At 72.0% G+C, this 56,240-nt stretch carries 45 protein-coding genes and 2 pseudogenes; 26 read left to right on the top strand and 21 right to left on the bottom strand.

The features are described from left to right. The 4 genes from ACN6LD_RS16305 to ACN6LD_RS16320 form a co-directional block, all read left to right on the top strand. Positions 1-725 (top strand): aspartate/glutamate racemase family protein (locus ACN6LD_RS16305; protein WP_445043528.1); only part of this gene is annotated, 725 nt, incomplete at its 5' end. A 311-nt stretch (positions 726-1,036) separates the two neighbouring features. After that, positions 1,037-1,414: a hypothetical protein gene (locus ACN6LD_RS16310; RefSeq protein WP_319196265.1), complete on the top strand. Its 378-nt coding sequence runs from the start codon at positions 1,037-1,039 to the stop codon at positions 1,412-1,414. 322 nt (positions 1,415-1,736) lie between these two features. Then, complete coding sequence (locus ACN6LD_RS16315; RefSeq protein ID WP_445043529.1) at positions 1,737-3,776, top strand: FUSC family protein; 2,040 nt, start codon at positions 1,737-1,739, stop codon at positions 3,774-3,776. A 234-nt stretch (positions 3,777-4,010) separates the two neighbouring features. Next, positions 4,011-4,187, top strand: a complete 177-nt coding sequence (locus ACN6LD_RS16320) for a hypothetical protein (RefSeq protein WP_319196269.1) — start codon at positions 4,011-4,013, stop codon at positions 4,185-4,187. A 142-nt stretch (positions 4,188-4,329) separates the two neighbouring features. On the opposite strand, the gene ACN6LD_RS16325 is transcribed toward ACN6LD_RS16320, so the two are convergent. The 3 genes and pseudogenes from ACN6LD_RS16325 to ACN6LD_RS16335 form a co-directional block, all read right to left on the bottom strand. Next, complete coding sequence (locus ACN6LD_RS16325; protein ID WP_445043545.1) at positions 4,330-6,144, bottom strand: ABC transporter ATP-binding protein; 1,815 nt, start codon at positions 6,142-6,144, stop codon at positions 4,330-4,332. A gap of 339 nt (positions 6,145-6,483) precedes the next feature. Next, entirely contained in the window at positions 6,484-6,927 is a 444-nt protein-coding gene (locus ACN6LD_RS16330; RefSeq protein ID WP_319196278.1) for a hypothetical protein, read from the bottom strand. 245 nt (positions 6,928-7,172) lie between these two features. Further along, positions 7,173-7,868 (bottom strand): annotated as a pseudogene (locus tag ACN6LD_RS16335) (ATP-binding protein); the annotation flags it as partial. Between the two features lie 267 nt (positions 7,869-8,135). Between ACN6LD_RS16335 and ACN6LD_RS16340 the strand changes: the two are divergent. Both ACN6LD_RS16340 and ACN6LD_RS16345 read left to right on the top strand, forming a co-directional pair. Then, the gene (locus ACN6LD_RS16340; RefSeq protein ID WP_319196272.1) at positions 8,136-8,996 is read left to right on the top strand and encodes a helix-turn-helix domain-containing protein; all 861 of its coding nucleotides are present in this window, start codon (positions 8,136-8,138) and stop codon (positions 8,994-8,996) included. Continuing rightward, complete coding sequence (locus ACN6LD_RS16345) at positions 8,997-9,251, top strand: DUF397 domain-containing protein (protein ID WP_319196274.1); 255 nt, start codon at positions 8,997-8,999, stop codon at positions 9,249-9,251. Between the two features lie 516 nt (positions 9,252-9,767). Here ACN6LD_RS16345 and pdxR read toward each other — a convergent pair. Beyond that, positions 9,768-11,210 carry a MocR-like pyridoxine biosynthesis transcription factor PdxR gene (pdxR, locus tag ACN6LD_RS16350; RefSeq protein WP_319196276.1) on the bottom strand — a complete coding sequence of 481 codons (1,443 nt, stop codon included), beginning with the start codon at positions 11,208-11,210 and terminating at the stop codon, positions 9,768-9,770. 377 nt (positions 11,211-11,587) lie between these two features. Here pdxR and ACN6LD_RS16355 point away from each other — a divergent pair. Then, a pseudogene (locus ACN6LD_RS16355) lies at positions 11,588-12,037 on the top strand (carboxymuconolactone decarboxylase family protein); the annotation flags it as partial. A 210-nt stretch (positions 12,038-12,247) separates the two neighbouring features. Here ACN6LD_RS16355 and ACN6LD_RS16360 read toward each other — a convergent pair. The 3 genes from ACN6LD_RS16360 to ACN6LD_RS16370 form a co-directional block, all read right to left on the bottom strand. After that, complete coding sequence (locus ACN6LD_RS16360; protein WP_319198004.1) at positions 12,248-13,735, bottom strand: glutamate synthase subunit beta; 1,488 nt, start codon at positions 13,733-13,735, stop codon at positions 12,248-12,250. Between the two features lie 233 nt (positions 13,736-13,968). After that, entirely contained in the window at positions 13,969-14,448 is a 480-nt protein-coding gene (locus ACN6LD_RS16365; RefSeq protein WP_319198005.1) for an anthrone oxygenase family protein, read from the bottom strand. A 176-nt stretch (positions 14,449-14,624) separates the two neighbouring features. After that, positions 14,625-15,245 (bottom strand): DUF2293 domain-containing protein, encoded by a 621-nt coding sequence (locus ACN6LD_RS16370; protein WP_445043530.1) that lies wholly within the window; start codon positions 15,243-15,245, stop codon positions 14,625-14,627. A 469-nt stretch (positions 15,246-15,714) separates the two neighbouring features. Here ACN6LD_RS16370 and ACN6LD_RS16375 point away from each other — a divergent pair, with 469 nt between their 5' ends. After that, positions 15,715-16,347 (top strand): nucleoside/nucleotide kinase family protein, encoded by a 633-nt coding sequence (locus ACN6LD_RS16375; protein ID WP_319191174.1) that lies wholly within the window; start codon positions 15,715-15,717, stop codon positions 16,345-16,347. Between the two features lie 189 nt (positions 16,348-16,536). Continuing rightward, on the top strand, positions 16,537-16,971 hold the full coding sequence (locus ACN6LD_RS16380) for a CBS domain-containing protein (protein WP_319191176.1): 435 nt from the start codon (positions 16,537-16,539) through the stop codon (positions 16,969-16,971). A 21-nt stretch (positions 16,972-16,992) separates the two neighbouring features. Here ACN6LD_RS16380 and ACN6LD_RS16385 read toward each other — a convergent pair whose 3' ends face one another. Further along, positions 16,993-18,120 carry a magnesium and cobalt transport protein CorA gene (locus ACN6LD_RS16385; protein ID WP_445043531.1) on the bottom strand — a complete coding sequence of 376 codons (1,128 nt, stop codon included), beginning with the start codon at positions 18,118-18,120 and terminating at the stop codon, positions 16,993-16,995. Positions 18,121-18,352: 232 nt separating this feature from the next. On the opposite strand from ACN6LD_RS16385, the gene ACN6LD_RS16390 reads away from it, so the two are divergent. Continuing rightward, positions 18,353-19,147 (top strand): methyltransferase, encoded by a 795-nt coding sequence (locus ACN6LD_RS16390; protein ID WP_319191180.1) that lies wholly within the window; start codon positions 18,353-18,355, stop codon positions 19,145-19,147. 250 nt (positions 19,148-19,397) lie between these two features. Here ACN6LD_RS16390 and ACN6LD_RS16395 read toward each other — a convergent pair whose 3' ends face one another. After that, positions 19,398-20,354, bottom strand: coding sequence for a carbohydrate kinase family protein (locus ACN6LD_RS16395; RefSeq protein ID WP_445043532.1), 957 nt, complete (start codon positions 20,352-20,354; stop codon positions 19,398-19,400). Positions 20,355-20,593: 239 nt separating this feature from the next. Beyond that, positions 20,594-21,502: a pseudouridine-5'-phosphate glycosidase gene (locus tag ACN6LD_RS16400; protein ID WP_319191182.1), complete on the bottom strand. Its 909-nt coding sequence runs from the start codon at positions 21,500-21,502 to the stop codon at positions 20,594-20,596. Positions 21,503-21,601: 99 nt separating this feature from the next. Between ACN6LD_RS16400 and ACN6LD_RS16405 the strand changes: the two genes are divergently transcribed. After that, positions 21,602-22,030 carry a VOC family protein gene (locus tag ACN6LD_RS16405; protein ID WP_445043533.1) on the top strand — a complete coding sequence of 143 codons (429 nt, stop codon included), beginning with the start codon at positions 21,602-21,604 and terminating at the stop codon, positions 22,028-22,030. On the opposite strand, the gene ACN6LD_RS16410 is transcribed toward ACN6LD_RS16405, so the two are convergent. The 3 genes from ACN6LD_RS16410 to ACN6LD_RS16420 form a co-directional block, all read right to left on the bottom strand. Continuing rightward, complete coding sequence (locus tag ACN6LD_RS16410; protein ID WP_445043534.1) at positions 22,021-23,313, bottom strand: MFS transporter; 1,293 nt, start codon at positions 23,311-23,313, stop codon at positions 22,021-22,023. The genes ACN6LD_RS16405 and ACN6LD_RS16410 overlap by 10 nt on opposite strands. Positions 23,314-23,514: 201 nt before the next feature. Beyond that, positions 23,515-24,069 (bottom strand): methylated-DNA--[protein]-cysteine S-methyltransferase, encoded by a 555-nt coding sequence (locus ACN6LD_RS16415; protein ID WP_319191187.1) that lies wholly within the window; start codon positions 24,067-24,069, stop codon positions 23,515-23,517. Positions 24,070-24,118: 49 nt separating this feature from the next. Further along, positions 24,119-24,991, bottom strand: a complete 873-nt coding sequence (locus ACN6LD_RS16420) for a glycerophosphodiester phosphodiesterase (RefSeq protein ID WP_445043535.1) — start codon at positions 24,989-24,991, stop codon at positions 24,119-24,121. Between the two features lie 280 nt (positions 24,992-25,271). Between ACN6LD_RS16420 and ACN6LD_RS16425 the strand changes: the two genes are divergently transcribed. The 7 genes from ACN6LD_RS16425 (at position 25,272) to ACN6LD_RS16455 (ending at position 34,108) form a co-directional block, all read left to right on the top strand. Further along, the gene (locus ACN6LD_RS16425) at positions 25,272-26,138 is read left to right on the top strand and encodes an MHYT domain-containing protein (protein ID WP_319191191.1); all 867 of its coding nucleotides are present in this window, start codon (positions 25,272-25,274) and stop codon (positions 26,136-26,138) included. Positions 26,139-26,210: 72 nt separating this feature from the next. After that, positions 26,211-28,355, top strand: coding sequence for an excinuclease ABC subunit UvrB (gene uvrB / locus ACN6LD_RS16430; protein ID WP_319191193.1), 2,145 nt, complete (start codon positions 26,211-26,213; stop codon positions 28,353-28,355). 161 nt (positions 28,356-28,516) lie between these two features. Further along, entirely contained in the window at positions 28,517-29,095 is a 579-nt protein-coding gene (locus tag ACN6LD_RS16435) for a TerD family protein (RefSeq protein WP_057580284.1), read from the top strand. Between the two features lie 61 nt (positions 29,096-29,156). Continuing rightward, on the top strand, positions 29,157-31,208 hold the full coding sequence (locus ACN6LD_RS16440) for a TerD family protein (protein ID WP_445043536.1): 2,052 nt from the start codon (positions 29,157-29,159) through the stop codon (positions 31,206-31,208). Positions 31,209-31,430: 222 nt separating this feature from the next. Continuing rightward, positions 31,431-32,432: a TerC/Alx family metal homeostasis membrane protein gene (locus ACN6LD_RS16445; protein WP_306953301.1), complete on the top strand. Its 1,002-nt coding sequence runs from the start codon at positions 31,431-31,433 to the stop codon at positions 32,430-32,432. Positions 32,433-32,560: 128 nt separating this feature from the next. Further along, positions 32,561-32,872, top strand: coding sequence for a hypothetical protein (locus ACN6LD_RS16450; protein WP_319191197.1), 312 nt, complete (start codon positions 32,561-32,563; stop codon positions 32,870-32,872). A 135-nt stretch (positions 32,873-33,007) separates the two neighbouring features. Beyond that, complete coding sequence (locus ACN6LD_RS16455) at positions 33,008-34,108, top strand: calcium:cation antiporter (RefSeq protein ID WP_319191199.1); 1,101 nt, start codon at positions 33,008-33,010, stop codon at positions 34,106-34,108. Between the two features lie 179 nt (positions 34,109-34,287). Here the strand turns inward: ACN6LD_RS16455 and ACN6LD_RS16460 are convergent, their stop codons facing one another. Together ACN6LD_RS16460 and ACN6LD_RS16465 are read right to left on the bottom strand one after the other, a co-directional pair. Then, a complete protein-coding gene (locus ACN6LD_RS16460; RefSeq protein ID WP_445043546.1) occupies positions 34,288-35,559 on the bottom strand; it encodes an MFS transporter in 1,272 nt (423 codons plus the stop codon). A 103-nt stretch (positions 35,560-35,662) separates the two neighbouring features. Next, on the bottom strand, positions 35,663-36,709 hold the full coding sequence (locus ACN6LD_RS16465; RefSeq protein WP_445043537.1) for a S66 family peptidase: 1,047 nt from the start codon (positions 36,707-36,709) through the stop codon (positions 35,663-35,665). Positions 36,710-36,805: 96 nt separating this feature from the next. Between ACN6LD_RS16465 and aroQ the strand changes: the two genes are divergently transcribed. Next, complete coding sequence (gene aroQ / locus ACN6LD_RS16470; RefSeq protein ID WP_319191202.1) at positions 36,806-37,279, top strand: type II 3-dehydroquinate dehydratase; 474 nt, start codon at positions 36,806-36,808, stop codon at positions 37,277-37,279. 76 nt (positions 37,280-37,355) lie between these two features. Here the strand turns inward: aroQ and ACN6LD_RS16475 are convergent, their stop codons facing one another. The 5 genes from ACN6LD_RS16475 to ACN6LD_RS16495 all read right to left on the bottom strand — a co-directional run bounded on the left by ACN6LD_RS16475 (position 37,356) and on the right by ACN6LD_RS16495 (position 41,631). Further along, complete coding sequence (locus ACN6LD_RS16475) at positions 37,356-38,129, bottom strand: amino acid ABC transporter ATP-binding protein (RefSeq protein ID WP_445043538.1); 774 nt, start codon at positions 38,127-38,129, stop codon at positions 37,356-37,358. After that, the gene (locus ACN6LD_RS16480; protein ID WP_445043539.1) at positions 38,126-39,052 is read right to left on the bottom strand and encodes an amino acid ABC transporter permease; all 927 of its coding nucleotides are present in this window, start codon (positions 39,050-39,052) and stop codon (positions 38,126-38,128) included. Before ACN6LD_RS16480 ends, ACN6LD_RS16475 begins: the two co-directional genes overlap by 4 nt. Then, positions 39,049-39,933, bottom strand: a complete 885-nt coding sequence (locus ACN6LD_RS16485) for an ABC transporter substrate-binding protein (protein WP_319191208.1) — start codon at positions 39,931-39,933, stop codon at positions 39,049-39,051. The genes ACN6LD_RS16480 and ACN6LD_RS16485 overlap by 4 nt, the downstream gene beginning before the upstream one ends. Before the next feature lie 345 nt (positions 39,934-40,278). Further along, on the bottom strand, positions 40,279-40,935 hold the full coding sequence (locus tag ACN6LD_RS16490; protein ID WP_319191210.1) for an MBL fold metallo-hydrolase: 657 nt from the start codon (positions 40,933-40,935) through the stop codon (positions 40,279-40,281). A gap of 9 nt (positions 40,936-40,944) precedes the next feature. Further along, the gene (locus ACN6LD_RS16495; RefSeq protein WP_445043540.1) at positions 40,945-41,631 is read right to left on the bottom strand and encodes a maleylpyruvate isomerase family mycothiol-dependent enzyme; all 687 of its coding nucleotides are present in this window, start codon (positions 41,629-41,631) and stop codon (positions 40,945-40,947) included. 234 nt (positions 41,632-41,865) lie between these two features. On the opposite strand from ACN6LD_RS16495, the gene uvrA reads away from it, so the two are divergent. Further along, positions 41,866-44,904 (top strand): excinuclease ABC subunit UvrA, encoded by a 3,039-nt coding sequence (uvrA, locus tag ACN6LD_RS16500; RefSeq protein WP_319191213.1) that lies wholly within the window; start codon positions 41,866-41,868, stop codon positions 44,902-44,904. A 209-nt stretch (positions 44,905-45,113) separates the two neighbouring features. Here uvrA and ACN6LD_RS16505 read toward each other — a convergent pair whose 3' ends face one another. Then, on the bottom strand, positions 45,114-46,082 hold the full coding sequence (locus ACN6LD_RS16505; protein WP_319191216.1) for a hypothetical protein: 969 nt from the start codon (positions 46,080-46,082) through the stop codon (positions 45,114-45,116). A 462-nt stretch (positions 46,083-46,544) separates the two neighbouring features. Between ACN6LD_RS16505 and uvrC the strand changes: the two genes are divergently transcribed. The 6 genes from uvrC (at position 46,545) to gap (ending at position 56,186) form a co-directional block, all read left to right on the top strand. Further along, the gene (gene uvrC, locus ACN6LD_RS16510; protein ID WP_445043541.1) at positions 46,545-48,737 is read left to right on the top strand and encodes an excinuclease ABC subunit UvrC; all 2,193 of its coding nucleotides are present in this window, start codon (positions 46,545-46,547) and stop codon (positions 48,735-48,737) included. Then, complete coding sequence (gene rapZ / locus ACN6LD_RS16515; RefSeq protein WP_445043542.1) at positions 48,734-49,801, top strand: RNase adapter RapZ; 1,068 nt, start codon at positions 48,734-48,736, stop codon at positions 49,799-49,801. The genes uvrC and rapZ overlap by 4 nt, the downstream gene beginning before the upstream one ends. Next, entirely contained in the window at positions 49,798-50,865 is a 1,068-nt protein-coding gene (locus ACN6LD_RS16520) for a gluconeogenesis factor YvcK family protein (RefSeq protein WP_319195553.1), read from the top strand. Before rapZ ends, ACN6LD_RS16520 begins: the two co-directional genes overlap by 4 nt. Beyond that, complete coding sequence (gene whiA / locus ACN6LD_RS16525; RefSeq protein WP_319195554.1) at positions 50,856-51,845, top strand: DNA-binding protein WhiA; 990 nt, start codon at positions 50,856-50,858, stop codon at positions 51,843-51,845. The genes ACN6LD_RS16520 and whiA overlap by 10 nt, the downstream gene beginning before the upstream one ends. A gap of 145 nt (positions 51,846-51,990) precedes the next feature. After that, positions 51,991-54,945, top strand: a complete 2,955-nt coding sequence (locus ACN6LD_RS16530) for a M14 family metallopeptidase (RefSeq protein ID WP_319195556.1) — start codon at positions 51,991-51,993, stop codon at positions 54,943-54,945. A 230-nt stretch (positions 54,946-55,175) separates the two neighbouring features. Then, positions 55,176-56,186 carry a type I glyceraldehyde-3-phosphate dehydrogenase gene (gene gap, locus ACN6LD_RS16535; protein ID WP_107444593.1) on the top strand — a complete coding sequence of 337 codons (1,011 nt, stop codon included), beginning with the start codon at positions 55,176-55,178 and terminating at the stop codon, positions 56,184-56,186. Positions 56,187-56,240: the final 54 nt, after the last annotated feature.

The raw sequence follows: 56,240 nt of genomic DNA on the forward strand, positions 1-56,240 counted from the left end.
TCCCCCCCCTCCCCCCCCCCCCCCCCCCCACCGCCGTGACCGGACTGACCCCCGAGTGGGGTCCCGAGTCGGCGGAGAGCTGGCTGGACAGCTACCTCTCCGCGGCGGCGGTCATGGACGCTCTGCGGACCTATGCAGGACCGCCCTACGACGCCGTCGTCATGGCCGGATTCGGCGAGCACGGCCGGGAGGGCGTGCGGGAGTTGGTCGACGTGCCCGTCGTCGACATCACCGAGGCGGCGGCGCATCTGGCATGCCTGCTCGGGCGCCGGTACGGGGTGGTGACCACGCTGCAGCGCTCCTGCGGACAGATCGAGGACAGCCTGGAGCTCGCGGGCGTGGGCCGCAACTGCGCCGCCGTCGTGGGCACCGGGCTCGGCGTTCTCGATCTCGGCGACGCCGAGCGCACGGAGGCGGCCTTCCTGGCCGCGGCCGAACGGGCCCGGCTGGCGGGGGCCGAGGTGCTGGTCCTCGGATGCGCCGGGATGACGGGGCTGCAGCGGGCGGTGGGGGACAAGCTGGGCCTGCCGGTCGTCGACGGGGTGGGGGCTGCGGTGAAGCTGGCGGAAGGGCTGGTGGGGCTGGGCCTGACGACCAGCCGGACGGGAAGCTTCGCGAAACCGGAACCCAAGGGGAGGGCATGGCGGCCCACTCGGACGGACGGCTCGGACGGCCCGGACGGCCCGGGTAGCTCGGGCGGACGGCCCCGGCCCATCGCTCGTTGACGAGAGCCCGCAGGGGAAGGTCACGGGCGCGGCCCCGGACCAGCGCGGCGACGGGACGGTCCTCCGGGGGAACCTCCCCCCGCCATCGCCGATCCGGCCCTCGCCGCGCGCCCTGCCGCCGATCTCGCCGTCGCAGCCCGCGCCACTGCCGATCGCGCCGCCGACGCTTACCCGGCGGATCAAACCGTTGGACTGAGCGGACCGTCTTCGAAAAGCTTGGTGCCATGCGCAGCAAGAGCCTGGGCCGTTTCACGGGGGCGGACTTCTAGCGGGCCACGCCGGAAGTTCCGGCGGGCCCCAGAAGGTCTGCCATGTCCCGAACCGTCCATCACGTCCCTCTCCGGCATCGCGTCGAGCCGCTTGAGCTGTTCGACCAGGGCCGGCACCTCGCCACGGGCCACTTCCTAGTGGAACTTCGTTACCGCGCCGCGGACTTGACTCGCGCGCGGCGCGAGCGGCGGCGTCCTGCGCCCGTACTGCTGGTCCGGGCGTTCCGCGCCCACACCTTTCCGCGGAGCCTGAACGAGCAGGTCGACGACCCTTACGAGCGGCGTGCCCGCGCAGCGCTGGCCGTTTTCCGCTCGACGGCGCGCAACCGTCTGCGGGCGGCCCCGCCCGGCGCTCTCCTCGCCGCGGCCGAGGAACTGGACCATCCGCCGACCCGCCACCGCCACCGGAACCTGTGGTAGCGCTGACCGGCACGACGCGGGCGAAGGCCGTGCGCCCCTCTTCGGCGGGAGGAGCGGGAGGAGCGGGCGCGGCTGGTGGAGCGGGGGCGGCCGGAGGAGCGGCCGGATCGGACGGGACGCCCTGTTTTCGGCACGAGAGGCGCTCTTCGGGCGTTGCGTTCATAAAGAATGCGGGTTCGGCCGTTCCCGTCACCTCGTCGCAACGCAACGGCCCCGCTCCGCACGGAACCACCGCCTACCGTGGACACCACAGCTCACCGCTGACCGCCCCGGCCACCGTCGCCCGAAGGCGCACCCCCGCCCTCGCCCCGACAGGAGCTCCGTGTTCCCGCGCCCGCACATTCCCGCTCGCGCACATGCCGTCCTGCCGCCCTGGCTCTCCCACGCCCTGCGCACCCAGCGAGGGCCGGTGCCGTGGAGCGCGGTCACCCGCGGGGCGCTGTCGGCCGGCCCCCTTCTCCTGGCCGCTCTGCTCGCCGGGCAGATCTCGCTCGGGGTCGTCGCCGCCATAGCCGCCATGCTCGCCGGGATCAACGACCGGCCCGGCAGCCGACGGGCCTCCGTCAAGCGGCTGGGGGCGCCCGCGTTCGCCGGAGCGGCCGGACTGTTCGCCGGCACCTACGGCGGGGAGCAGCTGGAGGCCGTCGCGCTGACGGCCGTCCTGACCGGTCTCGGGCTCCTCGCCGGCGGGATGAGCGCGATCGGGCCGGTCGCCTCCGCGGCGGGTACGCAGTTGCTGGTCGGCGCGGCGGTCGGGGCCGGGATGCCGCTGCCGGAGGAGGGATGGGCGCGCGCTCTCGCCTACCTCGCGGGGGCGGGCTGGCTGCTGGCCCTGCGGCTCGCGCTGCCCACGCCGGGCGCGCTGACCGGTGACTTCCGCTTCGACGGGGAGCGGGACGCGGTGGCCCGTGTCTACGACGCCGTCGCGGAGCTGCTCGACACCGTCGGCACGGGGCGCGCCGTCGAACGCCGGGCAGCGCTCACCGCCGCCCTCGACCATGCCCAGGACGCCCTGGCCGGCCCCCGGCTGCGCCGCCGCGCGGGTTCCGCGGTCGAACGGCGGCTGCATGCCCAGTACGCCGCCGCGCTGCCGCTCGCCGAGGCCGCGACCGCGCTGGCCTGGACCGGGGAACCGCTCTCGCAACGGGCTTCCCTCGGACCCCGCCGGCTCGCCGACGCCGTACGTCAGAACACCCACACCGGCCCGCTGCCGGCGCCCTCCCGGTCCGCCCCCGCGCTGCGCGCCCTCGACGACGCTCTGTTGCACGCCGCCGAAGCCTTCGACCAGGGGCGCGGGAGCGACCTGCACACCCGGCGGCGCGGCGCACGCGACCTGCTGCGCGCCGCGTTCGGTGCGGGCGGCCGGGAGTACGGGCTGCGGGTCGCCCTCTCCTTCGGGGTCGCCGTCGCCGTCGCGCAGGCCCTCTACCACTCGCACGAATACGGGCGGCACCCGCACTGGTACTGGCTGCCCGCCACCGCCGTCTTCCTGGTGAAACCCGACCTCGGCCCCCTGGTGTCCCGGGTGCTCTGCCGGGCGGCGGGCACCGTGCTCGGGGCGCTGCTCTTCGCCGGCTTCGCCGCCGTGCTGCCCCGGCCGGAGGGGCTGGTCGCGCTCGTCGCCGTCTGCGGTGCGCTGATACCGGTCGCCACCCGGCACTTCGCCGCCCAGACCGCCGTCGCCACGGTCCTCGTACTGGCTCTGGTGATGGTCGGCGGGGAGCCGCAGGCCTCGGTCAGCCGGATCGTGGAGACGCTGCTGGCCTGCGTGATCGTGCTGATCGTCGGGCATCTGCCGATGCCGGCGGAGCGCGGCGGACAGGTGCGGGCCCAGCTCGCCGCGGCCGCGGCCGCCGCGCACGCCTACCTCGCCCACGTCCTCGCCGGAGCCGGCGAGGGCCCGGCTCTCGGCGCTTCGGAGGACGGCCCGGCTTTCGGCGCCTCGAAGGACGGCTCCGCTCACCGTGGTTCGGACGGCGGCTCCGCTCTGCGGGACTCCGATGACGGCTCGCTCCTCGGTGGCTCCGACGACCGTTCCGTCCGCTGGACGCTGCGCCGTGAGGCCTATCGCACGCTTGCCGAGGCCCGTACCGCCATCGCTCTCGCCGCCCACGAACTGCCCGCGCTCGCCCGGCACACGCAGGGCACGGACGAGGTCGCCGCCGTCCTGGAACGGCTCGTCGACACGACCACCGCCTGCGCGGTCCACCTCGACGACGCCGGGCGGCTCACCACCCGGCACCGGAATCGCCTCACCGAGCTCCTCGGCGAACTCGCGGTGGGCAGCGCACGGGTGGGGCTGCCCGGCCCGGCGCCCTCCCTGCCTCCCGCGACGCGGGCGAACCTCTCCGCACCACGCTGAGGTCTTCCGTGCCGGCGCTGCGCGATGGGCGCCCTCGCCGTCACGGCCTTTACGACCGGTGAGACGTGTACGACCACGGACACGCAAGGCGCCGGGGATGTTCGTCAGGTGACCGGATTCTCACACTCCGCACCGAACGCGTGTCACCTATGTCTCAGTCCGGCAACCGGGCGAGGCGATCGGCCTCTGTGCAGCGTTAACTCCTACAAGTACGACGCTGATCGGAGGTGCGAGATGGTGAACGGGCGAACCGTGCTCGAACGCTTTCCCGCGGGCGGGCCGCGCGGGTCGTGGCCCGCGGAGGAGTTCGCGCACGCGCGGCGCATGGAGGGACTGGCCGCCGAGGTCGTCATGGACCTCGCCACGGACACGTTCCTGGTCGTCGTCCGCAGCGTCGACGCCACGCAGTGAGATCAGCCGGCCGGTGCCTCGTGCCGGTGCCTCGTGCCGGTGCCTCGTGCCCGGTGTCGGTGGTCGGTGGTCGATGCCGGCCGGCCGGTGACCGGGGACGGCCGCCGGTGACGGGTGTCAGCCGCCCGGTCGGTGACGGGTGTCAGCCCGACGGGGACCGGGCCGGCGTCGGCACCGTGAACTGCTCGGCCTGGAGCGCGTACAGCTCGGCGTAGACGCCGCCTCCCGCGAGCAGTTCGTCCGGCGTCCCGGACTCCACCAGTCGGCCCTGGTCGAGGACGTGCACCAGGTCGGCGTGCCGGACCGACGCCAGCCGGTGGGTGATCAGGACGACCGTCTGGCCGCTGTCGGCCAGCGCGCGGATCTTCTCGAAGACCTCCAGCTCGGCCCGGGCGTCCAGGGCCGCCGTCGGCTCGTCCACGATCAGGATGCGCCCGCGCCGGTAGGCCGCCCGTGCGATGCCCAGGCGCTGCCACTGGCCGCCGGACAGCTCGTGTCCGCCGCTGAAGTGCCGGGCGAGCAGGGTGTCCAGACCGCGCGGAAGATCCGTGACGACCTCCTCGGCCCCCGCCTCCGCGATCGAGGCGGCGAGTCGGTCCTCGGTCAACGGCGCGGCGGAACGTCCGACGGCGATGTTGACCCGGGCGGTGAACGGCCACCTCTTGAAGTCCTGCGCCACCATCGCGATCCGTTCGGCGAGCCGGTGCCGGTCGGCGTCGGCTGCGTCCACGCCGTCCCACAGAATCCGTCCCCGGTCCGGTCTGTACAGCCCGGCCAGCAGTTTCACCAGTGTCGTCTTGCCGGAGCCGTTCTCGCCGACCAGCGCGATGATCCGTCCCAGCGGGAGCGAGAGGGTGACGTCGTCGAGGGCGGGGCGCGCCGACTCGCCCGGGTAGCCGAACGTGACGTTCTCGAAGCGGATCTCGCGCGGATCGTCCGGGAGGGCCACGCCTCCCACCGGGATCGCCCGATCGGCCGCCTCCACGTACAGCCGCTGCAGATCGCCCACGAACAGGGCCTCCTCGTGCAGCTGGTTGACCTCCAGCACCAGGGTGTTGAGGCTCGCCGAGCCGCTGCGGATCGCGATGACGGCCGTCCCCGCCACCGCGAGCGCCATCGTCCCGGTGAACAGCAGTCCGCCGAGCGTGGCGTAGGTGGCCAGCGTGGCCACCCCTGTCCAGGTCGCCGCGACCAGCCCGGTGCGGGCGGCGAGCCGGGCCAGCCGGGCCTGCTCCGCCTCGGCGGTCTCGGACATCGCGCGGAAGTGGCGCAGCAGGAACGGGCCGACGCCGTGGACCCGGATCTCGGGCGCCGCGGCGGGTTCGGTGAGCAGACCGGCGATGAGGTGCCCCGCGCGCGCGTGCTGCACCCAGGTGTGGAACGACTCGTAGCGGCGCCGGGCGTTCGTCAGGGCGCTCCAGGCGCTGGGCAGGGTCATCGTCACCAGCAACGGCAGCAGGAGCGGATGCAGCACCGTCAGTACGCCGGCCGAGGCGATCAGGGAGATCAGCGCGTTCACGACGCGCGTGCCGTGGCTGATCATGTAGCGGCTGGAGCGGGCTCCGTACTGGGCGGTGTCCAGCAGCTTGTGAAAGGCGTGGTCCTCGATCGCGGCGAGCTCGACCGCGGCCGCCCGCTCCAGATACAGCTCCGTCGCCACCCGCTCCACCTTGGGCTCCAGCCGCCCGGTGGCATAGGTCGACGCGGCCCGCAGCAGCGCCGAGAGCAGGAGCACGGCGGCCATCAGGGCCAGCGCGGGGGCGGCGCCGCGCAGCCGGTCCTCGATCACGCCTCCGGTGATCAGCCGGCCCAGCACGGCGTTCATCGCCAGCAGGCCGACCGCCTGCGCCGCGCCCCGGGCGATCTCGGCGGCCAGGACGATGCGGGCGGCTCGCGGGTCGGCCTGCCGGGCCAGGCGGAGGGTCGCGGTGAGCAGGGACGGCAACCGGGTCACCATGGCCCGGAAGTTGAGCTCCAGGAAGGCGTCCCGGTGCTGGTTCCAGCCCGTGTCGTAGCGGAGCGGTCCGCCGAACAGCAGCCGCTCGGACTCGGAGACGTCACGCTCGTCGGGACGTGCCTCCCGAGCCTTTGCTCGCTGCTCCTCCTCCGTCGGACGTCCCTTTCCCGCCTGCCGTGCCTGCCCCACCGTCGGCCTCCCCGGTCGCGATCGCGGACGACGGCCACTATCGCGGGAGGAGGAGCCCCGAGGGCAGGGCGCAGGAGGAGGGAGACGGGACGCGCGGGCGTGCGCCGGGACGGAGGCGCCGGCCGCTCGCAGAGGTCCGGGAGGTCTCTCTCAGGCGCTGATCGGCCGTGACCAGGCGGGCGTCGTGCCCGTCAGGCGGCACAGGGCCAGGTACAGGGGGATCGGCGGGGTGTAAGGAAGAGTGCCGTCCGGCCGGTGGATGAGACCGGGGGCCCGCGGGGAGTCCGTGAGGAGCGCGCCCGTGGCGTACTGCGCGGGCGCGGGCCATTCCAGCGCGTAGTCGGAGTCCGACGGGACCAGCCACCACCAGTGCGCCTGGTCGGCGTAGACACAGCCCATGCGCGGCAGCCGCGGCATGAGCAGCGGGCCAAGGCGGGCGGGGACGGAGACGGCGTCGCATCCCAGCGGGGCGGTCATGCCTTCCGGGACCGCGAGCCGGCGCGGGGCCGCGGCGGCGGGCGGGCCGCCCGGTCCGCGGTGCAGGCGCACCAGTGTGTCGAGCGTGCGCACCGGTGCCCGGCCGGGGCCGGGGATCACGTCCTGCCCCGCTCGCGACCGTGCTCGAGCGGCTGGGGGAGCGGGAGCGCGGCCGCCGGGTGGCTGGGCGTCCGGGCGTATCGGGCGCCCAGGCCCCCGACGGCGTTGTGGTCGGCCGTGCGGTGCCACTGCGGTGCCACGCGGGCGGCGAGGACGCCGGAGCCGGACGCGGGGTGCGGGCGGGCCGTCGGTTCGGTCGGCGCCGGTCCGGCCGGCGCGTGGAGCCGCTGTTCGGCCGGCTCGTCCTCGTCGGCCGGGTCGTCGCCCGTCCCCGGCTTCGGGCGGGCGCCCCAGCCGAGGTCGTTGCGCGGCCCCGCGGGGCCGGCGGACGGCCGTGCGGAACCGTCGTGGAACTCGTCCTGGGTGTCGAGGAGGTCGCCGAGGTCGCAGGGGAGCGGTGCGGCGGCGTCGAGGCTGTTGCAGGGTTCGGCCGGGTCACGGGGAGCGTCGGCCTTGCGCAGCAGGTCGGCCCAGACCAGCAGGCCGGGCCCGTGTTCCTGGGCGCCCCAGGAGTGGCAGAGGGCCTCGACCAGGATCAGTCCCCGGCCGTGCTCCTCGTCGGGCCGCTGCGGCGAGGGGTGCGGCTCACCGGGGGCGCAGCCCTGGTCGCGCACGGCTATGCGGACCAGGTCGTCGCCGTCGTGCAGCTCGCAGACGACGATGTCGCTCGCGGTGTGCACGATCGCGTTGGTGACCAGCTCGGAGACGACCAGGGCGGCGGTGTCGCAGGTGTCCTCGCACACCGACCAGCCCGTCAGCCGGGCCCTCGTCAGGCGTCTGGCCTGGGCGGGGGAACCCGGGTGGGCGGCCAGTTCGAATCGGAACCGGCGCTCGGCAGCGGCCTGGTCGGGGCCTGCTCCCGCGCTGGCACCGAGACCCTGGGGGCGGCCTGCGGCGGCGTCTGTTCCTAAGGGCGCGGACGGAATCACGCTTGCCACTATCGCCCCGCCGTGAACACTTGGCAAGTGTCACTCTGAAAAATGCAGAGTGCTGTGTGACGCGGTGGAGGGCCGTGGCACACTGCTCCGCAACAGCACGTAGAACGGCGCCGGTCGGGACCGCCGGAGATCCGTACTCCTCCGTACAGATCTGCGGGCCATGTCCTCGAGTGGCGCCGTAGGGCTGTCGGGATTCTTTCGTGGACCGGCCGGGGCGGGGCTCGTGGGACCCCGCGCGACCGGCCGGGCTCTTCGTGGAGGTGGAGCGTGAGCGAACCGCGGTCCGCGCCGACGGTCGGGCAGGTCGTCCTCGGTCGGCGTCTGCTGGACCTGCGGGAACGCGCCGGGCTCAAGCGCGAGGAAGCCGCCCGCATCCTGCGGGTCGCGCCCGCCACCGTCCGCCGTATGGAGATGGCCGAGGTCAGCCTCAAGATCCCGTATCTGCAGCTGCTGCTGAAGGCCTACGGCGTCACCGACGAGGAGGCCGAGGGCTTCGTCCAGCTCGCCGAGGACGCCAACCAGCCTGGCTGGTGGCAGCGCTTCCACGACGTCCTGCCCGGCTGGTTCTCGATGCACGTCAGCCTCGAGGGCGCCGCGGCGCTCATCCGCCAGTACGAGCCCCACTTCGTCCCCGGACTGCTCCAGACCGAGGACTACGCGCGCGGGGTCCTGAAGTCCGGCGCCATCGGTCAGACCCGGCCGGAGGACATCGAGCGTCTCGTCGCGCTGCGCATACAACGCCAGGATCTGCTCACGCGTGAGGATGCGCCCCGGTTGTGGGTCGTGATGGACGAGACCGTCCTGCGCCGCTCCGCCGGCGGCCCGGAGGTGATGCGCGCGCAGATCGACAAACTGCTCGAGGCCGCGGACCTGCCGAATGTGACGTTGCAGGTCGCCCCGTTCGCGAACGGGCCGCATCCGGGCACGTACGGGCCCTTCGTGCTCTTCCGATTCGCCATGCCGGAGCTTCCGGACATGGTCTACAGCGAGTACCTGACCGGCGCGGTCTATCTCGACGCGCGCACCGAGGTGGCGACCCACCTCGAGGTCATGGACCGCATGGCGGCGCAGGCCGCTACAGCACATCGCACGAAGGAGATCCTCCGGGATCTCCGCAAGGAGTTGTGAATGGATCGCATCAAGCCGCGCAAACGGGTCTACAACGGCATGCCCGCGCGGGACTTGGGCAGCGAAGGCTGGCACAAGCCGTGGAGCGGCGGGAACGGCGGGAACTGCCTGGAGGCGATGAAGCTCGCCGACGGCCGGATCGCCGTCCGCCAGTCCACCGACCCGGACGGTCCGGCGTTGATCTACACCACCGACGAGATGACGGCCTTCATCGAGGGAGCGAAGGCGGGAAAGGCGGACTTCCTGTTGTCCTGACGTGACTGCGGTGACGTTGTGCGATGTCCCGGCCGCCTGTCGATGCCTCGATTGCCTTCTTCCCGCTCGACTTCCTAAATTTGGCACTGAATTGATCTTCATTGACCACACCGGACGCTTATGGAGTGCTTCATGACCGGGCAGGCTCCGACCCTCGCCGCCGAGCGGGGGTACGGCCCGCGCCCTTGACGCAGTAGAGGAGGCACAACGGGCGGGGAGGCGCGGGGAGGGGAGGCGCGGAAAGGCAGCAGGAGTGTTGCCGTGTTTCCGCGGCCCGCTCTCGCGTCCCTCCCGCTGTCGCGCCCAGGCTTCGGTGTCGGCGTTCCTGTCCCGCGGCAGCGCCTCGCCGTCGCCTTTCGCCGCCGTGTCGCCCGGTCGCGGCCCGGCATCGCCGTCCCGCCGGTCGGCGGGGCGGAGAGACGCCTCTCCGCACGCGTCTCTCCGCACGCGTCTTCGGGCACGCGTCTCTCCGCACGCGCCCTTCCCGCCCGCTTCCCGGCGACGGTTCGCCGTCCCTCAGCCGTCGGCCGGGCGCCGCCGCGTGTCCGGCGGGAGCCCCTGGCACAGCGCGTCCAGCGCCGCCCCGTAGGCGTGGTCCGGCGGCGTCGCGTAACCGACCACGAGTCCGTCCTGCGCCGCCATGTCCGTGGCCGGATGACGGAAGTCCGCCAGGCCGTCCAGCGCGACGCCCTGCCACGCGGCCGCCTTCAAGGCCGACCGCTCGGTGCCCGGCGGCAGCCGCAGCACCGCGTGCAGACCGGCCGCCACCCCGGTGACCTCGACGTGCGGCGCCTGTGCGGCGAGCGCCTCGACCAGTCGGTCCCGGCGACCGCGGTACCGCTGCCGCATACGCCGCACATGACGGTCGTACGACCCGGACGCGATGAGGTCGGCCAGGCTGAGCTGGTCCAGAACGCTCGCCCATGCCTCCCGCTCGCCCTTGGCCGCGAGGACCCCGTCCACGTAGCGCCCGGGCAGCGCCATCCAGCCGAGGCGCAGCGCGGGCGACAGGCTCTTGCTGACCGAGCCGATGTAGATCACCCGCTCGGGATCGAGTCCCTGGACCGCCCCGACCGGCTTGCGGTCGTAGCGGAACTCCCCGTCGTAGTCGTCCTCCAGGACGACGCCGCCACGCGAGCGTGCCCAGTCGATCACCGCCGCCCTGCGGTTCGGATGCAGTGGGCCGCCGGTCGGGAACTGGTGCGCCGGCGTGAGCAGCACCGCCCGTTCGCGCCCCAGTCGTCCGACGCAGGCCCCGTCCTCGTCCAGGGGAAGGGGCGTCGTCCGCACTCCCGCCGTCGCCAGCAGTTCCCGGTGGAAGCCCAGCCCGTAGGCCTCCACAGCCAGCGGACCGCGCAGGACCCCGCTGCCCGGGGTGAACAGCAGACGCAGTGCGTGAGCGAAGCCCGAGCAGATCACGAGGCGTTCGGGCACCGTGCGCACACCACGCGCGCGTGCCAGGTACTCGGTCAGTGCCTCCCTCAGTTCCCGGCGTCCGGCGGGGTCGCCGGGCCCGAACGCCTCGGCGGGCGCCTGCTGGAGGGCGCGCCGGTAGGAGGCCAGCCACGCCGAACGCGGGAACGAGGAAACGTCCGGAACGCCCTGCCGCAGATCGTGCCGGGGGCCACGCGCGCGTGCGGGCGCCCTGACGGCCACGCGCTCGGACCGGCGCAGCGGCTCGGCCCGCTCGGCCACCCGCGTGCCGGAGCCCTGCCGGGCTGTCAGCCAGCCCTCCGCGACGAGTTCCGCGTACGCGTCGGCCGCCGTGTTGCGGGCGACGCCGAGGTCGGCGGCGAGAGAACGGTAGGGCGGCAGGCGGGTTCCCGGAGGGAGCCGTCCACTCCGCACGGCCTCGCGCAGCGCCCGGATGAGCGCGGCTCGCCGCCCGCCCGGCCCGGACAGCTCCAGATGCAGGTCCGCGCCGATCCGCTGCGCGGAATTGACCCATGAATCCGCCATGAGAATGCACCCTACAGGCAGTCTTTCCTCTCCCTAGGTTGATGGTCATGACGCCGAGGAGGAGAGCGACCGGTGCCGACCTGGGGCCCGCGGGCCCCAGCCCAGAGCTGGACACAGGCGTGGGGGTGAAGGCGGAGGTGGGGGTTCAGGTGAGGCAAGAGGTAGAGGCGCAGGCAGAGGCAGAGGCAGAGGCAGAGGCAGAGGCGGAGACGGGGACGGAGGCGGAGGCCGAGGCGGGGGTGAAGGCGGGGGTGGACTCGGGCCTGGGCCAGGACTCGGGCCTGGGTACGGACCCGGACCGGCATCCGGACCCGGGTGAGGCCAGGCGCGGGGGCGAGGGCGACGGCGGGGTCGGGGGCCCCGGGCAGGCCGGAGGCAGGACCCGTCTCGACTTCGGCCGGTCCGCCCGCAAGGCGTTCCGCGCTCTCGTCGGCCTCGACGCCGCCGCACGCGAGGGCCTGGACCCGGCCCTCGTCGAACTGATCCAGATTCGGGCCTCCCGTCTCAACGGCTGCGCCTACTGCCTGCACATGCACACGGGCGACGCCCGCAGGGCCGGCGAGAGCGAGGAACGGCTGCACATGGTGGCCGTCTGGCGCGAGGCCCGTCACTTCTTCACGGAGCGGGAGCAGGCCGCCCTGGCCCTGACGGACGCGGTGACGCTGGTGGCCGACGACGGCGTCCCGGACGACGTCTACGCCGCGGCCGCAGCCCGCTTCGACGAGAGCGAGCTGGCTCAGGTGCTGGCCCTGATCTGTACGATCAACACGTGGAACCGGGTGGCTCTGACCACGGCGAAGATCGCGGGGACCGACGAGCGGCGCTGAGAACGCGGCCCGCGTCCCGAGTCCCGAGTCCCGCGTCCCGAGTCCCGCGTCCCGAGTCCCGCGTCCCGCGTCCCGAGTCCCGAGTCCCGAGTCCCGCGTCCCGCTGTCCACGGCCCCCGCGGAGGCGGGCGGACAGCCGGAGCGGACGCGACGCACGGCGGTCCGTGTCCCACCCATCAGCCGCGTGAACAACCCTGCGGGTCAATGCATCTAGACGCTCATCGGCCGGTCGTACGGGCCGATCGGCGCCGGCAGCCGGGAGGTGCCCGTCAGGCGACGGTCGACGGCCGCCGCCACCGCCCGCCCCTCGGCGATGGCCCACACGATCAGCGACTGGCCGCGCGCCGCGTCCCCCGCGGCGAAGACGCCGGGGACGTTCGTCGCGAAACCGGCGTCCCGTGCGATCGTGCCGCGCGGTTCCAGGGTCAGCCCGAGCTGTTCGACGAGCCCGTCCTCCCGGTCGGGTCCGGAGAAGCCGAGGGCGAGCAGCACCAGGTCGGTGCGGAGCGCGCGAGCCGTGCCGGCCACCGGCCTGCGCCGAGCGTCCACCTCGGTGAGGTGCAGGGACTGCACGTGACCGGTCTCGTCGCCGGAGAAACGGAGTGTGGACGCGGCGAACAGCCGGGCGTCCGCGTCCGCGGCAGGCGCGGACCGCAGATCGCGCGCCTCCTCGTGCGCCGCCGAGAGGCGGTAGATCTTCGGATACGTCGGCCAGGGGTCGGCGTCCTCGTCGCGCTCCGCGCCGGGCTGAGCGTAGATGTCCAGCTGGGTCACGGAGGCGGCGCCGTCGCGCACCGCCGTGCCCAGGCAGTCGGCGCCGGTGTCGCCGCCGCCGACGATGACGACGTGCTTCCCGGCGGCGGACATGGGGGACCTCTCCAGATCTCCCTCGCACACCCGGTTGGCCAGCGGCAGATACTCCATCGCCTGGTGTATGCCGGTCAACTCCCGTCCCGGGACGTGCAGTTCGCGCCACTCGGTCGCCCCGGTGGCGATCACCACGGCGTCGTAGCGGGACCGCAGATCCGCGGCCATGACGTCCCGCCCGACGGTGGTCGACGTGCGGAACTTCGTGCCCTCGGCCCGCATCTGCTCGATCCGTCGTTCGAGATGCCGCTTCTCCATCTTGAACGCGGGAATGCCGTACCGCATCAGTCCGCCGACGCGGTCGTCCTTCTCGTAGACGGCGACCGTGTGCCCGGCCCGGGTCAACTGCTGCGCGGCGGCCAGCCCGGTGGGCCCGGAGCCGATCACGGCCACCGTCTTCCCCGACAGCCGGTCCGGCGGCCGCGGCGGGGTCAGCCCGTCGGCCCAGGCCCGGTCGGCGATGGCCGCCTCGACGTTCTTGATGGTGACGGCGGGCTGGTTGATGGCCAGGACGCAACCCGCCTCGCACGGCGCCGGACACAACCGGCCGGTGAACTCGGGGAAGTTGTTCGTCGCGTGCAGCCGCTCGGCGGCCGCCCGCCAGTCCTCCCGTGACACCAGGTCGTTCCACTCCGGGATCAGATTGCCGAGCGGGCAGGCCTCGTGGCAGAACGGGACGCCGCAGTCCATGCACCGGTCGGCCTGCTCGCTGATGAGGGGCAGCAGCGCCCCGGGGACGTACACCTCGTCCCAGTCCGCGACCCGTTCCCCGACCGGCCGACGGGGCCAGTCCCGGCGCGGTGTGGTCATGAATCCCTTGGGATCGGCCATGGGCGTGCCCCTTGCGTACGCGTACGACAGGCCGAGCGTCGTCGGGCGGCACTCTCCCGGCCACGATACGTTCTGTCGGCCCTGCACGCAGAGGGGAGTGACACAGGTGCTTCGCTCGGATCAGGGGTGCTTAGGTCGCATCAGAGGTGCTTCGGTCGGATCAGGGGTTCTTCGCTCAGATCAGAGGTGTTTCGGTTTATCAGGGGTGCTTCGGTTCATCAGGGGTGCTTCGGTCAGACCAGGGCGAGGAGGTACACGGCCGCCGAGGCCGCGGACGCCAGCGTGCGCACATGGTTCCACCGCGTCCACTCACGCAGGTAGACGGGCCAGTACGCGTCGGCCTCCGGCGTGCCCGGCTCCTTCCGCGTCAGCGCCTCGTTGCGCGGCACGTTCGCCACGACGGTCACTCCGAACGCGCCGCACAGATACAGCGCGCTGCCCACCAGCAGGCGTGCGGTCCCGTGGTCCGGCAACAACACGAACGTCACCACGGTGATCACCGCGCACAGCGCCGCGGAGCCGAGGAACAGGACCATGAACACCGGAGTCATCGCCGAGGCGTTGATCGCGTTCATCGCCGCCGCGCCCTGCGCGGGCGGCAGCGCGGCGAGTCCTCGCATCACCAGGACGGAGAAGGCGCAGAAGACCCCGGCCATCAGTCCCGTCGTCAACGCGCCCAGCACCGCGAGCACCACATACGGTCCCTCGATCATGACAACGTCAACTCCCACCCGTCCAGCGTGATCCTGCCCGGTACCGCCTCTCACCTCAAGTGAGATCCCGCTCATGATCGTTGACCATCGTCGAGACGCGCGACGACATGCGCGGACGTCCCCCGTCTCCGGTCGTCCCGTCGGCCTTGTCCGAGCCGCGCGGTGCGTACCCGCCTCTAAGCCGCGGTGACGCCGTCCCTGGCCGTCCGGACGCCCCGGTCGTCGCCCCACGTGCGGATCAGCGTCTCCACGTCCCCCGCGATCCGGCGGCGCGCCTCGTGCCGTGGCACGCCGCTCATCAACAGCCGGTCGTACGGCGTGTCCAGGTGCCGGACGGACGCCCTGACCGCGAAGACGACCGCCGCCTCGGACAGCGCCCGCCCGGCGGCGCTGCGGCCGACCCGGCCGCTGCCGCGCAGAGAGGCATGCGCGGCGATCCCGTGCGCCCGTTCTTCCGGACAGCCCGGGAACAGCCGCAAGATCTCCGCCGCGAACATCTCCGCAAAGCGCGCGTCCTGCGCCGACCGCAGCCGGGCGTCGCGTGCCCGACGCCGGCGCCGGGCCTCCGCGTCCGCCAGACACCGCTCCTCGGCGCGGGCAAGCGCGGCCTCCTCGACCAGGACGCCCTGCCGTTCGTACCGACCCTTGCGCCGGTTGAACCGGACGACCACCACCGACAGCCCGCTCTCCTCCCGTGACCTGCGTGTCAGTGCCGTGTCGCCGCTCGGCAGGAACACCAGGTGCCCGAGGTCGGCGCAGTCCAGACAGCGCGGTGCGGCGTCCTCCAGGATCAGCATCGGCAGCGGCCCGCGTCGGCAACCGGCGCAGTGCTTCCGCCGCAGCGGCTGGACGGCCAGAAGGCCGGGCCCCACACCGACCGCGGGTCCGGAGCCGACACCCACTGCGGGTCCGGCCCCCACACCGACCGCGGGTCCGGGCCTGATCGCGGGTCCGGGCTCGTGATCAGGCCCGATTCCGGGGGTGGGGAGGGCTGCGCTTGCCATAGGGGTTTCATTCCCCGCCCCTGGCGCGGCGGCACCTGCCCGCCACCTGTCACCCGCCACCTGTCACCCGCCACCGGTCACCCGCCTCCTGTCACCCGCCTCCTGTCACCCGCCATCTGACGTCCGCCGCCTCTAATCCGGCTCCTGTAGCGAGCCGTGCTGCCGCCCGCTGGAATCCGCGTTTCCGGACCGCCCGCCGCCCGCCGCCCGCCGCCCGCAGCCCGCCGCCCGCCGCGGCGAGCGCCTGACGCATCATGGCCGTGTGCGACTCGAAGCGATCACCTGGGAACGGCTCGGCGACGTCCTCACCGAGCGCCTGCTCGACCTGGAACCGGACGACGGCAGCCCCTGGCGCCGCATCGCCTTCGACGGCGCGCCGGCGGCCCGCCCCGGAGACCTCGCCGAGCGCGTCGCGGAAGCGCTGCGCACCCGCGGCCGGCCGTCGTGCGTCGTGGACACGCACGGCTTCCTGCGCCCGGCCTCCCTCCGCCTGGAGTACGGCCATCACGACGTGGACGCGTACTTCGACGGCTGGTTCGACACCGGCGCTCTGTGGCGCGAGGTGTTCAACCCGCTCGAGGCCGACGGCGACGGACGCATCCTGTCCGACCTGCGGGACCCCGTCACCGACCGTGCCACCCGCAGCGATTACGTACCGCTGCCTCCGGGAGGCTTTCTGCTGCTGCACGGTCCGCTCCTTCTGCGGCACTGGTTCCCCTTCGATCTGTCGGTCCACGCCCTGCTCTCCCCGGCCGCCCTGCGCCGCCGCACCCCCGAAGCCGACCACTGGACGCTGCCCGCCTTCGAGCGGTACGTCCAGGAGACCGACCCCGCCGCCACCGCGGATGTGCTCGTCCGGGCCGACGACCCCCGCCACCCGGCCTGGGGCGGCTGACTTCCGGGACCGGGCGGGCGACTTCGGCGCCGCCGAACCGCTCACGGCAGGGGACGACACCGGGCCTCTGCGCCCGACGAGCCGCGCGCAGTTGAGATGCGGGCGCCCGGCGGCGCGGCGAGAATGAAGGGCGCCGGGACTGCGGCGCCCCCCGCGCCGCGCCGGCCGTCCGGCACCGGGAGGTACGTCATGACCACCGCCGGAGACATCATGCACCGGGGCGCCCAGTGGATCCCCGCCCGCGAGACCCTCGACCGCGCCGCCCAGCTGATGCGCGAGCTGAACGTGGGGGCGCTGCCGATCAGCGACGAGAACGAGCGGCTCTGCGGCATCCTCACCGACCGGGACATCGTCGTCGGCTGTGTGGCCGTGGGCCACGACCCCGCCCAGGTAACCGCCGGGGACATGGCTCATGGAACACCACGCTGGATCGACGCGAGCGCGGACGTCGGCGAGGTGCTGCAGGAGATGAAGGACCACCAGATCCGCCGGCTTCCGGTCATCGAGGACAAACGCCTGGTGGGCATGATCAGCGAAGCCGACCTCGCCCGGCACCTGACCGACGACCAGATCGCCGCCTGGGCGGAGAGCGTCTACGCGAGGAGCGGGCCGGCCCCGGCATGACGACGCCCCGGGCCCCCGCGGTCACAGCCAGCCGTTGCGCCGGAAGCCGCGGTGCAGGATCCGGCAGCCGATGGATATCACCACGATGACCAAGGGATAGCCGAACCTCCAGTGCAGCTCCGGCATGGTGTCGAAGTTCATGCCGTACACCCCGCAGACCATCGTCGGCACGGCGATGACCGCCGCCCAGGCCGTGATCTTGCGCATGTCCTCGTTCTGCGCGACCGTCACCTGTGCCAGATGCGCCTGCAGAATCGAGTTGAGCAGCTCGTCGAAGGCAGCGATCTGCTCCGTGGCACGCAACAGGTGGTCCGAGACGTCCCGGAAGTAGGCCTGTATCTCCGGGTCGACCACCCGCACGGGCCGGTCCGCGAGGTCCAGCAGCGGACGGCCGAGCGGCACCACCGCCCGTTTCAGCTGCAGGAGTTCCCGCTTGAGCTGATAGATGCGCCCAGGGTCGGCCCGCGCGCCGTTCTCCGCGAACACATCCGTCTCGACCTGGTCGATGTCCGCCTGCACCGCGTCGAGGACGTGGAGATAGTCGTCGACCACGTGGTCGGCGACGGCGTGCAGCACCGCCGACGGTCCCTTGGCCAGCTGCGCCGTGTCGGACTCCAGCGCCTCGCGCAACGGTCCGAGCGATCCGTGCCGCCCGTGCCGCACCGTGATCACGAAGTCCCGTCCGACGAACACCATGATCTCGCCGGTGTCGACCACCTCGCTGGTCGCGGTCAGCTCCTCGTGCTCCACGTAGCAGACCGTCTTGAACACCGCGAACAACGTCTCGCCGTACCGCTCGACCTTCGGCCGCTGATGGGCCTCGACGGCGTCCTCCACGGCCAGTGGATGCAGGTCGAAGAGCTGGGCGACGCCGGCGAACTCGTCGTTCGTCGGCTCGTGCAGACCGAGCCACACGAAGCCGTGACCGCTGCGGCGCACCCGCTCCACCGTGTCGACGAGATCCACGCCGTGTTCGGCCCGCACGCCGTCCCGGTACGTCACGCAGTTCACCACCGAGGACCCCAGCGGGGAGCGTGCGTGATGGCTCAGGTCGACCCTGGGGCGTCCCCGCGCCAGCCTCGCCACCCCACGCAGGCCGCCGACCCTGCTAAGGCCCGTGACCTTCCGCAGATTCCCCGCCATGGTCATCCGGGTCTCCTTGCGTGTTTCTCCCCGCGCCGTGACCTGCGCCTGCCGCGCCAGTCTGCCAGGCCGGCGCAGGCCGTGGGCAAGCCTGTGGAAAGGAAGGATTCCGCTTTGTTCCCGCCTGTGGACGAACGGACTTCGGGCTGCTCAGGAGAGTCGCACCCGCCTCTCCCGACACGGGATCCCGGCCGCGTCGACCACCTCCGGCGGGTCGCACGGCTGGGATGATCGACGTATGACGCGACCCGACGGATACCTCCTCGACAACCGGCAGCCCGAGGCGGGGGAACGCTTCGACGCCTTCGCCGCCCTGTTCGACCCGACCACGTTCCGTCATCTGGAAGGGCTCGGGGTCGGCCCCGGCTGGCGGTGCTGGGAGGCCGGTGCGGGCGGCACCTCCGTCGTGTCCTGGCTGGCGAAGAAGGTCGGTCCGACCGGCAAGGTCCTCGCGACCGACATCGACACCTCCCGGCTGACGTCGGCCGCCCGCCCGCCGGTCGAGGTCCGCGTCCACGACCTCGGCGCCGGCGAGCCGCCGATGGAGGGCTTCGATCTGGTGCACGCCCGGCTCGTGCTGGTACACGTACCGGACCGGGAGCGGGCGTTGCGGTCGATGGCGGGCGCTCTGCGCCCGGGCGGACGGCTGCTGATCGAGGACGCCGACCCCGCCCTGCAGCCTCTGCTCTGTCCCGACGAGCACGGCCCCGAGCAGCAGCTCGCGAACCGTCTGCGGCACGGCTTCCGTCAGCTCCTCGCCGGCCGGGGCGCCGACCTCTCCTACGGCCGCAAGCTGCCCCGGCTGTTGCGCGAGGCCGGACTGCGCCGAGTCGAGGCCGACGCCTACTTCCCCGTCACCTCGCCCGCCTGCGCCGCCCTGGAGTCCGCGACGGTGCGCCAGATCCGCGAGCAGCTCGTCGGTGCGGGCGTCGCGACGGACGAGGAGATCGACCGGCATCTGGCGAACGTGGCCGAGGGCGGCATGGACCTGGCGACGGCCCCGATGATCTCGGCCTGGGGACGCAAGGAGTAACGAGACCGCAAGGCCGCGGCCGGACGAAGGCGCGCCCCGTAAAGCTGCGCCCCGTAACGGTGCGCCCCGTAACGGTGCGCCCCGGGAAAGGCACACAAGTGGGAAGGGCGCGCCGAGGGAAGACGCGCCGTGGAACGTGGAACAGCGGGCCTCGGTGAGGCGCGCCGTGGAAAAGGTGCGAGGAGAGGCGCACGGGCGGGAACGGACGACTCTGCGTCTCCCGGAGGCTCGGCACGGGCGGCGCGTGGTCTCAGCCCGCCCGGACGGGTTGGTCCGTCGTCGTCGCCGTGTCCTCTTCCGGTGTCGGCGGTCGGCCGCCCACCCGTTCCACGGCCCGGGCCCCCGCCCGGCATCCCTCGACCGCCGCGACCGCGGCGTCGACGCCCGTGAGCAGCGCGGCGAGGAAGGCACCGGTGAACGCGTCGCCGGCGCCCGTGGTGTCACAGGGAGTCGCGGGGGCCGCGGGAACGCGGGCGAGGACCGAGCCCCCGCGGGCCACCAGCGCGCCGTCCGCCCCCTGCTTGGCCACCACCAGCGGCACATGGCGGCTCAGCTCGGCCGCCGCGTCCGCCCCGTCAGGCACCCCGGTGAGCAGACGGGCCTCGTCACGGCTGGGCAGCAGCATGTCCACGTCCGTGACGAGGCTCAGGAAGCGGGGGAGGCCCAGTTCCGCCAGAAAGCCCGCCGACGCAGGATCGAGGCTCACCGGGATTCCCCGCGCGCGTGCCGCCCTCGACGCCGTACGCACCAGCGCCCGCCCCGACTCCGAGAACAGCAGATAGCCGGAGAGATGCAGCCGGCCGACGCCGTCCAGCAGGGAGTCCGACCAGTCGGCCGGGGCGAGGCGCAGGGAGGCGCCGCTGTCGGTGAGGAACGTCCGTTCCGCAGCCGCGTCCGTGTCGACGAGGCAGATCACCGTGCCGGTCGGCGCCTGTGGATCCACGACGAGAAGGGGGCGCACCCCGCCGGCGGTCAACGCCCTTTCGTGCCAGGTCGCCGATTCCGCGCCCACCCGGCCGAGCAGCCGGACGTCCGCGCAGCCCCAGTGGGCGGCCCAGCACGCCACGTTGGCGCCCGCGCCGCCCGGCAGCGTCCGGATCACCGCGGCCGTGTCCGTTCCCGAGGCCAGCGGACCCCTGTGCCGGGCGACGACGTCCGTCACCACGTCCCCGACGACCAGCAGTGCACCGCCCTCCGGAGAACCCATCGGTGCGCGACCGGACAGGCCCTCGGACGCGGACGTCGCCTCTGGGCCGGCCGTCGCCCCGACCCGCACGTCCGCCCCGGATGCGACCCGCACGTCCGCGCCGGACGTCCCCTCCGTGCCGGACGCCCCCTCCGCACGGGACGTTCCCTCCGCGTTCGCGGTCGGCCTCCCGTCCGCGGGCGCCTGCGGGCTCCGGACCGGGCCGGCGTGATCGTGGCTCGCCCCGTCCGGTCGCGCCGTCACCTCTCGGACCATGCCGTCGCGATCCGCGCCGCCAGGCGCACGTTCCCGCGCACCGCCGCCAGGTTGGCGCTCAGGGAAGCCCCGTCGGTGTGACGGACCAGGTAGTCGAGCAGGAACGGCGTGACGCCCTGCCCGGAGACGCCGGCCTCCTCGCACGCGTGCAGCGCGTCGGCGAGCACACGCGCGTGCAGCGCGGGATCCAGCTGCTCCTCCTCGGGGACCGGGTTGGCGACGATCAGGGCCGACCGCGGTGCCCCGAGCGCGTCCTGGGCCCGCATGACGTCGGCCACCTGCTCCGGGCCGTGCACCGTCCAGTCCACCGGATGACCCGAGTCGGACAGATAGAACCCGGGGAAGCGGTCGGTGCCGTACCCGGCGACGGCGACGCCCAGCGTCTCCAGCCGTTGCAGAGTCGCGGGCACGTCCAGGATCGACTTGACCCCCGCGCAGACCACCGTGATCCGTGTGCTCGCCAGCAGCCCCAGGTCGGCCGACTCGTCCTGGGTGACCGTCCACTCCCGGTGCACCCCGCCGAGTCCGCCCGTCGCGAACACCCTCACGCCCGCCAGCGCCGCCAGGAGTGCCGTCGCCGACACCGTGGTCGCCCCGCTCGCACCGGAGGCCACCGCCAGCGGCAGGTCGCGATGGCCCAGCTTGCGGAACCCGTCCTCGTTGGCGACCCGCTCCAGCTGCTTCTCGTCCAGGCCCACATGGGGCCGCCCGTCCAGCACCGCGATCGTCGCCGGCACGGCGCCCTCCGCGCGCACCACGGACTCCAGTTCCAGCGCCACCTGAAGATTGCGCGGGCGGGGCAGCCCGTGCGAGATGATCGTTGATTCCAGTGCCACCACCGGTTGACGCGCGTCGACCGCGTTCCGTACCTCTTCCGACACCACCAGCACCACGCGCCCGCCTCCTGTCCGTCGGTCTCCTCTCATCTCTGGCGGGCGGCGCGCCCGGTCAAACCCTTGCGTCCTGTGGGGCAGGACACCAGCCTGGAAGGCATGACGGAGCACACGGCACGTCTCGACCACGTCGTCCTGTGGGTGCGCGACCCGGCGGCCGCAGCCGGCTTCTACGAACAGGCCGTCGGGCTGACGCCCGTCAGGCTCGCCGAGTTCGTCGCCGGAGAGGAGCCCTTCCCCTCCGTCCGCGTCAGCGAGGACTGTCTGCTCGACCTGATGCCGTCGGCGGCGGCGGAGTACATGACGATGCTTCCCGGCGCCGCCGACAGTGCGGGGCATCCCGTGAACCACGTCTGCCTCGCCCTGCCGAGAGGGGACTTCGACGCCCTCCGCACCCGCCTGGAGGAACGCGCCGTCCCGGTGTCGGACCTCGCGCACGGCTCCTTCGGCGCCCGCGGCGACGCCACGCGCAGCTTCTACTTCCGCGACCCGGACGGCAACGTCGTGGAAGCGCGGCACTACGACTGAGGAGCCCCGCCCTCCTCGCCCCGGTCACCGCTCCAGGTGAACAGCGCAAGGGCGGCCAGCGGGAGGAGCAGGGTCGCCGCGGCGACGTTGAGCCACCCGTAGCTCGCCCGCGCCACCACGAGCCCCGCGATCGCCCCGCCGACACCCGCCGAGGTGTTCATGGTGAGGTCGGAGATCCCCTGCGCGGCGGCCCGCGCGGACTGCGGCACCGCGTCGGTCAGCAGCGCCGAACCGGAGACCAGCCCCGCCGACCAGCCGAGGCCCAGGACGAACAGCCCGGCGGCGGTCTGCCGGTGGTCGTCGCCGGCCGTCCCGGCCAGGAACAGGGCCAGGGCGAGCAGCCCGGCCGCGAGGCCCGTCACCGAGAAGCGCCCCACCCGGTCGGCCAGCCGTCCCATCAACGGCGCGAACGCGTACATGCCGGCGATGTGCCCGCTGATGACCAGCCCGATCAGCTCGATGCTCGCGCCGTGGTGGGCGAGGTCCACCGGGGTCATCGACATGACCGAGACCATCGCCGTGTGCGAGACGGCCACCGTCACCAGCGCCAGCCGTGCGTACGGCGAGGCGGCGACGGCCGTCAGACCGGCCCGCAGCGAACGGGCCCCGGGAGACCGCTCGTCCTCCGGCGCGAGCGCGCGGGCCGTCAGCAGCGGGTCCGGACGCAGCAGCACCGCCACCACCACCGCGGCTGTGACGAAGATGCCGGCCGCCCACAGGAAGGGGCCCGCCGCCGCGGGTATGCCCAGCCCGGTGACGCTGCGGCCGGCGGGCGCGGCGATGTTCGGGCCCAGGACGGCGCCGATGGTCGTCGCCCACACGACGTGGGAGATGGCCCGGGCGCGGTGCTGAGGCTCGGCGAGGTCGGCGGCGGCGAACCGGGCCTGCAGATTCGCGGAGGAGGCCGCGCCGAACGCGGCCATGCCGCACAGCAGCAGCGGAAAGCTCCCGAGGCACGCCGCCACCACGACGACGCCCGCTCCCAGCGCACCGACGAGGTAGGCCAGCACCAGCCCCGGCCGGCGGCCGCGCGCGGTCATCAACGCGGCCATCGGCATCGACAGCACGGCGGTACCGGCGACGGTCGCCGTGGGCGCGAGCCCGGACAGGGCCTCGGTGCCGCTGACCTGCCGGGCCAGGACGGCGGCCAGCGCGATGCCGGTGGCGACGCCGAGCCCGCCGAGGATCTGGCCGGCGATCAGTACGGCGGTCGTGCGGCGGCGCAGGGCGGGCAGGCGCACCGCGTCCACGGGCGGTGCCGCGGCGCGCTGGGCGGCGGTCACATCAGGCTCCTCTCCACGGCGCAGGTCCGCGCCGCAGCACGGACGACCCACACCACGACAGGGACCTGCGCCACCGCGTGGCCGTGCGCGGCGGCCCGGCCACGCGGAAGGACGGACACACGGGTCACCGGCGCAGTCTCCCCCCTCCGCCCCGCGCCGCACAGACCCCGCGAAGCGGCTCGGACCACCGACACGAACGGTTCAGAACAGCGGCTCGGGCAGGACCCCCTCCAGAGCGAGCAGCTTCCTCTTGGTCTCCAGACCGCCGCCGAAGCCGCCGATGCCGCCGTCCCGCTCCACCACCCGGTGGCAGGGCACCACGACCGGCAGCGGATTGGACCCCATCGCCGCTCCGACCGCCTGCGCCGCCCCAGGCTGCCCCACCCGCTCCGCCAGATCGCCGTAGCCCACGACGGCCCCGTACGGAACACCGGACGCCAGCTCGCGCAGCACCTGGCGGTTGAAGCCCGAGATCAAAGACCAGTCCAGGGGCAGCTCGAAGATCTGCCGCTCCCCCGAGAAATAGGCCTCGAACTGGCGTATCGCCTCGGCAAGCATGGGGGAGCCGGGCGCCTCGACGGGCTCCGTGCCCAGCCGCTCCGCCAGCCTGGCGAGCGCCTTGTCGCGCACCGCGTCGGTGGCGTGGAAGACGACGTTGAGCAGCCCCTCGGGGCTCGCCGCAAGCAGCAGCGGCCCGATGTCGGTGCCCACCACGGCCCACACGACCCGCTGCCCGTACTCCGCATGGCTGTCCATGCGCCCACGGTACGGGCAGCCACCGACAACGCCCCGTGAGGGCCGCACGTCAGTACCAGTACAGCGCCCGCCGCACCACGTCGGGCTGGTCGGTGATCACACCGTCGACGCCGTACCCGGCGACGGCCCGGGCCGTCGCCGCGTCGTCGACGGTCCAGGCGAAGACCTTCACCGGCCGCCCGTGCGGCCCGGTGAGCTCGTGCACGGCGGCGACATACGCCGAGGAGAGAGCGGTGTAGGACGGGTTGATCTGGTCGGCGAACACCGAGAAGCGGGGCAGGTCCGACAGGGCCGGCATGCCGAGCAGGCCGATCCGCACCTCGGGCATCAGCAGGTGGACCGTCCGCAGGCAGTCGGCGCTGAAACTCTGCACGATCAACCGGTTGGCGAGGTGGCGCTCGTCCAGCCACCCCTCGGCGCCCAGGAGCTCGAGGACCTCCTGCTCGATGCCCGGGTACAGCTCGGGGTTCTTGATCTCCAGAAGCAGTTTCTGGTGGTTGCGGTCGACCCGGTCGACGTACTGCGTCAGCGTCGGCACGCGCACGCCCGCGTAGGCGGGGCCGAACCAGCTTCCCGCGTCGAGCCGCGCGATCTCGGCGGCGGTGAAGTCCTTCACCCTCCAGGGAGCGCGGCCCGGGAAGACCTCCTCGACGTCGGTCGTCCGACGGAGGCTGTCGTCGTGGACGACGACGAGTTCGCCGTCACGGGTGCGCTGGACGTCGTTCTCCACCCAGAGGACGCCCAGCGACGCCGCGCGGTCGACGGCCTCCAGGGTGTTCTCCGGGGCGAGGGCGGAGGCGCCCCGGTGGGCGATCACCGCAGGCCGCAGCGCGATGCCCGCGCGGGCGCTGTGGACGGGGAGCAGGAGCGCCACGGCGCCCAGGATCGCGGTGGTCGTGACGGCAACTACGCGTGTGTGCATGCGTACTCCTCGCGTCGAGCGATCACATACAGCTCAACTGTGACAGCGAAGGGTTCACCGCGGAGGGAGCGCCGGACGACCACACAGGGGGAGAAGGCGTCCGACGCCGCTCACCGGTGCCGCACATGTGGGGCAAGGACGTGTTTCTTTGCCGGAAAATCGTTCGACCATTCCGGTGGGAGTCATACTTTCCTTCAGCCTTGACCGCGCGCAGCGGCCCGGAAGGCCGCGTTCCAGAGAAATCGAGCAAGATCCGCAACAGGGTGAAGGGCAACCGCGCATGCACGGCACGGTCGACGGTTTCAGCTACGGACTCGTCACCCCGCTGGTGGCCTACGTCATGGCCTGCCTCGGCGGTGCGCTGGGCCTGCGTTGCACCACCAGAGCCCTGCTCGTCGCCCACTCCTGGCGGCCGGGCTGGCTCGCCCTCGGCTCCGCGGCGATCGGCTCCGGCATCTGGACCATGCATTTCGTCGCGATGATCGGCTTCAGCGTGCGCGGCGCCCCGATCCACTACGACAAACCCATGACCTACGGCAGCCTGGGCGTCGCCGTCGTCATGGTGGGCGTCGGGATCTTCATCGTCGGCTACCGGGGCGCGACCGGAACCGCGCTGTTCACCGGGGGGACCCTCACCGGTCTCGGCATCGCGTCCATGCACTACCTGGGCATGGCCGGCATGCGTCTGAACGGCACGTTCGAGTACAACACCCTCACCGTCTACGCCTCCGTCGCCATCGCCATGGCCGCCGCCACCGCCGCCCTGTGGGCCGCGGGGCAGGTCAGGGGCTTCCTGTGGAGCGTGGGCGCCGCTCTGGTCATGGGGCTCGCCGTCACCGGCATGCACTACACCGGCATGGCCGCCCTCAGCGTCCATCTGCACACGGACGGCGCGCAGACCCCCGGCGACTCGCCGGCGACCCTGCTCGCCCCGATGCTGATCGGCCCCCTCGCGTTCCTCTGCCTCGCCGGCGCCGTCGTGATGTTCGACCCGCTGATGGTGACGGGCAAGCCCGGCCGGACCCCCGCCCCGCCCAAACCCGGCGTCCCGGCGCGCCCGGCCGTCGGGCACCCGGCGCGCAGCGCCCGCCTCCGCAGCCGCCGGGACGTGACCGGGCGGGAGTCCCGCACCCCGCAGAACCGCTGAGCCGGCGCCTGCGAACGCCTCGGAACCCCTGATCGGACCCCGTTGTCAGTGGGGGGTCGTACGGTGGATGGCATGCGGCCCGTTTCCCACATCGAACGCACGGTGGCGCCCTTCGAGGTCGTCAGTCCCTACCAGCCCAGCGGCGACCAGCCGACGGCCATCGCCGAACTCGCCAAGCGTGTCGAGGCGGGCGAGAAGGACGTCGTCCTGCTCGGTGCGACCGGCACCGGAAAGTCCGCCACCACCGCGTGGATGATCGAGAAGCTTCAGCGCCCCACCCTCGTGATGGCGCCGAACAAGACGCTTGCCGCCCAGCTGGCGAACGAGTTCCGTGAGCTGCTGCCGAACAACGCGGTCGAATACTTCGTCTCGTACTACGACTACTACCAGCCCGAGGCGTACGTCCCGCAGTCGGACACCTACATCGAGAAGGACTCCTCGATCAACGAGGAGGTCGAGCGCCTGCGCCACTCCGCGACCAACTCGCTGCTCACCCGCCGTGACGTCGTCGTGGTCGCCTCGGTCTCCTGCATCTACGGCCTCGGCACCCCGCAGGAGTACGTGGACCGGATGGTTCCCCTGAAGGTCGGCGACGAGCTCGACCGGGACCAGCTGCTGCGCCGCTTCGTCGACATCCAGTACACGCGCAACGACCTGGCGTTCACCCGCGGCACCTTCCGGGTGCGCGGCGACACCATCGAGATCTTCCCGGTCTACGAGGAGCTCGCCGTCCGCATCGAGATGTTCGGCGACGAGATCGAGGCGCTGTCCACGCTGCACCCGCTCACCGGCGAGATCATCAGCGAGGACCAGCAGCTGTACATCTTTCCCGCCACGCACTATGTGGCGGGCCCCGAGCGTCTCGAGCGGGCCGCGAACGACATCGAGAAGGAGCTCGGCGAGCGCCTGGCCGAGCTAGAGAAGCAGGGCAAGCTGCTCGAGGCACAGCGCCTGCGCATGCGCACCACGTACGACCTCGAGATGCTCCGCCAGATCGGCTCCTGCTCCGGCGTCGAGAACTACTCGATGCACTTCGACGGCCGCTCGCCCGGCTCCCCGCCGAACACGCTGCTCGACTACTTCCCGGACGACTTCCTGCTGGTCATCGACGAGTCCCATGTCACCGTGCCGCAGATCGGCGCCATGTACGAGGGCGACGCCTCGCGTAAGCGCACCCTCGTCGACCACGGCTTCCGGCTGCCTTCGGCACTCGACAACCGCCCGTTGAAGTGGGAGGAGTTCCAGGAACGCATCGGGCAGACCGTGTACCTGTCGGCGACGCCCGGCAAGTACGAACTCTCACGCGGCGACGGCGTCGTGGAGCAGATCATCCGTCCCACCGGCCTCATCGACCCCGAGGTCGTCGTCAAGCCCACCGAGGGCCAGATCGACGACCTGGTGCACGAGATCCGGGAACGCGTCGAGAAGGACGAGCGCGTCCTGGTCACCACCCTCACCAAGAAGATGGCCGAGGACCTCACGGCCTACTTCCTGGAACTCGGCATCCAGGTGCGCTATCTGCACAGCGACGTCGACACGTTGCGGCGTATCGAGCTGCTGCGCGAACTGCGCGCCGGCGAGTTCGACGTCCTGGTCGGCATCAACCTCCTGCGGGAGGGACTCGACCTGCCCGAGGTGTCTCTGGTGGCGATCCTCGACGCCGACAAGGAGGGCTTCCTGCGCTCCGGAACCTCACTGATCCAGACCATCGGCCGCGCGGCGCGCAACGTCTCCGGTCAGGTCCACATGTACGCCGACAAGATCACCCCGGGCATGGAACGGGCCATCGACGAGACCAACCGCCGCCGGGAGCGGCAGGTCGCGTACAACACAGCCCACGGCATCGACCCGCAGCCGCTCCGCAAGAAGATCAACGACATCGTCGCGCAGATCGCCCGCGAGGAGGTCGACACGGAGCAGCTGCTCGGTTCCGGCTACCGGGCGAAGAAGGACGGCCGCGCCACCAAGGCCCCGGTGCCCTCCCTCGGCGACAAGGCGGTCAAGGGCGCGAAGTCCGGGCAGGCCAGGGGCAAGGCGGCGGCTACGGTGCCGACCGACCGCCCGGCGGCCGAACTCGCCGAGCAGATCGAGGAGATGACCGAGCGCATGCGGGCCGCCGCAGCGGACCTGCAGTTCGAGGTAGCCGCCCGGATCCGCGACGAAGTCTCCGAGATGAAGAAGGAATTGCGCCAGATGAAAGAGGCGGGTCTGGCCTGACGGACCCGTGCGACTCCTGTGCCCCGGCCCCGCGCGTGCTGTGTTGCAAGACCGACACAAAGTGCGGGCCTGGGTGCGGCACTGTCAGTGCCTTTGCGTAGGGTTTCCGTCAACCGCGGGCGCCGCGGCAACAGGGGACAGCTCGAGAGGGGAATCAGCGCGTGACCGTCAACATGACCAAGGGTCAGGCCATCAGTCTGCAGAAGAACGACGGGGGCAGCCTGACCGCGGTGCGCATGGGTCTCGGCTGGCAGGCGGCCCCGCGGCGCGGCCTGTTCGGCTCCCGGACCCGGGAGATCGACCTCGACGCCTCCGCCGTCCTGTTCGCGGACAAGCAGCCTGTCGACGTCGTTTTCTTCCGTCACCTGGTGAGCGACGACGGCTCCGTCCGTCACACCGGTGACAACCTGGTGGGCGGGGTCGGCCAGGGCGGCGACGACGAGGCGATCCTCGTCGACCTCGCGCGTGTGCCGGTCCACATCGACCAGATCGTCTTCACCGTGAACTCCTTCACGGGCCAGACGTTCCAGGAGGTGCAGAACGCCTTCTGCCGCCTGGTGGACGAGACCAACGGCCAGGAACTGGCGCGTTACACGCTCGCGGGCGGCGGCGCGTACACGGCGCAGATCATGGCGAAGGTGCACCGGGTCGGCGGAGGCTGGAACATGACGGCCCTCGGCACTCCGGCCAACGGCCGTACCTTCCAGGACCTGATGCCCGCGATCCTGCCGGCGCTGTAGGCCGTCGGCCGACGAGCGGCACCACCACAACACCACACGTGACGCAGGGGGACGACAGGCGATGACGGCCGAGCTGGTGCGGGGGCAGAACCACCCGCTCTCCCAGGTCCGGCTCGAGATCCGGATCTCGGCCGGCAAGCCCGTCGTGGCGACGGCCGTTCTCGGCGACGAGAGCGGCAGGATCCACGGCGTCGAATGGGTGGCCCATCCGGGCGTGCCCACGTTGCCCGGCTTGGAGGTCTCCCGCCAGGCCGCCGCGGATCACCGCCTCGCGGTGGACCTGGACGCCATGCCGGCCGTCGTGCACCGGGTCGGCGTCGTACTGGCGCTGCCCACAGGAGTCGGCGGACCGACCGGCTTCGGCTCGGTCGCGGCTCCCTTCGTCGCCGTCACCGGCCTCGACGGGGCCGAGATCGCCACCTTCACCCTCACCGGACTGGACGCGGAGTCGGCCGTCGTCGCGCTGGAGCTGTACCGGCGGCAGGGCGCCTGGAAGGTGCGCGCCGTCGGTCAGGGCTATGCGGGCGGCATGGCCGAACTCCTCACCGACCAGGGCCTGCCGCAGGCGCACCGGCTCGCGGTCGAGATCAACGAGGCCGTGGTGCGCGGCCTGGCCCGCTCGGTGCCGGCTCCGCCGCCGCGCACACCCGACGGCGACCGCTCCCGGCAGACGGCGGCGTCCGCGCTCGGCCCGGACCAGAGCGGCTCGCCGTACGGCACTCAGAACCCGCCCGGAGCCCAGGGAACGCACGGCGCCCAGGGCATCTCGGGGAGCCAGAGCACCGGCGGCCCGTACGGAGCGACGCCGGCCCACCACGGGGCCGCCGACGCCGCCGGCGGCGCCACGCCGGCCGACCCCCAGTCCGCGCAGTCGGCGTCCGCGCCCGCCGGCGGGCCGATCGACTACAGCCATCCGCGTCGGCAGAACACGGCGCCGCCCCCACCGCCGCCCGCCGCGCCCCCGGCGCAGCCCGGGGAGCCCGCCAGGCCGGTGGCCGGCGACGCGACCGGCTGGTCCATGGAGGAGCGGCTCTACAACCAGGTCTGGGGCATGTTCGAGGACCTGGCCCGCAGCACCGCCGCATACCGCAGCGCGGTCGACTTCGCGGACACGCGGATGGAGAAGGAGCTCGACCAGGTCCTGTCCGACCCGCGCAGCAGGATCGGCGGCCAGGGCGATGCCGCCCGCGAGGCGGCGCAGGCCAAGCACAGCGACCTCGTCGACCAGGCCCGGGAGGCCCTGGACCGCGACCTCGGCCAGCTCGCCGCCGAGGCCGACGTGGTCGAACCGGCGCTGCCCGCCGCGTACGCGCGCTGGGACAACCCCGTCTGGCACGCCTACCGCGTCCCCATGGAGATGCCCATGGCGCTGCGCCTGGGCGACCTCCACCTGCCCGAGAGCGAACCGCTGCGCATCCCGATGCTGGTCCGGCTCCCGCTCGAACGCGGGCTGTGGATCGACAGCGGACGCACCGGCTCGTCCGACGGGCTGTTCACCGACTCGCACGACATGCGACGCCTGGCCATGGAGTCGGCCGTTGCGCACACGGCCCGGCTGCTCGCGGTGCATCCGGTCGGCGAGTTCACCGTGCACGTCCTCGACCCGGCCGGTTCGGCAGCCGGGCAGCTGTCGCCGCTGGTGCGGTCCGGGGTCCTCGCGGCCCCGCCCGCGGCCGGCGCGGCGGGCGTGACGGCGGTCCTGGCGCAGCTCACCGAGCGCGTCGACCTGCTGCAGATGGCGGTGCGCGGCGGAGTGGCCGACTCCTTGCCGCCGGGGTTCGACACCGCCCAGCAGTTGCTGGTGGTCAACGACTTCCCGCACGGCTTCGACGACCGTGCCGTGACCCAGTTGCGCTATCTCGCGGACGAGGGGCCGGCCGTCGGCGTGCACCTGATGATGGTCGCCGACCGGGAGGACGCGGCCGGTTACGGTCCGTTGCTGGACCCGCTGTGGCGGGGGCTTCTGCGGCTGACCCCGGCGGCGGACGACCACCTCGCCGACCCCTGGGTGGGCCATGCGTGGACGTACGAACCGGCCCTGGTGCCGCCCGGCAGCCAGGTGCTGGAGCAGGTGTTGGCACAGGTGGCGGCGGCCCGCACCAACTATTCGTAAAGTGCCCTGACCAGCGGACTTGGCCTTTCTTTTGCCAATCGCTTTACCTTCTCTTGGTGATTGGGGTACTCTTCTTCTCACGGAGGGGAGTACTCCCTGCTGCGGTGTACCCGTCAATACGGATCAGGCCTGATCCCGGGGCACCGGCCCGTTCCGGGTGGAAGAGACCTCCGGCAGCGCGACGGCGCTGTTCACCTGCCGTTACGTACTGCCGGAGGCGCAGTGGATGTTTCCGTGAACCTGTGGGTTCTGACCATCGTCGGCCTGGCCGCCCTGATCGCGGTCGACTTCTTCATCGGCCGCAAACCGCACGACGTCTCGATCAAGGAAGCCGGGATCTGGACGGTCGTCTGGATCGCCCTGGCCGGGCTGTTCGGCCTCGGCCTGTTCCTCTTCTCCGGGGGGCAGCCCGCCGGAGAGTTCTTCGCGGGCTTCATCACCGAGAAGTCGCTCAGCGTCGACAACCTCTTCGTGTTCGTCCTGATCATGGGCAAGTTCGCGGTCCCGTCGCAGTATCAGCAGCGGGTCCTGCTCGTCGGCGTGCTGATAGCCCTGGTCCTGCGGGCGATCTTCATCGCGGCGGGTGCGGCGATCCTCGCCAGCTTCGCCTGGGTCTTCTACCTCTTCGGCGCCTTCCTGATCTGGACGGCCTGGAAGCTCATCCAGGAGGCGCGGGCCGACGACGAGGACGAGGAGTTCGAGGAGAACAAGCTGCTCAAGGCCGCCGAGCGCAGGTTCGGCGTCGCCGACCGCTACCACGGCACGAAGCTGTGGATCGAGCAGAACGGCAAGCGGGTCATGACCCCGATGCTGGTCGTGATGCTCGCGATCGGCACGACCGACGTGCTCTTCGCCCTCGACTCCATCCCCGCCATCTTCGGGCTGACGCAGGACCCGTACATCGTCTTCACCGCGAACGCCTTCGCGCTGATGGGTCTGCGGCAGCTGTACTTCCTCATCGGCGGTCTGCTGAGGAAGCTGGTCCACCTCAGCTACGGCCTGTCGATCATCCTCGGCTTCATCGGCGTGAAGCTGGTGCTGCACGCGCTGCACGAGTCCGGGGTGCACGTGCCCGAGATCAGCATCCCGGTCTCGCTCGGCGTCATCTGTTCGGTCCTGATCGTCACCACGATCACCAGCCTGCGGGCCTCCCGGAAGCAGGCGGCGGCCGAGGAGGCGCAGACGGCGAGTGAAGGCGCTCCGAAGGACAGCATCGGAGCCTGACCACGCACGACGTAGGAACAACCACCCCCGGGAGCGGTGCGCGGCGAATTGCCGACCACCGCTTCCGGTGCTTCTTTGGTAGCCGGGCGTTTCCACTCGGGACGCCGCAGCCGGGGGGTGGAGGCACCATGAGCACGTCGCAGAAGTTCGTGCAGATCGTCGACTTCGAGACCGACCGAATCGACGAGATGCGCGCTCTCGCCGAGGAAGGGGAACAGGGCTTCGCGGGCCGGGAGGACGCCCCGAAGCGACGCCTCGTCCTCAGGGACAGGAACCGGCCGGACCATTACCTCGTGGTGGTCGAGTTCGACTCCTACGAGGCGGCCATGCGCAACAGCGAGTCCGAGGAGACGGGCAAGTTCGCGGAGGGGATGGCCGCGTTGTGCACCCGGCCGCCGTCCTTCACCGACTGCGATGTCGTGGACGCCGCAGAGTTCTGAGGACGCCGCAACAGAGGGCCATGCCGTACGCAACCACAGGGGCCATGCCGTACGGGGCGCCCTACGGGCCCTGTGCGCCCTACAGACCGTGCGGGCCGGAGTGCGCGGCCCCCACGGCTCTGCGACGATCACTGCATGATCGCTCGGCTCAGATCGGTCACGACCCGGTGGACGGCCCTGGTGCCGGCGCTGGCGGTCGTTCTGCTGGTCCTGACCTGGGGGCGCGATCTTCCGGGTCCGCTGGTCGCGCTGGTGACCCTGGTCCTCGCCGGAGCGGTCCTGGCCGCTGTGCACCATGCGGAGGTCGTCGCCCACCGGGTGGGTGAGCCCTTCGGCTCGCTCGTCCTCGCCGTCGCGGTGACGATCATCGAGGTCGCGCTGATCGTCACGTTGATGGCCGACGGCGGCGACAAGAGCTCGACTCTGGCCAGGGACACGGTCTTCGCGGCCGTGATGATCACCTGCAACGGCATCGTCGGCCTCTGTCTCCTGGTCGCCTCCCTGCGCCACGGCACGGCGGTCTTCAACCCGGAGGGCACGGGAGCCGCCCTGGCCACCGTCGCCACCCTGGCCACGCTGAGCCTCGTCCTGCCTACCTTCACCACCAGCAAGCCGGGCCCGGAGTTCTCCGGCGTCCAGCTCACGTTCGCCGCCGTCTCCTCGCTGATCCTCTACGGCCTCTTCGTGGCGACGCAGACCGTGCGGCACCGCGACTACTTCCTGCCGGTCACCCGCCAGGGAGACGTGATCACCGCGGACGACCACGCCGGAGTCCCCACCTCCCGGACCGCGCTGATCAGCCTCGGGCTGCTCGGTCTCGCCCTGATCGGCGTGGTGGGCCTCGCAAAGGGGGTCTCGCCCACGATCGAGTCCGGGGTGGAAGCGGCCGGACTGCACCACGCGGTCGTCGGCGTGGTCATCGCCCTGCTCGTGCTGCTCCCCGAGACCATCGCCGCACTGCGCTCCGCGCGCCGCGACCGGGTGCAGACCAGCCTCAACCTGGCGCTCGGCTCCGCCATGGCCAGCATCGGCCTGACCATCCCCGCGGTAGCCCTGGCCTCCATCTGGCTCTCGGGACCCCTGGTCCTGGGACTCGGCTCCACCCATATGGTGCTGCTGGCGCTCACCATCGTGGTCAGCTCGCTGACGGTGGTCCCGGGACGGGCCACCCCGCTGCAGGGCGGCGTCCATCTGGTGCTGTTCGCCGCCTACCTGGAACTGGCGATCAACCCGTAGCCCGTAGCCCGCACCACGCAGCCCACGGCCGCGGATCGTCACCGCTGCCCGCTGCCCGCTGCCCACTCCCGCCCCCGCTGCCCACTCCCGCTCGCGTGCCCGTGCCCGCGGATCGCGTACACGTCGAGGGCCAGGCGGGGGCACTATCAGGTAGACCAGGTAGACCAGGTAGACCAGGTTCAGTCCGTGACAGGCCGTGCCGCCGTCACCGCGACCGGACGCGTCTCCGGCAGCAGCGCGAAGCAGCCCAGGCTGAGCAGCGCGATCCCCGTCAGATACGCCCCGACCCCCCACGGGACGCGCCCCGAACGCTCCGCGAGAGCCGTCGCCACGACGGGCGTGAGCGCCCCTCCCAGCACCCCGCCGAGGTTGTAGCCGACCGACGCGCCCGTGCAGCGCACGCGCGGCGCGTACAGCTCCGGCAGATAGGCCGCCACCACCGCGAACATCGTGACGAACGCGATCAGCGCGCCGAGGATGCCGAGGAACATCGGCAGCGGCTCGCCGGTCGAGAGCAGCGCCACCATCGGGAACATCCACAGCGCCGCGGCCGCGCAGCCGGCGAGGCACAGCGGCCGCCGCCCGTGGCGGTCGCCGAGCAGCGCCATCACCGGTGTCAGCGCCCCCTTCACCACCACGGCGGCCATGACGCAGACCAGCATGATGGTACGGCTCACGCCGAGCCGTTCCGTCGCGTACGCCAGCGACCAGGTCGTCACGGCGTAGAAGACCGCGTACCCCACGGCGAGCGCGCCGCCGGTCAGCAGGACCAGCCGCCAGTGGTCGCGCAGCAGCTCGGCCAGCGGCACGCGCGCGTGGTCGTCGATCTCCAGGAAGCGGGGGCTCTCGGGCAGCGACGACCTGAGCCACAACCCGAGCAGGGCGAGCGCTCCGGCCGCCCAGAAGGGCACCCGCCATCCCCACTGCGCGAACTGCTCGTCGGTCAGCGCCGCCGACAGCGCCAGCACCGTCCCGTTGGCGAGCAGGAAGCCCACCGCCGGCCCGACCTGGGGGAAGCTCGACCACAGGGCCCGCCGCCCGGCCGGCGCGTGCTCCGCCGTCAGCAGCACCGCCCCGCCCCACTCACCGCCGAGCCCCAGCCCCTGCAGGAAGCGCAGCACGAGAAGCAGCAGGGGAGCGGCCACGCCGATCGCGTCGTACGTCGGCACACAGCCGACCGCGACGGTCGAGGCGCCGGTCAGCAGCAGGGAGACGACGAGGACGGGGCGCCGTCCGCGCCGGTCGCCGACGTGGCCGAAGAGCACCGCCCCGAGCGGCCGGGCCACGAAGCCCACACCGAACGTCGCGAACGCCGCCAGCGTCCCCGCCAGCGGTGAGAACGTGGGGAAGAACAGGGGCCCCAGAACCAGTGCGGCCGCCGTCCCGTAGACGAAGAAGTCGTAGAACTCGATGGCGGTCCCGGCGAGGGAGGCGGCGGCGAGCCGGAGCATGGAGGGCGTCCCCGCGGTGCGTGCGTCGTGCATACCGCGTCAACCCACCACGGCGACCACCGGTTACGGGGCGCACGGGATCACGGCCCGGTGCCCCGTCGGGTCAGTAGGTGACCGTGATGCGCCGGGCCGGACCGTCCACGCGGACCGTGCCGCCGTAGGGGACCACCAGTTGGGGGTCGGTGTGGCCGAAGTCGACGTCGAAGACGGCCAGGGCGTCGGGGGCGTAGGCGGCCAGCGCGCGCTGCACCGCCTCGCGCTGTTCGGCGGCGTACCGGGCTCCCGCCTCGGGGGAGTGGGGATGCTCGAAGGACCAGGTCCTGGCACGGGCCATGAGCAGCGCGGGAAAGCGCCGCAGCAGCCCGCGCTCGCCGAGGCCGCACAGGATCCGGAAGACCTCCGCGGCGCTCGGCAGCTCTTCCGAGGTCTCGAGGAGCAGCACGCCGCCGTCGTACGCCGACGGGTCGGGCGAGACCTCGCGGTCGGCCATCAGCAGACAGGACAGGGTCTCCAGGTTGCCGCCCCAACTGCGGCCCTCCACCACGCGGTCGGGGCCCCGCCAGGTCCACCCGCCCCGCTTCGGGGTCTCCGGCTCGGCCGCGAAGGTCGCCGGATCGGCCCAGTCGCCGTTGACGTCGCCCCACCGCTCGGCGGGCCGCAGCTCGTAGGGACCCGAGGTGAACAGTGCGGCCCGTACGGAGTCGGCCGTCTGCGGGTGCATGGCTCCGGGCCGCCCGAACTCGACCATCACGCTCGTGCCGTGGTAGCCGACGACTCCGGAGTGGTACAGGAACGCCAGCAGGTTGGTGTTGTCGCTCATCCCGAAGAACGGCTTGGGGTGGGCCCGGATCAACTCCCGGTCCAGGTAGGGCAGCACGGTGATCTGGTCGTCCCCGCCGATCGTCGCGATCACCGCTGTGACGTCCGGATCGGCGAACGCGGCGTGGATGTCGTCGGCGCGCGCCTGCGGTGTCGCCCCCATCGTGCGCGTGGTCGGGTACTCGACCGGCTCCAGGCCGAAGTCCTCGCGCAGCCGTGCGAGGCCCAGTTCGTAGGGGCGGGGGTACAGGGCGGGCAGGCCGGCCGAGGGCGACAGGACGGCTATGCGGTCTCCCGGGGAGGGCTTGGGCGGATACGCGGGCGTGGCCATGCCCGGAGCGTAGGGCTTCCCGTGCGGAACTTTCACCGTGATAAACCGGGGTCGAGCGGTGGCCCCGGACGGCCGCCCCGACGGACCGGAGGAACCGTGCCCCGCAGCCTGTCCCACGCCCCGATCATGATCCTCAACGGCCCCAACCTGAACCTTCTGGGGCAGCGTCAGCCGGAGATCTACGGTTCCGACACCCTGGCCGACGTCGAGGCGATGTGCGTCGAGGCGGCGGCCGGGCACGGTGGCACGGTGGACTTCCGCCAGTCCAACCACGAGGGCGAGCTGGTCGACTGGATCCACGAGGCGCGGCTGAACCACTGCGGCATCGTGATCAACCCGGGCGCCTACTCGCACACGTCGGTGGCGATCCTCGACGCGCTCAACGCCTGCGACGGCCTGCCGGTGCTGGAGGTCCACATCTCCAACATCCACCGGCGCGAGTCGTTCCGGCACCACTCCTACGTGTCGCTGCGCGCCGACGGCGTCATCGCGGGCTGCGGGGTGCAGGGGTACGTGTTCGGCGTGCAGCGGGTCGCGGCGCTGGCGGGACCGGGCAAGGCGAACACGTAGGGACGTCCACGGGGCCGACGTTCACGCGGCGACGACCACGCGCCGCTCCGGAGGAGCCGCCGCCGAGCGCCGCCGCTCAGAGCCGGCCCGCCTCCACGATGCGCCGCAGGAAGCGCCGTGTGCGCTCCTGCCGCGGGGCGCCGAAGACCTCCTCGGGCGTGCCGCGCTCCAGGACGACGCCGCCCTCGAGGAAGCAGACCTGGTCGGCTACCTCGCGGGCGAAGCCCATCTCGTGCGTGGCCAGCACCATGGTCATGCCGTCGCCCTTCAGATCGCGGACCACGTTCAGGACCTCGCCCACCAGTTCGGGGTCGAGGGCCGCGGTGACCTCGTCGAGCAGCAGCAGCCGGGGACGTACCGCCAGGGCTCGCACGATCGCGACCCGCTGCTGCTGGCCGCCGCTGAGCCGGTCGGGGTACTCGACCGCCTTGCCCGCCAGCCCGAGCCGCTCCAGAAGCTCCCCGGCGTGCTCCTCGGCCTCCTTGCGGGCGACGCCGTGCACGCGGCGCGGGGCGAGCGTGATGTTCTCCAGGACCGTCATGTGCGGGAAGAGGTTGTACGCCTGGAAGACCACGCCGATACGGCGCCGTACCGCGTCCTGGTCGACGCGCGGGTCGGTGATCTCCTCGCCGTCCAGCCAGATCGCGCCGTCGTCGACGTCCTCCAGCAGGTTGGCGCAGCGCAGCAGTGTGGACTTGCCGGAGCCGGAGGCGCCGATCAGCGCGGTCACCGTGTGCGGGGCGACCTCCAGGTCGACGTCCCGCAGCACGACGGTCCCGCCGAAGGTCTTGCGGACGGACTCCATCCGCAGCACGGGCGCGTCGACGGGCGCGGCGGGCGCGTCGCTCATGTCGTTCCTCCCTGGGCCCGCTGACGGTCCATCCGGGCCGTCACCCAGTCCGTGAATCGGGTCATCGGAATGGTCAGGGCCACGAAGACCAGCCCCGCGACGATGTACGGGGTGTAGTTCAGGCTGCGGCCCACGATGATGTCCGCCGCGCGGACGGCGTCGATCGCGCCGCCGATCGACACGAGGCCGGTGTCCTTCTGCAGCGACACCAGGTCGTTCAGCAGCGGCGGCACCTGACGGCGCACGGCCTGGGGGAGCACGACGTGGCGCAGCGCCTGCCGGTTGCTCAGCCCCAGCGAGCGGGCCGCCGCCCGCTGCGAGGGGTGCACGGACTCGATGCCGGCCCGGAACACCTCGGCGACGTAGGCCGAATACGTCAGCGTCAGGGCCGTGCCGCCCAGCAGCACGGGGTCCACGGTGACGCCCTGAAGCCGCAGGGCGGGGACGCCCAGCACCACGATCATCAGGTTGATGATCAGCGGCAGACCGCGGAAGAAGTCCGTGTACGCCGCCGCCAGCGCGCGCAGCGGGAAGAACACGGGGCCGCGCAGAGTGCGGGCGACGGCGATGAGCATGCCGAGCACCAGTACGGCGGCCCCGCAGACCAGCAGCAGCCGGACGTTCAGCCACAGCCCTTCGAGGACCTTGGGGAACGCCTCGCGCGCGTACTGCCCGTTGAAGAAGGTCTCCCTGGTGCGCGGCCAGCCGGGCGCACCGATCACGACCGCGTAGAGGACCACGGCCGTGACGAGGGTGGACAGCGCGGCGATCGCCGTGGCGCGCCGGGCCCGTGTGCGCCGGTAGCGCTCGCGCTCCAGCCGGCGCCGCGACGGGACGTAGGCGTCGCCGGTCGCGCCGCTCCCGGTGCCGTCGCCAGGGTCGTCCGCCCCCTCCCGGCCGGACTCGTCCTTGGTGAGCGTCACTTGAGCACCGGGGCGTCGACGGCGTCGGAGAGCCACTGCTGCTCGATCTTCGCCAGCGTGCCGTCCTTGCGCAGGGCGTCCACGGCGCCGCTCACGCACCCGGTGAGCGCGCTGCCCTTGTCGAGGACCAGCCCGAACTGCTCCGGGGCGCCGCCCCGGTTCTCGAACTGGCCGACGATCTCGGCGTCGGTCACCTCGGCGGCGGTGATGTAGAAGGCGGTCGGCAGATCGACGACGATGGCGTCGACCTGGCCGTTCTTCAGTGCGGACTTGGCCTGGTCGTTCTTCGCGTACACGGCCGCCTGCCGCGTCGGCTTCACCACGTCGTCGATGTAGTCGAGGCTCGTCGTGCCGACCTGCGCGCCCAGCTTGAGGCCCCGGAGACCGGCGACGCCCGTCACCCCGGCGGCCTTCGAGCCCTTCAGCGCGACGACCGCCTGGCGCACGTCGTAGTAGCCGGACGAGAAGTCCACGGCTTTCTTGCGCTCGTCGCTGATCGACACCTGGTTGATGTCGAAGTCGAACGTCTTCTGACCGGGTGCGAAAGCCTTGTTGAACGGCACGCTCTGCCAGACCACGGCGTTCTTGCCGTAACCGAGCTGTCCGGCCACGGCGTAGGCCACCGCCGACTCGAAGCCCTCGCCGTTCGTCGGCTTGTCGTCCTTGAACCACGGTTCGTAGGCGGGCTCGTCGGTCGCGATCGTGAGCTTGCCGGGGGTTTCGGTGGCCAGTTCGCCCTTGGCGCAGGTGTTCGCGCGCGAACCGGAGGCGGTGGGGGCAGCCTTCTCCTCCGGCTGCGGGGCGCAGCCGACGGCGGTGGCGAGGAGGGCCACGGTGGCGCCGGCGACGGCGCGGCGCAGGACACGAGGGGCGGGGTGCATGGCCGGAGAGTGGCAGCGAAAACCCTGGTTTGTCGAGGTCACGCCGGATTTTGTCCGCATGGTGGGAACGGGTGTTGCGTTCTCGTGAACCAGGGTGAACGGCGGTGCGCGAGGCGCGGGCGGGCGGCGCCCCCGCGACTCGGTGCGGGGGTTCGCCCGGGCCGCCGGTCGAGGGCGGGGAACGTGGACCGGCGGCCCATCCGCGCCGGAGCCGTCATCCCGCGCGGGGCTGCAACCAGTTGACCGCGCAACCACGTACAGGGGGAGCGCGCGTGAAGCGTCGGCGCGTGCACGCGATTCACACGGGGCGCGCGTTCATCGGGCGCGCGCCCCGTGCGGGTGGGGTCACCACCCGCGCGCGTGCCACTCCGGAAGATGCGGCCGCTCGGCGCCGAGCGTCGTGTCGTCGCCGTGTCCCGGATAGACCCAGGTCTCGTCCGGCAGCACGTCGAAGATCTTCGTCTCGACGTCGTGGATCAGGCGGGCGAAGGCCTCCGGGTCCTTGCGGGTGTTGCCCACTCCGCCGGGGAACAGGCAGTCGCCGGTGAAGACGTGGGGGTGGCCGTGCGGATCGTCGTAGACCAGGGCGATCGAGCCCGGCGTGTGCCCGACCAGATGGCGCGCCGTCAGCTCCACGTTCCCCACCCGGATGACGTCCCCGTCGAGGACCGGGACGTCGGTCGGCACCGGGATGCCGTCGGCGTCCTCGCGGCCGGCGAAGGTGCGCGCCCGCGTGGCCGCCACGACCTCGGCGAGCGCCTGCCAGTGGTCGCCGTGCTGATGGGTGGTGACGACGGACGCGATGCCGTCGTCACCGATGGTGCCGAGCAGTGCCTGCGCGTCGTTCGCCGCGTCGATCAGCAGTTGCTCGTCGGTGGCCCGGCAGCGCAGCAGATAGGCGTTGTTGTTCATCGGGCCGACCGCGATCTTGGTGATCATCAGGTCCTTGAGCTCGTGCACGTCCGCCGGGCCGCCGACCGTCACCTGTCCGCTGTACGTCATGGCGGCAGCCTATAGCGGAGGAAGGGCCGGAAGCGGCCCGCCGTCGGCCGTCAGCCCGGTGCCGTCACGCCGTCCGGCGAGCCAGCCGAGGAGGTCCGCCGGGGCGCCGGTGACGGTCACCTCGGGCTCGTCGGCCTTGCGGCCGGTGCGCCACGCGCGCGTGCCGTCCGTGAGGCGGGTCGGCGGCACGTCGGGATGCCCGGTGAACCGCTCGGCCAGGAACTCGGTCTCCCGCTCGGTGAACTCCGCCGGCAGGTCCTCGAGCTCATAGCCGATGCCGAGGTCCACGGCATGCAGCTCGACCTCCGCCCACCGCCGGAACGGCACGCGGGCCGCCGCGTCGACGACGCCGTTGCGCAGCTCCACCGTGCGCGACCAGTCGCCGGGCGCGGCTGCGGCCGCCTGGAAACGGGCCGCGCTCTCCCGGAGGTCGGCGAGCTGGTCCCGCAGGGAGCGCGGGGCGTCCCTTTCGATGTCGGCGTCGCGCACCTGCGCGTCGGCGTACATGGGGCGGCCCTCGAGGACGTTCACCAGGGCGTCCGCGTTGCGGGCGAGGTGGGCGAGGACATGTCCACGGCTCCAGCCGGGCAGCCGCGACGGCTCGGAGACCGATGCGTCGTCCCGTCCGGCGACTGCGCTGAGCAGCCGCTCGGTCGCGGCGTGTACGGACTCCAGGTCATGAGCGTGATCAATCATGCTGCTGACCCTAGCCTCGCCACTCGTTCGGGTGAAGGCGGCCGGCCGGGCCCGCTAATCGAATGCACGTGCTATAAGGTCGGTGGCGGCGTCAGGCATGCTGGAAGGCCGGGGATTGTTGTGAACCGGTGAACCCCGGCTGAATCCCGACCGGCGTTGTCAGTGGCTCCCCCTAGTCTGAGGAAGACGGGGGCCCCGCCCCTGTCACTTCTCTCAAGAAAGGTGCGGACCGGCGTGGCCGACCGTCTCATCGTCCGTGGCGCGCGCGAGCACAACCTCAAGAATGTCTCGCTCGACCTGCCACGCGACGCGCTCATCGTCTTCACGGGCCTGTCGGGGTCGGGCAAGTCCTCGCTGGCCTTCGACACCATCTTCGCCGAGGGCCAGCGGCGCTACGTCGAGTCGCTCTCGTCGTACGCCCGGCAGTTCCTCGGGCAGATGGACAAGCCGGACGTCGACTTCATCGAGGGCCTCTCCCCGGCCGTCTCGATCGACCAGAAGTCGACCTCGCGCAACCCGCGCTCCACGGTGGGCACGATCACCGAGGTCTACGACTACCTGCGGCTGCTCTTCGCGCGCATCGGCAAGCCGCACTGTCCCGAGTGCGCCCGGCCGATCACCCGCCAGTCGCCGCAGGCCATCGTCGACAAGGTGCTGGAGCTGCCGGAGGGCAGCCGCTTCCAGGTGCTCTCGCCGCTGGTGCGCGAGCGCAAGGGAGAGTTCGTCGACCTCTTCGCCGATCTCCAGACCAAGGGCTACAGCCGTGCGCGGGTGGACGGCGAGACGGTCCAGCTGTCCAGCCCGCCCACGCTGAAGAAGCAGGAGAAGCACACCATCGAGGTGGTCATCGACCGCCTCACGGTGAAGGACACCGCCAAGCGCCGGCTCACCGACTCCGTGGAGACCGCACTCGGTCTCTCCGGCGGGATGGTCGTGCTCGACTTCGTCGACCTCGCCGCTGACGACCCCGAGCGCGAGCGCATGTACTCGGAGCACCTGTACTGCCCGTACGACGACCTGTCCTTCGAGGAGCTCGAGCCGCGCTCCTTCTCCTTCAACTCGCCCTTCGGCGCCTGTCCCGAGTGCTCCGGCATCGGCACGCGCATGGAGGTCGACCCCGAGCTGATCGTCCCGGACGAGGACAAGTCCCTCGACGAGGGCGCCATCCACCCCTGGTCGCACGGCCACACGAAGGACTACTTCGGCCGTCTGATCGGAGCCCTCGCCGACGCGCTCGGCTTCCGCACCGACATCCCCTTCGCGGGCCTGCCCCAGCGGGCCAGGAAGGCCCTGCTGTACGGCCACAAGACGCAGATCGAGGTCCGCTACCGCAACCGTTACGGCCGGGAGCGGGTGTACACCACGCCCTTCGAAGGGGCCGTCCCGTTCGTCAAGCGCCGGCACGGCGAGGCCGAGAGCGACGCCAGCCGTGAGCGCTTCGAGGGCTATATGCGCGAGGTGCCCTGCCCCACCTGCCAGGGCACCCGGCTGAAGCCGCTCGTCCTCGCGGTCACGGTCATGGAGAAGTCCATCGCCGAGGTCTCCGGGATGTCCATCAGCGACTGCGCCGAGTTCCTGGGCGAGCTGAAGCTCGACGCCCGTGACAAGAAGATCGCCGAGCGGGTCCTCAAGGAGGTCAACGAGCGGTTGCGGTTCCTGGTCGACGTCGGCCTGGACTACCTCTCGCTCAACCGCGCGGCCGGCACGCTCTCCGGCGGCGAGGCCCAGCGGATCCGGCTGGCCACCCAGATCGGCTCCGGCCTCGTCGGCGTCCTGTACGTCCTCGACGAGCCGTCCATCGGCCTGCACCAGCGTGACAACCACCGGCTGATCGAGACCCTGGTCCGGCTGCGGGACATGGGCAACACGCTCATCGTCGTCGAGCACGACGAGGACACCATCAAGGTCGCCGACTGGATCGTCGACATCGGCCCCGGCGCCGGCGAGCACGGCGGCAAGGTCGTGCACAGCGGCTCCCTGAAGGAGCTGCTGGCCAACGCCGAGTCGCAGACGGGGCAGTACCTGTCCGGCAAGAAGGCGATCCCGCTGCCGGACGTCCGCCGTCCGCAGGACCCCTCGCGCCGGCTCACCGTCCACGGCGCCCGCGAGAACAACCTGCAGGACATCGACGTGTCCTTCCCGCTGGGTCTGTTCACCGCGGTCACCGGCGTCTCAGGCTCGGGCAAGTCCACGCTGGTCAACGACATCCTGTACACGCACTTGGCCCGCGAGCTGAACGGCGCGAGGAACGTCCCGGGACGGCACACGCGTGTGGAGGGCGACGACCTCGTCGACAAGGTCGTGCACGTCGACCAGTCGCCCATCGGCCGCACCCCGCGCTCCAACCCGGCCACCTACACCGGCGTCTTCGACCACGTCCGCAAGCTCTTCGCGGAGACGACCGAGGCGAAGGTCCGCGGCTATCTGCCCGGCCGCTTCTCCTTCAACGTCAAGGGCGGCCGCTGCGAGAACTGCGCCGGCGACGGCACGATCAAGATCGAGATGAACTTCCTCCCGGACGTCTACGTCCCGTGTGAGGTCTGCCATGGCGCCCGGTACAACCGGGAGACCCTGGAGGTCCACTACAAGGGCAAGTCCATCGCCGACGTCCTGAACATGCCGATCGAGGAGGCGACGGAGTTCTTCGAGGCCGTCCCCGCGATCGCCCGCCACCTCAACACCCTGAAGGACGTCGGCCTCGGCTACGTCCGCCTCGGCCAGGCCGCGACCACCCTGTCGGGCGGCGAGGCGCAGCGTGTGAAGCTCGCCAGCGAACTGCAGAAGCGCTCCACCGGCCGCACGGTCTACGTCCTGGACGAGCCGACCACGGGCCTGCACTTCGAGGACATCAGCAAGCTGCTGAAGGTCCTCTCGGGCCTGGTCGAGAAGGGCAACACGGTCATCGTCATCGAGCACAACCTCGATGTGATCAAGACCGCCGACTGGGTCGTCGACATGGGCCCCGAGGGCGGCGCGGGCGGCGGACTCGTCATCGCCGAGGGCACGCCGGAGGAGGTCGCCGCGGTGCCGACCAGCCACACCGGGAAGTTCCTGCGCGAGATCCTCGACGCCGACCGGATCAGCGACGGGGCCCCGGTCAAGGCCCCGCGCAAGACCGCGGCGAAGAAGACGGTCGCGGCCCGGGCGACGACGCGGAAGACGGCCGCCACCGCCACGGCCGCCGCGAAGACCGCGGCGAAGTCCGCTGCCGCCAAGTCGGCCACGCCGAAGGCGACACCCGCGAAGAAGACGACGCGGGCCCGCAAGGCCTGACGCGGGCACGCGCGCGTGGGCCCGGCCCTGCCGCGCGCAACGGCGCAAGCACGGCGCCCCGCGGGAACTCCCGCGGGCCGCCGTCGCCTCTCCCGGCATGAGCGCCCGGCAGCGCGGCCGGGGAAGATCGGACCCGGCCGTCGCCATGGTGTCCAGGACGCCGGCGCGCTCACCCGCTCACCAGGCGCGCCGAGACGGCGCGCAGCCGTTCAGTTCCAGTCCCAGCCGATGCCCACCATCCCCGAGCGCACCCGCGGCTCCACCAGGTGCACCGAGCGGTGCCGGCCGCTGAGCGGCAGTTCCTGGCGGCCGCCGCGCGGGGCCGCCGCCGAGTGCTGGGTGAAGCGGTGGCAGCGCACGGGAAGCGCCTGCTCGGAGAAGCGGACCTGCAGGGCGTACTGGCCGCCGGCCGCCCCGAAGCCCCGCACGTACTCGCGGCAGACGCCGGCCGTGCCGTCCTCGACGCCGTAGCGGAAAAGGAAGGTCTCGCCGGTCCGCAGCCGGGTGTCGAACAGGAACTCCGCCACGAGCACGCCGGTGTCGTGATGGCGGCGGATGCGGCCGGCCCGGCAGTTCTCCAGGGCGTGCACGGTCATCCGCTCCGGCGCGCAGCCGGGGTCGCCGTGGTGGACGGCGACGAAACGGTCGACGCCGTCGCGATGGGCGCGCACGATGTGCTGCGACTCCCGGCCGGAAAGCTCCCGGCGCGCCCCGATGCGCACCCGCTCGTGATGGCCGAGCGTGTGCAGCCCCCCGTCCACGGAGCACTCCAGTTCGGCGAGCAGCTGTTCGAGAGCCCCGGAGGCCTGCAGCAGCGAACGGTAGGAGCGACCCTCGGACGCCCTCGCCGACGTGCCCCCGAGTCCGTCGTCGGACTCCGCCAGCAGCCGGATGAGGGACTCGTCCGGCAGATGCAGGATCTCCTCCAGCGCCCGCACGGCGCGCAGCGACTCGGGGCGCTGCGGCCGCCGGGCGCCCTGCTGCCAGTAGCTCAGGCTCGTCACGCCCACCCTGACCCCGTACCGCGACAGATGATGCTGGACGCGCTGCAGCGGCAGTCCGCGGGCGGCGATCGCGGCCCGCAGCGCCACATGGAAGGGGCCGCCCTGCAGAGCCGTGTCCAGTTCCACGGCGGGGGCCTGGCCGGCGGTGTCCGCGTGCTGTGGGGCGTGCGGCATGCAAGGGGCCTTTCTGTGAATGCTCACGACGGCTGGTCGGACCGTTCGTGCGAGTAGCCGGTGCCTTGCCGGCCACGCGGAGCGTCTTCACATCCGTAAGGCGGCGTTCAGGGCCCCGAGTTCCTCCGCATTGAAGCGTGTTGACCAAGTCCCGACAACACCTGATGCCCGAGTGGCATGTGCGTATGGCCGAGTCGATGCCCTCGGCCCCACCCCCACCCCTTGCCGCGCCCCACTCCTTGCCCCACCCCCACTCCTTGCCGCGCTCCCACGCCTGCCGCGCCCCGACGCCTGCCGCGCTCCCACGCCCCGACGCCTGCCGCGCCTCGCCCCTCCCGTCCCGTTCCCTCCCGTCCCAGCCCTCCCTGCCCGTGCCCATGTCCGTGCGGGGCGCGGGAGTCCGCCCCGACCGTTGTCCACAGCCCCACCGGAGTGTCACCCCGCGCCAGTAGGGTGTGAGACATGGCCGATCCCTCCAGCTACCGCCCCAAGCCGGGACAGATCCCGGACTCTCCCGGGGTGTACCGGTTCCGCGACGAGCACCGCCGGGTGATCTACGTCGGAAAGGCGAAGAGCCTGCGCCAGCGCCTGGCGAACTACTTCCAGGATCTGGCGGGCCTGCACCCCCGCACCCGCTCGATGGTCACCACGGCCGCGTCGGTGGAGTGGACGGTGGTGTCCACGGAGGTCGAGGCGCTGCAGCTGGAGTACTCCTGGATCAAGGAGTACGACCCCCGGTTCAACGTCAAGTACCGCGACGACAAGAGCTACCCGTATCTCGCGGTCACCATGAACGAGGAGTACCCGCGCGTGCAGGTGATGCGCGGCCACAAGAAGAAGGGCGTCAGGTACTTCGGGCCGTACGCGCACGCGTGGGCGATCCGGGACACGGTCGACCTGCTGCTGCGCGTCTTCCCCGTGCGCACCTGCTCCGCCGGCGTGTTCAAGAACGCGTCGCGCACGGGCCGGCCGTGCCTGCTCGGCTACATCGGCAAGTGCTCCGCGCCCTGTGTGGACCGCATCGACGCCGACGACCACCGCGAACTGGCCGACGAGTTCTGCGACTTCATGACCGGCCGTACCGGCACCTACCTCCGCCGTCTGGAGAAGCAGATGGCGGAGGCGGCCGAGGAGATGGAGTACGAGCGGGCCGCCCGCCTGCGCGACGACATCGAGGCCCTGAGGAAGGCCATGGAGAAGAACGCGGTCGTGCTGGCGGACGCGACCGACGCCGACCTGATCGCCGTCGCCGAGGACGAGCTGGAGGCGGCCGTCCAGATCTTCCACGTCCGCGGCGGGCGCGTGCGCGGTCAGCGCGGCTGGGTGACCGACAAGGTCGAGGACGTCACGACCGGCGCCCTCGTCGAGCACGCCCTCCAGCAGCTGTACGGCGAGGAGCGCGGCGACTCCGTCCCCAAGGAGGTCCTGGTCCCCGCGCTGCCCGAGCCCGTGGAACCCGTCCAGGAGTGGCTCACCGGGCGCCGCGGGTCGATCGTGTCACTGCGCATCCCGCAGCGGGGCGACAAGAAGGCCCTGATGGAGACCGTCGAGCGCAACGCGCAGCAGGCGCTCGTGCTGCACAAGACCAGGCGCGCCTCCGACCTGACCACGCGCTCGCGTGCTCTGGAGGAGATCGCCGAGGCGCTCGACCTGGACAGCGCCCCGCTGCGGATCGAGTGCTACGACATCTCCCACCTCCAGGGCGACGACGTGGTGGCCTCCATGGTCGTCTTCGAGGACGGCCTGCAGCGCAAGAGCGAGTACCGCCGCTTCCAGATCAAGGGCTTCGAGGGCCAGGACGACGTCCGCTCCATGCACGAGGTGATCACCCGCCGCTTCCGGCGCTACCTCGGCGAGAAGGAGCGGACGGGCGAGTGGACCGACGACGAGAGCACTGTCGTCACCGCCACAGGGACGCCGCCCGTCGACGGCACAGGCACGCCCAACGCCGACGCCGCGGACGGCATCCCTGCCCACGCCACCGGAAGCACCCCTGCCCACGGCGCGGGAGAGCTCCTCACGGATGCCGCCGAAGCGCCCCTGACCAGCAGCCTCAAGGACGAGGACGGTCGTCCGAGGCGCTTCGCCTACCCGCCCCAGCTCGTCGTCGTCGACGGCGGACAGCCGCAGGTGGCGGCGGCCAGGCGGGCGCTGGACGAACTGGGCATCGACGACATCGCCGTCTGCGGCCTCGCCAAGCGCCTGGAGGAGGTCTGGCTGCCGGGGGACGACGACCCGGTCGTCCTGCCCCGCAGCAGCGAGGGCCTCTACCTGCTCCAGCGTGTCCGCGACGAGGCGCACCGCTTCGCGATCACCTACCAGCGGGCCAAGCGCGCCAAGCGCTTCCGCTCCGGCCCGCTCGACGAGGTGCCCGGTCTCGGAGAGACCCGCAAGCAGGCGCTGATCAAGCACTTCGGATCGGTGAAGAAGCTGCGGGCCGCGACGGTCCAGGAGATCTGCGAGGTCCCGGGGATAGGCCGCAAGACGGCCGAGACCATCGCCGCGGCCCTCGTCCGGGCGGCGCCGCCCGCCCCCGCCGTGAACACGGCCACCGGAGAGATCATTGAGGAAGAGGAACCCGGCGCCACGCCGGATTCCCCCGGAGACCCCGTCACCGCGGGCGCCCCGGAAGAACGACGGGGGCAGGAGACATGACCGAGCACGACGCAGACCCCACGGACCGGCGGGAACAGCCGCCCACTACTGTGCCGACAGCCGCGTCCCAGCAGGGACACGGGGATCCCGCCGAGGATCCCGCCCAGCACCCCGCGGTCCCCGACAGCCCGCAGCAAGAAGCACGCCATGAAGACGGAGCACAGGTGACTACCGACGTCTCGCCGCCCGGGATCCCCGAGGCGGCCATCCCCGAGCTGGTGATCATCTCCGGCATGTCCGGGGCCGGCCGTTCGACCGCGGCCAAGTGTCTGGAGGACCTCGGCTGGTTCGTCGTCGACAACCTGCCGCCCGCCCTGATCCCGACCATGGTGGAGCTGGGCGCCCGTTCCCAGGGCAACGTGGCGCGGATCGCGGTCGTCGTCGACGTCCGCGGCCGGCGCTTCTTCGACAACCTCCGCGAGTCGCTCGCCGACCTCGAGACGAAGGGCGTCACCCGGAGGATCGTCTTCCTGGAGTCCTCCGACGACGCCCTGGTGCGCCGCTTCGAGGGGGTGCGGCGCCCGCACCCGCTGCAGGGGGACGGCCGCATCGTCGACGGCATCGCCGCCGAGCGTGAGCTGCTGCGCGAGCTGCGCGGCGACGCCGACCTGGTCATCGACACCTCCAGCCTCAACGTGCACGAACTGCGCGCCAAGATGGACGCCCAGTTCGCCGGCGAGGAGGAGCCGGAGCTGCGGGCCACCGTCATGTCCTTCGGCTTCAAGTACGGCCTGCCGGTCGACGCCGATCTGGTCGTGGACATGCGCTTCCTGCCGAACCCGCACTGGGTTCCGGAGCTGCGCCCCTACACCGGGCTCAACGAGGAGGTCTCGACGTACGTCCTCAACCAGCCCGGCGCCAAGGAGTTCCTGGACCGGTACGCGGAGCTCCTCCAGCTGGTCGCCACGGGCTACCGCCGGGAGGGCAAGCGCTATGTGACCATCGCGGTCGGCTGCACGGGCGGCAAGCACCGCTCGGTGGCCATGTCGGAGAAGCTCGCCGCGCGCCTCGCGGCCGAGGGCGTGGAGACGGTGGTCGTACACCGGGACATGGGACGGGAATGACGGGACGTTCTCCACGGCTCGGCCGGTTGCGCAGGGTCGCCCCGGAGGGGCGCACGGGCCGGCCTGCCGAGGCCCGCGGCGGCAAACCGCGCCGCCGCGGCGCTCAGCCCAAGGTGGTCGCCCTCGGCGGCGGCATGGGCCTGTCCGCGTCGCTCACCGCGCTGCGGCGCATCACCGGCGACCTCACCGGCGTGGTCACGGTGGCCGACGACGGCGGCTCCAGCGGCCGTCTGCGCGAGGAACTGGGCGTTCTGCCGCCCGGCGACCTGCGCAAGGCGCTCGCCGCGCTGTGCGGCGACGACGAATGGGGCCAGACCTGGGCCCGGGTCATCCAGCACCGCTTCCAGTCGCAGGGCGAGATCAACGGCCATGCGGTGGGCAACCTGCTGATCGTCGCCCTGTGGGAGCAGCTCGGCGACCACGTCCAGGCCCTGGACCTGGTCGGCCGGCTGCTGGGCGCACAGGGGCGCGTGCTGCCGATGTCCGCCGTGCCGCTGGAACTCCAGGCGCTGGTGAAGGGGCACGATCCCGAGCGGCCCGACGACGTCGACACGGTCCGCGGGCAGGCGACCGTGGCGCTGACGCCGGGCGAGGTGCAGTCCGTGCACCTGGTGCCGCACGACCCGCCGGCCGTCCCGGAGGCCGTCGAAGCGGTCCTGGACGCCGACTGGGTGGTGCTGGGGCCGGGCTCCTGGTTCTCCTCGGTCATGCCGCATCTGCTGGTGCCCGAACTGCTCGACGCGCTCATGGAGACGAAGGCGCGCCGGGTGCTCTCCTTGAACCTCGCTCCGCAACCCGGTGAAACCGACGGCTTCTCCCCGCAGCGTCATTTGGAGGTTTTGGGACGACACGCCCCTAAACTCGCCCTGGACGTGGTGCTGGCCGACGAGGCAGCCGTGCCCGACCGCGACTCGCTGGCCGACGCCGCCAAGAGGTTCGGAGCCGCGGTCGAGCTGGCGCCGGTGGCCCGGCCCGACGGAACCCCGAGGCACGACCCGGAGCTGTTGGCCGCCGCGTACGACCGTATTTTTCGGATGCATGGAAGGATCGGCCCATGGCGATGACGGCAGCGGTGAAGGATGAGATCTCCCGGCTCCCCGTCACCCGGACCTGCTGCAGAAAGGCGGAGGTCTCCGCCCTTCTGCGGTTCGCCGGCGGCCTGCACCTGGTGAGCGGGCGCATCGTGATCGAGGCGGAGCTGGACACGGCGATGGCGGCCCGTCGGCTCAAGCGGGACATCCTGGAGATCTTCGGGCACGGCTCGGAGCTGATCGTGATGGCCCCCGGCGGTCTGCGCCGCGGTTCGCGCTATGTCGTGCGGGTGGTCGCGGGCGGTGACCAGCTCGCCCGGCAGACGGGGCTCGTGGACGGCCGCGGGCGCCCCATCCGGGGTCTGCCCCCGCAGGTGGTCTCCGGCGCGACCTGCGACGCCGAGGCGGCCTGGCGCGGCGCCTTCCTGGCGCACGGCTCGCTCACCGAGCCCGGCCGTTCGTCCTCCCTTGAGGTGACCTGCCCGGGCCCCGAGGCCGCGCTCGCGCTGGTCGGAGCGGCCCGCCGGCTCTCCATCGCGGCGAAGGCCCGCGAGGTGCGCGGGGTCGACCGGGTCGTGGTCCGCGACGGCGACGCGATCGGCGCCCTGCTCACCCGGCTGGGCGCGCACGAGTCGGTGCTGGCCTGGGAGGAGCGGCGGATGCGCCGCGAGGTGCGGGCCACGGCGAACCGGCTCGCCAACTTCGACGACGCCAACCTGCGCCGCTCGGCCCGCGCCGCGGTCGCCGCCGGGGCCCGCGTCCAGCGCGCCCTGGAGATCCTCGGCGACGAGGTGCCCGAGCACCTCGCTGCAGCCGGCCGGCTGCGCATGGACCACAAGCAGGCCTCCCTGGAGGAGCTGGGCGCGCTGGCCGACCCGCCGCTGACGAAGGACGCGGTCGCCGGGCGGATCCGCCGGCTGCTGGCGATGGCCGACAAGCGGGCCTCGGACCTCGGCATCCCGGGCACGGAGTGCAACCTCAGCGAGGAGCTCGCCGACAACCTGGTGGGCTGATCGTCCGTCAGCATGCCGGTGAAGACGTCCGATCGGGCGACTCCACCGGCATGCTGACGGGCTGTGAGGCGCTCTTGACTGGATCATGAACTGTCATGAGCCTGGCAGAGTTCGCTGCTGTGGCGAACTCACGCTAGGGGGGTTCATGAGACCTAGAGCGAGATCGATCCTCGCTGTCGGCGCACTCCTGCTCGGCGGAGCGGCATTCGCGCCCATCGCCCAGGCGCAGCCCGCACCTTCACCGAAGCCCGATCCGGCCGAGGTCAAGGTGTTCCGGGCCGAGGTCACCGGACAGCAGGTACCCCTGCTGCTGGCGGCCGGACAGGACGGTCACGAACTCAGTGAGCAGGTGCCCGCGAAGGGCACTGCCACCGTCGAGGTCTACCTGACGGACGAACAGGCGAAGAAACTCGGCAAGCAGGGTGTCCGGCTCGCCGAGCACTCGTTGTCGGCCGCCTCCGAGAACCGCGTGGAGGCCGCCGCCGAAGGCGTGTTCCGCCCGTACAGCGGAAGCGGCGGCCTGCGGGAGGAGATCCTGCGCACCGGCCGGCAGAACCCGGGCCTCACCAAGGTCGTCTCCCTCGGCAAGACCGTGAACGGCCAGGACATCCTCGCGGTCAAACTGACCAGGGACGCGAAGAAGTCCGCCGACGGCTCCAAGCCCTCGGTGCTGTACATGTCCAACCAGCACGCGCGCGAGTGGATCACCCCCGAGATGACCCGGCGGCTGATGCACTACTACCTGGACAACTACCGGACCGACAAGCGCGTCAAGAAGATCGTCGACTCCAACGAGCTGTGGTTCGTCCTGTCGGCCAACCCCGACGGCTACGACTACACCTTCAAGAGCGCCGACAACCGCATGTGGCGCAAGAACCTGCGGGACGTCAACGGCGACGGCGCGATCTCCACCGGCGACGGCGTCGACCTCAACCGCAACTTCGCCTACAAGTGGGGCTACGACAACGAGGGTTCGTCACCTAACCCCACCAGTGAGACCTACCGCGGAGCGAAGCCCGCCTCCGAGCCCGAGACCAGGGCGCTCGACGCCTTCGAGAAGCGCATCGGCTTCACCTACGGCATCAACTACCACTCCGCCGCCGAACTCCTCCTCTACGGGGTCGGCTGGCAGGTCGCCACCGACACCCCGGACGACGTCGCCTACGAGGCGCTCGCCGGCACGCCCGAGAAGTCGGCCGTCCCGGGCTACCACCCGCAGGTCTCCTCGGAGCTGTACACGACCAACGGGGAGGCGGACGGCCACGCCTCGAACGTCAACGGCATGGCCATGTTCACCCCCGAGATGTCGACCTGTCAGACCGCTTCGAACGTCGACCCCGACGACCAGTGGAAGAGCGGGGACTGCCAGTCGGTCTTCAACTTCCCGGACGACGAGAAGCTGATCCAGGCCGAGTTCGCCAAGAACGTCCCGTTCGCGCTCTCGGTCGCCGAGTCCGCCGCGCGCCCCGACCGCCCGAAGTCCTCGGTCGGTCTGACCGCCGCCGACTTCACCCCGGCGCCGTTCACCACGTCGTACGCGCGCGGCGCCGACCAGCAGGTCTCCGTCGTCGTGCGCAAGGCGGTCCGCGACAAGGAGCTCAAGTACCGCGTCAACGGCGGCCGTACCCGGGACCAGGCGCTCCGGCACTGGAAGGGCGGCGAGACCTACGGCGGGGAGGACAACCTCTACTTCGACGCGTACCGGGCCAGGGTGAAGGACGGCAGGCCGGGCGACAAGGTCGAGGTGTGGTTCACCGGGAAGGCCGAGAACGGCAAGAAGGTCTCCAGCGCGCACTTCACCTACACGGTCGCCGCGCGGCCCCAGGCCGACACGCTGGTGGTCGCCGAGGAGGGCGCGGCCGCCACGCAGGCGCAGACCTACGTGGACGCGCTGAAGGCCAACGGCCGCAAGGCGATCGTCTGGGACGTCGCCACCCAGGGGGCGCCCGACCCGCTCGGCGTGCTGAGCCACTTCCGCACGGTCGTCCACTACACGGGCGCGAGCGTCCCCGGCAACCCGACCCAGCTCGCGCTGCGCGCCTTCCTCAACGAGGGCGGCAAGCTGATCGAGGCGGGCGAGCTGGCCGGCGGCAGCGTCGCCCTCGCCGACGGCACCCCGTCGAACGACTTCAGCCAGTACTACCTGGGCGCCTACTCCCGCACCTCGACCCCCGGAGCCACCGGATTCACCGGCTCCGGCAGGCTCGGCGGACTGAGCGCCGCCCTCGGCCCGGCCACGGGCAACCCGCTCGACAAGGCCGGCACCTACGCGGTCACCTCGGACGAGCTGCCGGCGGCCGCCTTCCCGCAGTTCGCGAGCGCGGGCGCCGGCCAGTTCGCCGGCACGGTCAACCCCTACGGGCCCTACGCGGGCTCGTACATGGCCGCGGCCGTGCACACCGACGACGCCTACAAGCGGCTCACCCGCACCATCGACCTCAGCGGCGTCGGCGCGGCGAGCAAGCCGACGCTGCGCACCCAGCTGCTGTGGGACACCGAGCCTGGTTACGACAACGCGATCGTCGAGATCCACACCGTCGGCGGCGACGACTGGACCACGCTTCCCGAGGCGGGCGGCGCCACCCGCACCGCGGTGCCCGCCGAGTGCGGGGCCGGCTTCTACGTCGGTGAGCACCCGTGGCTCGAGCACTACCTCACCCTCGGCGCGAACGACTGCTCCGCGACCGGGTCCACCGGCGTCTGGAACGCCCTCACCGGCGCCTCCAGCGGCTGGCAGCAGGTGAACTTCGACCTGAGCGCGTACGCGGGCAAGAACGTCGAGGTCTCGATCGCGTACGTCACCGACCCGGGCAGCGGCGGCCGAGGCGTCCTCGCGGACGACGCCTCGCTGGTCGTCGGCGGCGGCGCCGTCGAGACCGAGGGCTTCGAGACGTCGCTCGGCGCCTGGAAGGCCGGCGGACCGCCCGCCGGCAGCCCGGCCGTCCTGAAGGACTGGGCGCGCACCGGCGTCCTGTTCCAGACGTACGGAGCGGTCACCACCGACGACACCGTGCTGCTCGGCTTCGGCCTGGAGCACGTCGCCGCGGCGGCCGACCGCAAGACGCTCATCGGAAAGGCCCTCTCCTCACTTGCGCGATGACACGCCCAAGTCAACAGCTCGTGACGGTTCGTAACCGGATCGAGTGATCGGGCCCGTACGGCCCGTGCGGTCCGTACCCCTACTGGCGGGTACGGACCGCCGTGCCGTGTATGGGCCGACTCGATGTCACTCCGGCGGCCCCGGAGAGGTAGGGTCGTGGGTGGTCGGGGACATCCCAAATACAGCTCGCCGGCACCTCGTGGCCGGCGTACCAACGAGGAGATCGGTTCGTGACGATCCGCGTAGGCATCAACGGCTTTGGCCGCATCGGTCGTAACTACTTCCGCGCGCTGCTGGAGCAGGGTGCTGACATCGAGATCGTGGCTGTCAACGACCTGGGTGACACCGCGACCACCGCTCACCTGCTCAAGTACGACACCATCCTGGGCCGTCTCAAGGCCGAGGTGTCGCACACGGCAGACACGATCACTGTGGACGGCCACACCATCAAGGTGCTGTCCGAGCGCAACCCCGCGGACATCCCGTGGGGCGACCTCGGCGTCGACATCGTGATCGAGTCGACCGGCATCTTCACCAAGAAGGCCGACGCCGAGAAGCACATCGCGGGCGGCGCCAAGAAGGTCCTCATCTCGGCTCCGGCCAAGGACGAGGACATCACGATCGTGATGGGCGTCAACCAGGACAAGTACGACCCGGCGAACCACCACGTCATCTCCAACGCCTCCTGCACCACCAACTGTGTGGCGCCGATGGCCAAGGTCCTCGACGAGAACTTCGGCATCGTCAAGGGTCTGATGACGACGGTCCACGCGTACACCAACGACCAGCGCATCCTGGACTTCCCGCACTCGGACCTGCGCCGCGCCCGCGCCGCCGCCGAGAACATCATCCCGACCACGACGGGCGCCGCCAAGGCAACCGCCCTGGTCCTGCCGCAGCTCAAGGGCAAGCTCGACGGCATCGCGATGCGCGTCCCGGTCCCGACCGGCTCGGCCACCGACCTGGTCGTGACCCTCCAGCGCGAGGTCACCAAGGACGAGGTCAACGCCGCGTTCAAGAAGGCCTCCGAGGACGGCGACCTCAAGGGCTACCTGGCCTACACCGAGGACCCGATCGTCTCGTCGGACATCGTCAGCGACCCGGCCTCCTGCACCTTCGACTCCTCCCTGACCATGGTCCAGGAGGGCAACTCGGTGAAGATCCTCGGCTGGTACGACAACGAGTGGGGCTACTCCAACCGCCTCGTGGACCTGACGGTCTTCGTCGGCGGCCGGCTCTGATCGACAGAGCGAGCACGTTGATGTGAGAGCAGGGCCCGGGCGGCGCAAGGACGA

It is taken from the genome of Streptomyces sp. SAS_272 (assembly GCF_052543235.1).

Coding starts and splice junctions, on each gene's coding strand:
- ACN6LD_RS16310 (WP_319196265.1), top strand. CDS start 1,037: ATGTCCCGAACCGTCCATCACGTCCCTCTCCGGCATCGCGTCGAGCCG.
- ACN6LD_RS16320 (WP_319196269.1), top strand. CDS start 4,011: ATGGTGAACGGGCGAACCGTGCTCGAACGCTTTCCCGCGGGCGGGCCG.
- ACN6LD_RS16325 (WP_445043545.1), bottom strand. CDS start 6,144: ATGGTGACCCGGTTGCCGTCCCTGCTCACCGCGACCCTCCGCCTGGCC.
- ACN6LD_RS16345 (WP_319196274.1), top strand. CDS start 8,997: ATGGATCGCATCAAGCCGCGCAAACGGGTCTACAACGGCATGCCCGCG.
- pdxR (WP_319196276.1), bottom strand. CDS start 11,210: ATGGCGGATTCATGGGTCAATTCCGCGCAGCGGATCGGCGCGGACCTG.
- ACN6LD_RS16360 (WP_319198004.1), bottom strand. CDS start 13,735: ATGGCCGATCCCAAGGGATTCATGACCACACCGCGCCGGGACTGGCCC.
- ACN6LD_RS16365 (WP_319198005.1), bottom strand. CDS start 14,448: ATGATCGAGGGACCGTATGTGGTGCTCGCGGTGCTGGGCGCGTTGACG.
- ACN6LD_RS16370 (WP_445043530.1), bottom strand. CDS start 15,245: ATGCTGATCCTGGAGGACGCCGCACCGCGCTGTCTGGACTGCGCCGAC.
- ACN6LD_RS16380 (WP_319191176.1), top strand. CDS start 16,537: ATGACCACCGCCGGAGACATCATGCACCGGGGCGCCCAGTGGATCCCC.
- ACN6LD_RS16385 (WP_445043531.1), bottom strand. CDS start 18,120: ATGACCATGGCGGGGAATCTGCGGAAGGTCACGGGCCTTAGCAGGGTC.
- ACN6LD_RS16390 (WP_319191180.1), top strand. CDS start 18,353: ATGACGCGACCCGACGGATACCTCCTCGACAACCGGCAGCCCGAGGCG.
- ACN6LD_RS16395 (WP_445043532.1), bottom strand. CDS start 20,354: ATGGGTTCTCCGGAGGGCGGTGCACTGCTGGTCGTCGGGGACGTGGTG.
- ACN6LD_RS16405 (WP_445043533.1), top strand. CDS start 21,602: ATGACGGAGCACACGGCACGTCTCGACCACGTCGTCCTGTGGGTGCGC.
- ACN6LD_RS16415 (WP_319191187.1), bottom strand. CDS start 24,069: ATGGACAGCCATGCGGAGTACGGGCAGCGGGTCGTGTGGGCCGTGGTG.
- ACN6LD_RS16420 (WP_445043535.1), bottom strand. CDS start 24,991: ATGCACACACGCGTAGTTGCCGTCACGACCACCGCGATCCTGGGCGCC.
- ACN6LD_RS16425 (WP_319191191.1), top strand. CDS start 25,272: ATGCACGGCACGGTCGACGGTTTCAGCTACGGACTCGTCACCCCGCTG.
- uvrB (WP_319191193.1), top strand. CDS start 26,211: ATGCGGCCCGTTTCCCACATCGAACGCACGGTGGCGCCCTTCGAGGTC.
- ACN6LD_RS16440 (WP_445043536.1), top strand. CDS start 29,157: ATGACGGCCGAGCTGGTGCGGGGGCAGAACCACCCGCTCTCCCAGGTC.
- ACN6LD_RS16450 (WP_319191197.1), top strand. CDS start 32,561: ATGAGCACGTCGCAGAAGTTCGTGCAGATCGTCGACTTCGAGACCGAC.
- ACN6LD_RS16455 (WP_319191199.1), top strand. CDS start 33,008: ATGATCGCTCGGCTCAGATCGGTCACGACCCGGTGGACGGCCCTGGTG.
- ACN6LD_RS16460 (WP_445043546.1), bottom strand. CDS start 35,559: ATGCTCCGGCTCGCCGCCGCCTCCCTCGCCGGGACCGCCATCGAGTTC.
- ACN6LD_RS16465 (WP_445043537.1), bottom strand. CDS start 36,709: ATGGCCACGCCCGCGTATCCGCCCAAGCCCTCCCCGGGAGACCGCATA.
- ACN6LD_RS16475 (WP_445043538.1), bottom strand. CDS start 38,129: ATGAGCGACGCGCCCGCCGCGCCCGTCGACGCGCCCGTGCTGCGGATG.
- ACN6LD_RS16485 (WP_319191208.1), bottom strand. CDS start 39,933: ATGCACCCCGCCCCTCGTGTCCTGCGCCGCGCCGTCGCCGGCGCCACC.
- ACN6LD_RS16490 (WP_319191210.1), bottom strand. CDS start 40,935: ATGACGTACAGCGGACAGGTGACGGTCGGCGGCCCGGCGGACGTGCAC.
- ACN6LD_RS16495 (WP_445043540.1), bottom strand. CDS start 41,631: ATGATTGATCACGCTCATGACCTGGAGTCCGTACACGCCGCGACCGAG.
- ACN6LD_RS16505 (WP_319191216.1), bottom strand. CDS start 46,082: ATGCCGCACGCCCCACAGCACGCGGACACCGCCGGCCAGGCCCCCGCC.
- uvrC (WP_445043541.1), top strand. CDS start 46,545: ATGGCCGATCCCTCCAGCTACCGCCCCAAGCCGGGACAGATCCCGGAC.
- rapZ (WP_445043542.1), top strand. CDS start 48,734: ATGACCGAGCACGACGCAGACCCCACGGACCGGCGGGAACAGCCGCCC.
- ACN6LD_RS16520 (WP_319195553.1), top strand. CDS start 49,798: ATGACGGGACGTTCTCCACGGCTCGGCCGGTTGCGCAGGGTCGCCCCG.
- whiA (WP_319195554.1), top strand. CDS start 50,856: ATGGCGATGACGGCAGCGGTGAAGGATGAGATCTCCCGGCTCCCCGTC.
- ACN6LD_RS16530 (WP_319195556.1), top strand. CDS start 51,991: ATGAGACCTAGAGCGAGATCGATCCTCGCTGTCGGCGCACTCCTGCTC.